Annotated in this window: 53 protein-coding genes and 2 pseudogenes (1 of these 55 only partly in view); 30 read left to right on the forward strand and 25 right to left on the reverse strand. The window is 57.8% G+C overall.

Going from position 1 to position 57507, the window contains the following annotated elements:
• The 3 genes from AWB74_RS30950 to AWB74_RS30960 all read left to right on the forward strand — a co-directional run.
• Window positions 1-104 (forward strand): hypothetical protein (locus tag AWB74_RS30950; protein ID WP_143749339.1); only part of this gene is annotated, 104 nt, incomplete at its 5' end.
• Window positions 105-154: 50 nt separating this feature from the next.
• The gene (locus tag AWB74_RS30955; RefSeq protein ID WP_061150441.1) at window positions 155-1534 is read left to right on the forward strand and encodes an undecaprenyl-phosphate glucose phosphotransferase; all 1380 of its coding nucleotides are present in this window, start codon (window positions 155-157) and stop codon (window positions 1532-1534) included.
• A gap of 987 nt (window positions 1535-2521) precedes the next feature.
• Window positions 2522-2809, forward strand: a complete 288-nt coding sequence (locus AWB74_RS30960; protein WP_143749340.1) for a hypothetical protein — start codon at window positions 2522-2524, stop codon at window positions 2807-2809.
• Between the two features lie 200 nt (window positions 2810-3009).
• Here AWB74_RS30960 and AWB74_RS45835 read toward each other — a convergent pair whose 3' ends face one another.
• The 4 genes from AWB74_RS45835 to AWB74_RS30975 all read right to left on the reverse strand — a co-directional run bounded on the left by AWB74_RS45835 (window position 3010) and on the right by AWB74_RS30975 (window position 7625).
• A complete protein-coding gene (locus tag AWB74_RS45835; protein ID WP_143749341.1) occupies window positions 3010-3207 on the reverse strand; it encodes a hypothetical protein in 198 nt (65 codons plus the stop codon).
• Window positions 3208-3290: 83 nt separating this feature from the next.
• The gene (locus tag AWB74_RS30965; protein WP_061150443.1) at window positions 3291-4487 is read right to left on the reverse strand and encodes a glycosyltransferase family protein; all 1197 of its coding nucleotides are present in this window, start codon (window positions 4485-4487) and stop codon (window positions 3291-3293) included.
• Between the two features lie 89 nt (window positions 4488-4576).
• A complete protein-coding gene (locus tag AWB74_RS30970) occupies window positions 4577-5365 on the reverse strand; it encodes an FkbM family methyltransferase (protein ID WP_087039307.1) in 789 nt (262 codons plus the stop codon).
• A gap of 451 nt (window positions 5366-5816) precedes the next feature.
• Entirely contained in the window at window positions 5817-7625 is a 1809-nt protein-coding gene (locus AWB74_RS30975) for a CpsD/CapB family tyrosine-protein kinase (RefSeq protein ID WP_087039308.1), read from the reverse strand.
• A 504-nt stretch (window positions 7626-8129) separates the two neighbouring features.
• Here AWB74_RS30975 and AWB74_RS30985 point away from each other — a divergent pair.
• Complete coding sequence (locus tag AWB74_RS30985; RefSeq protein ID WP_061150445.1) at window positions 8130-9521, forward strand: glycoside hydrolase family protein; 1392 nt, start codon at window positions 8130-8132, stop codon at window positions 9519-9521.
• Between the two features lie 74 nt (window positions 9522-9595).
• Here the strand turns inward: AWB74_RS30985 and AWB74_RS30990 are convergent, their stop codons facing one another.
• The 4 genes from AWB74_RS30990 to AWB74_RS48260 all read right to left on the reverse strand — a co-directional run bounded on the left by AWB74_RS30990 (window position 9596) and on the right by AWB74_RS48260 (window position 17145).
• Window positions 9596-11260, reverse strand: coding sequence for a glycoside hydrolase 5 family protein (locus tag AWB74_RS30990; protein WP_061150446.1), 1665 nt, complete (start codon window positions 11258-11260; stop codon window positions 9596-9598).
• Between the two features lie 106 nt (window positions 11261-11366).
• Window positions 11367-13676 carry a polysaccharide biosynthesis tyrosine autokinase gene (locus AWB74_RS30995; protein ID WP_061150447.1) on the reverse strand — a complete coding sequence of 770 codons (2310 nt, stop codon included), beginning with the start codon at window positions 13674-13676 and terminating at the stop codon, window positions 11367-11369.
• An 887-nt stretch (window positions 13677-14563) separates the two neighbouring features.
• Window positions 14564-15820, reverse strand: coding sequence for a hypothetical protein (locus AWB74_RS31000; RefSeq protein WP_061150448.1), 1257 nt, complete (start codon window positions 15818-15820; stop codon window positions 14564-14566).
• 1196 nt (window positions 15821-17016) lie between these two features.
• Window positions 17017-17145 (reverse strand): hypothetical protein, encoded by a 129-nt coding sequence (locus tag AWB74_RS48260; RefSeq protein WP_268811216.1) that lies wholly within the window; start codon window positions 17143-17145, stop codon window positions 17017-17019.
• 762 nt (window positions 17146-17907) lie between these two features.
• On the opposite strand from AWB74_RS48260, the gene AWB74_RS31005 reads away from it, so the two are divergent.
• Window positions 17908-18696, forward strand: a complete 789-nt coding sequence (locus tag AWB74_RS31005; RefSeq protein WP_235024744.1) for an ATP-grasp fold amidoligase family protein — start codon at window positions 17908-17910, stop codon at window positions 18694-18696.
• Window positions 18697-19006: 310 nt separating this feature from the next.
• Window positions 19007-19216: a ProQ/FINO family protein gene (locus AWB74_RS48690; RefSeq protein WP_087039309.1), complete on the forward strand. Its 210-nt coding sequence runs from the start codon at window positions 19007-19009 to the stop codon at window positions 19214-19216.
• A gap of 118 nt (window positions 19217-19334) precedes the next feature.
• On the opposite strand, the gene AWB74_RS31015 is transcribed toward AWB74_RS48690, so the two are convergent.
• A complete protein-coding gene (locus tag AWB74_RS31015; RefSeq protein ID WP_143749342.1) occupies window positions 19335-19622 on the reverse strand; it encodes a hypothetical protein in 288 nt (95 codons plus the stop codon).
• A gap of 664 nt (window positions 19623-20286) precedes the next feature.
• Between AWB74_RS31015 and AWB74_RS31025 the strand changes: the two genes are divergently transcribed.
• The gene (locus AWB74_RS31025; RefSeq protein ID WP_143749343.1) at window positions 20287-20847 is read left to right on the forward strand and encodes a hypothetical protein; all 561 of its coding nucleotides are present in this window, start codon (window positions 20287-20289) and stop codon (window positions 20845-20847) included.
• Between the two features lie 288 nt (window positions 20848-21135).
• Here the strand turns inward: AWB74_RS31025 and AWB74_RS31030 are convergent, their stop codons facing one another.
• The 5 genes from AWB74_RS31030 to AWB74_RS31050 form a co-directional block, all read right to left on the reverse strand.
• The gene (locus AWB74_RS31030) at window positions 21136-21393 is read right to left on the reverse strand and encodes a hypothetical protein (protein WP_061150454.1); all 258 of its coding nucleotides are present in this window, start codon (window positions 21391-21393) and stop codon (window positions 21136-21138) included.
• 338 nt (window positions 21394-21731) lie between these two features.
• Window positions 21732-22028 (reverse strand): DUF7673 family protein, encoded by a 297-nt coding sequence (locus tag AWB74_RS31035; RefSeq protein WP_061150455.1) that lies wholly within the window; start codon window positions 22026-22028, stop codon window positions 21732-21734.
• A 72-nt stretch (window positions 22029-22100) separates the two neighbouring features.
• Complete coding sequence (locus AWB74_RS31040) at window positions 22101-22424, reverse strand: killer protein (RefSeq protein WP_143749344.1); 324 nt, start codon at window positions 22422-22424, stop codon at window positions 22101-22103.
• A 1-nt stretch (window position 22425) separates the two neighbouring features.
• Complete coding sequence (locus AWB74_RS31045; RefSeq protein WP_143749345.1) at window positions 22426-22827, reverse strand: hypothetical protein; 402 nt, start codon at window positions 22825-22827, stop codon at window positions 22426-22428.
• Window positions 22828-22841: 14 nt separating this feature from the next.
• Entirely contained in the window at window positions 22842-23120 is a 279-nt protein-coding gene (locus AWB74_RS31050) for an H-NS histone family protein (RefSeq protein WP_268811217.1), read from the reverse strand.
• A 2-nt stretch (window positions 23121-23122) separates the two neighbouring features.
• Here AWB74_RS31050 and AWB74_RS31055 point away from each other — a divergent pair, with 2 nt between their 5' ends.
• The 13 genes from AWB74_RS31055 (at window position 23123) to virB11 (ending at window position 33651) form a co-directional block, all read left to right on the forward strand.
• The gene (locus tag AWB74_RS31055) at window positions 23123-23866 is read left to right on the forward strand and encodes a lytic transglycosylase domain-containing protein (protein WP_160110331.1); all 744 of its coding nucleotides are present in this window, start codon (window positions 23123-23125) and stop codon (window positions 23864-23866) included.
• A gap of 3 nt (window positions 23867-23869) precedes the next feature.
• Entirely contained in the window at window positions 23870-24157 is a 288-nt protein-coding gene (gene korA, locus AWB74_RS31060) for a KorA family transcriptional regulator (protein WP_061150460.1), read from the forward strand.
• Complete coding sequence (locus AWB74_RS31065) at window positions 24157-24492, forward strand: TrbC/VirB2 family protein (RefSeq protein WP_160110332.1); 336 nt, start codon at window positions 24157-24159, stop codon at window positions 24490-24492. The genes korA and AWB74_RS31065 overlap by 1 nt, the downstream gene beginning before the upstream one ends.
• Before the next feature lie 75 nt (window positions 24493-24567).
• Entirely contained in the window at window positions 24568-24879 is a 312-nt protein-coding gene (locus tag AWB74_RS31070) for a VirB3 family type IV secretion system protein (RefSeq protein ID WP_061150462.1), read from the forward strand.
• Window positions 24831-27497: a VirB4 family type IV secretion/conjugal transfer ATPase gene (locus AWB74_RS31075; RefSeq protein ID WP_235024745.1), complete on the forward strand. Its 2667-nt coding sequence runs from the start codon at window positions 24831-24833 to the stop codon at window positions 27495-27497. Before AWB74_RS31070 ends, AWB74_RS31075 begins: the two co-directional genes overlap by 49 nt.
• A 14-nt stretch (window positions 27498-27511) precedes the next feature.
• The gene (locus tag AWB74_RS31080) at window positions 27512-28225 is read left to right on the forward strand and encodes a type IV secretion system protein (protein WP_061150464.1); all 714 of its coding nucleotides are present in this window, start codon (window positions 27512-27514) and stop codon (window positions 28223-28225) included.
• A 24-nt stretch (window positions 28226-28249) separates the two neighbouring features.
• Window positions 28250-28468, forward strand: a complete 219-nt coding sequence (locus AWB74_RS31085) for an EexN family lipoprotein (RefSeq protein ID WP_061150465.1) — start codon at window positions 28250-28252, stop codon at window positions 28466-28468.
• 11 nt (window positions 28469-28479) lie between these two features.
• The gene (locus tag AWB74_RS31090; RefSeq protein WP_061150466.1) at window positions 28480-29520 is read left to right on the forward strand and encodes a type IV secretion system protein; all 1041 of its coding nucleotides are present in this window, start codon (window positions 28480-28482) and stop codon (window positions 29518-29520) included.
• An 86-nt stretch (window positions 29521-29606) separates the two neighbouring features.
• Window positions 29607-29804, forward strand: coding sequence for a hypothetical protein (locus AWB74_RS31095; RefSeq protein ID WP_061150467.1), 198 nt, complete (start codon window positions 29607-29609; stop codon window positions 29802-29804).
• A 59-nt stretch (window positions 29805-29863) separates the two neighbouring features.
• Window positions 29864-30547, forward strand: a complete 684-nt coding sequence (locus AWB74_RS31100) for a virB8 family protein (RefSeq protein ID WP_200822059.1) — start codon at window positions 29864-29866, stop codon at window positions 30545-30547.
• 2 nt (window positions 30548-30549) lie between these two features.
• The gene (locus AWB74_RS31105) at window positions 30550-31461 is read left to right on the forward strand and encodes a TrbG/VirB9 family P-type conjugative transfer protein (RefSeq protein ID WP_061150469.1); all 912 of its coding nucleotides are present in this window, start codon (window positions 30550-30552) and stop codon (window positions 31459-31461) included.
• A complete protein-coding gene (virB10, locus tag AWB74_RS31110) occupies window positions 31458-32645 on the forward strand; it encodes a type IV secretion system protein VirB10 (protein WP_061150470.1) in 1188 nt (395 codons plus the stop codon). The genes AWB74_RS31105 and virB10 overlap by 4 nt, the downstream gene beginning before the upstream one ends.
• A gap of 37 nt (window positions 32646-32682) precedes the next feature.
• A complete protein-coding gene (gene virB11, locus AWB74_RS31115; protein WP_235024752.1) occupies window positions 32683-33651 on the forward strand; it encodes a P-type DNA transfer ATPase VirB11 in 969 nt (322 codons plus the stop codon).
• A 182-nt stretch (window positions 33652-33833) separates the two neighbouring features.
• Here the strand turns inward: virB11 and AWB74_RS31120 are convergent, their stop codons facing one another.
• From AWB74_RS31120 to AWB74_RS31135, 3 genes are all read right to left on the reverse strand, one after another.
• Entirely contained in the window at window positions 33834-34073 is a 240-nt protein-coding gene (locus tag AWB74_RS31120; RefSeq protein ID WP_061150472.1) for a hypothetical protein, read from the reverse strand.
• A gap of 128 nt (window positions 34074-34201) precedes the next feature.
• On the reverse strand, window positions 34202-35050 hold the full coding sequence (locus AWB74_RS31125; RefSeq protein ID WP_235024746.1) for an MFS transporter: 849 nt from the start codon (window positions 35048-35050) through the stop codon (window positions 34202-34204).
• Window positions 35051-36023: 973 nt separating this feature from the next.
• The gene (locus AWB74_RS31135; protein WP_327362704.1) at window positions 36024-36428 is read right to left on the reverse strand and encodes a hypothetical protein; all 405 of its coding nucleotides are present in this window, start codon (window positions 36426-36428) and stop codon (window positions 36024-36026) included.
• Window positions 36429-36686: 258 nt separating this feature from the next.
• Here AWB74_RS31135 and AWB74_RS45845 point away from each other — a divergent pair, with 258 nt between their 5' ends.
• The 3 genes and pseudogenes from AWB74_RS45845 (at window position 36687) to AWB74_RS31150 (ending at window position 39265) form a co-directional block, all read left to right on the forward strand.
• Entirely contained in the window at window positions 36687-36956 is a 270-nt protein-coding gene (locus AWB74_RS45845) for a hypothetical protein (protein ID WP_143749350.1), read from the forward strand.
• Between the two features lie 480 nt (window positions 36957-37436).
• Window positions 37437-37741: pseudogene (locus AWB74_RS31140) on the forward strand (flagellar biosynthetic protein FliR); the annotation flags it as partial.
• Between the two features lie 156 nt (window positions 37742-37897).
• Window positions 37898-39265 carry a hypothetical protein gene (locus AWB74_RS31150; protein WP_143749351.1) on the forward strand — a complete coding sequence of 456 codons (1368 nt, stop codon included), beginning with the start codon at window positions 37898-37900 and terminating at the stop codon, window positions 39263-39265.
• A gap of 185 nt (window positions 39266-39450) precedes the next feature.
• Here the strand turns inward: AWB74_RS31150 and AWB74_RS31160 are convergent.
• Window positions 39451-40086, reverse strand: a pseudogene (locus tag AWB74_RS31160) (sialidase family protein); the annotation flags it as partial.
• Between the two features lie 440 nt (window positions 40087-40526).
• Here AWB74_RS31160 and AWB74_RS31165 point away from each other — a divergent pair.
• Together AWB74_RS31165 and AWB74_RS31170 are read left to right on the forward strand one after the other, a co-directional pair.
• Window positions 40527-40997: a TadE family protein gene (locus AWB74_RS31165; protein WP_061150507.1), complete on the forward strand. Its 471-nt coding sequence runs from the start codon at window positions 40527-40529 to the stop codon at window positions 40995-40997.
• 123 nt (window positions 40998-41120) lie between these two features.
• Complete coding sequence (locus AWB74_RS31170; RefSeq protein ID WP_061150478.1) at window positions 41121-42098, forward strand: TadG family pilus assembly protein; 978 nt, start codon at window positions 41121-41123, stop codon at window positions 42096-42098.
• A 482-nt stretch (window positions 42099-42580) separates the two neighbouring features.
• On the opposite strand, the gene AWB74_RS31175 is transcribed toward AWB74_RS31170, so the two are convergent.
• The 4 genes from AWB74_RS31175 to AWB74_RS31195 form a co-directional block, all read right to left on the reverse strand.
• On the reverse strand, window positions 42581-42796 hold the full coding sequence (locus tag AWB74_RS31175; protein ID WP_061150479.1) for a hypothetical protein: 216 nt from the start codon (window positions 42794-42796) through the stop codon (window positions 42581-42583).
• 433 nt (window positions 42797-43229) lie between these two features.
• Window positions 43230-46172, reverse strand: a complete 2943-nt coding sequence (mobF, locus tag AWB74_RS31185) for a MobF family relaxase (RefSeq protein WP_061150480.1) — start codon at window positions 46170-46172, stop codon at window positions 43230-43232.
• The gene (locus tag AWB74_RS31190) at window positions 46172-47728 is read right to left on the reverse strand and encodes a type IV secretion system DNA-binding domain-containing protein (protein WP_061150481.1); all 1557 of its coding nucleotides are present in this window, start codon (window positions 47726-47728) and stop codon (window positions 46172-46174) included. Before AWB74_RS31190 ends, mobF begins: the two co-directional genes overlap by 1 nt.
• Entirely contained in the window at window positions 47721-48071 is a 351-nt protein-coding gene (locus tag AWB74_RS31195) for a hypothetical protein (protein ID WP_061150482.1), read from the reverse strand. The genes AWB74_RS31190 and AWB74_RS31195 overlap by 8 nt, the downstream gene beginning before the upstream one ends.
• 430 nt (window positions 48072-48501) lie before the next feature.
• On the opposite strand from AWB74_RS31195, the gene AWB74_RS31200 reads away from it, so the two are divergent.
• From AWB74_RS31200 to stbC, 3 genes are read left to right on the forward strand one after another with little or no spacing between them, the layout of a single operon-like run.
• A complete protein-coding gene (locus AWB74_RS31200; protein WP_061150483.1) occupies window positions 48502-48951 on the forward strand; it encodes a hypothetical protein in 450 nt (149 codons plus the stop codon).
• Window positions 48952-48958: 7 nt separating this feature from the next.
• Window positions 48959-49663: a StbB family protein gene (stbB, locus tag AWB74_RS31205; RefSeq protein WP_061150484.1), complete on the forward strand. Its 705-nt coding sequence runs from the start codon at window positions 48959-48961 to the stop codon at window positions 49661-49663.
• 1 nt (window position 49664) lies between these two features.
• Entirely contained in the window at window positions 49665-50042 is a 378-nt protein-coding gene (gene stbC, locus AWB74_RS31210) for a plasmid stabilization protein StbC (protein WP_061150485.1), read from the forward strand.
• A 430-nt stretch (window positions 50043-50472) separates the two neighbouring features.
• On the opposite strand, the gene AWB74_RS31215 is transcribed toward stbC, so the two are convergent.
• From AWB74_RS31215 to AWB74_RS31230, 3 genes are all read right to left on the reverse strand, one after another.
• Window positions 50473-50904, reverse strand: coding sequence for a hypothetical protein (locus AWB74_RS31215; protein ID WP_061150486.1), 432 nt, complete (start codon window positions 50902-50904; stop codon window positions 50473-50475).
• Between the two features lie 72 nt (window positions 50905-50976).
• On the reverse strand, window positions 50977-51891 hold the full coding sequence (locus AWB74_RS31220) for an ArdC family protein (protein WP_061150487.1): 915 nt from the start codon (window positions 51889-51891) through the stop codon (window positions 50977-50979).
• 1513 nt (window positions 51892-53404) lie between these two features.
• Entirely contained in the window at window positions 53405-54274 is an 870-nt protein-coding gene (locus AWB74_RS31230) for a replication initiation protein (protein WP_235024748.1), read from the reverse strand.
• A gap of 1242 nt (window positions 54275-55516) precedes the next feature.
• On the opposite strand from AWB74_RS31230, the gene AWB74_RS31235 reads away from it, so the two are divergent.
• The gene (locus AWB74_RS31235; RefSeq protein ID WP_235024749.1) at window positions 55517-56710 is read left to right on the forward strand and encodes a ParA family protein; all 1194 of its coding nucleotides are present in this window, start codon (window positions 55517-55519) and stop codon (window positions 56708-56710) included.
• Window positions 56711-57507, forward strand: partial view of a ParB/RepB/Spo0J family partition protein gene (locus tag AWB74_RS31240; RefSeq protein ID WP_061150490.1) — the 5' portion only. Its footprint extends 247 nt past the window's final position; the window shows 797 of its 1044 coding nt (coding positions 1-797); the start codon lies at window positions 56711-56713; its stop codon lies off the right edge, out of view.

The following is a 57507-nucleotide window of genomic DNA, read 5'->3' on the forward strand; positions in this document are numbered from 1 at the left end:
AGAACCCGGGCAAGGTGCCGCTCGAGATCATCGAAGTGCAGTCCGGCAGCTATCTCGGCGAAGACGACATCGTGCGCCTCGACGATAGCTATGGCCGGCACTGAGTGGCCGTTCGAGGACAATAGTCATCAGCGACTTCACAAGGGGAAAGAAAATGCGAGATTTTCAGGCATTTTTCATGCGCCTGTTTGACGTTGCCATGGTCCTCTGTGGCGCTGCTGTGGCCTCACAGATCAGATTCGCATACGTCGCCGAGCAAAGCTTCTACGTGGCATTCGTGGCGTTTGCCGCTGCATTCTCGCTCGCGCTCTTTCCCAGTTTCGATGTGTACGGGTCCCCGCGAGGCCGCAGCGCCCTGGGCCTTGTAAGAGAAGTGTCGCTTGGATGGCTGATCGTGCAAGGTTGTGCACTTGCGCTCATGTTCTCGCTACACCGCCTCGACGCTGTGTCGCGCCTCTGGTTTGCATACTGGACTGCGATATCCGGCGGTCTGATGATTGTCGGGCGTCTGATTATCCACGCGATTATCGCGAATATGCACAATGCCGGAATGAGTCTGAATCACGTGGCGATCGTTGGATGCGGCGCACATTGCGATTCGATCGTAGAGAAGATCGATCGTGCAAGATATTCGGGCTTCCGCGCGACTGTCGCGTTCAACGCAACGCCCGCTTCTGGGCACATCAATGCCAGGATACCGGTATTCGAAGAACATGAAGCGTTTGTCGATTACGTGCGCAGCCACGACGTCCATGAAGTGTGGCTTGCGCTGCCGCTTTCACAAGAGCATACGATCCTGCGCTTTGTCAATGCGTTCCGTGATGACCTTGTCAACTTGCGCTTCATTCCTGACGTGCGCAGTCTCGCCCTGTTCGAAAGTGGTGTGAGCCGCTTGCTCGATGTAGCGGCTATCGACCTCCTCGCGTCGCCTCTTTCCCGGGACGCCCGCTTGAAAAAAGAAATCTTCGATCGGGGTTTTGCATTAGCCGCACTTATAGTTCTTGCCCCGCTTTTGATCGGTATCGCGATCGCGGTGAAACTTAGTTCACCTGGCCCGGTTCTATTCAAGCAGCGTCGCAAAGGCGCGGACGGACGCATCTTCACGATCTACAAGTTCCGCTCCATGCGCCTGCATGCGCAAGACGCGGGAATCCTTCGTCAGGCTACGCGCAACGATCCGCGTGTAACCGGCGTCGGCGCATTCCTTCGGCGCAGCAGTCTTGACGAGTTGCCGCAGTTTTTCAACGTCTTGTGCGGCGACATGTCGATAGTGGGGCCGCGTCCGCATGCATTAGAACACGACGATTTATACCAGAAGGTGGTGCCTGGATACATTCATCGTTACAGGATCAAGCCCGGCATCACCGGCTGGGCTCAGGTGAATGGCTTTCGCGGAGAAACAGACCGGATCGAAAAGATGGAGAAACGCGTCGCATGTGACCTTTATTACTTGTTAAACTGGTCTTTCGGATTAGACATGCGGATTATCGTTACAACAGTTTTTAAGGGACTACGAGGTACCAACGCTTATTAATTAGCATGAGTGGGAAGCATCGTTTTTCACGACGCGGGGGTCACAGAGGACGCCGCTCAAGCAAGGCCCTGGAGTCTTCACATTCGATGAGTGGAGTGAGTGCAGCTTCGCTCTGGTCCGAGGCGATAAGGCATTTTGCATCCGCGAGTGGATCCCCGCATGACGGGGACGCTTCATGAAGCTAATGATCCGTTCGAATGACGTCTATAGCAATCGGATGTCACTCCGGCGCGTCGGCTGTAAAGCTTAGTTGAATCATGAGCTTTGGCGTTGAAGGCTACAATTAGTTAAAACATGGGGCACAACGCCTTGTCGCGACCGGCTTTAATGATCTTCCGGGTCGACCCACAAGAAGGAGGCGACAGACTCGACTGTGCTAAATTGTTTCGCTCAATGTCGCAAGGGATAGGCTGTGAATTGGATGACACGCTTGTTAAAGACTGCGCGACGGAGACGAAGGCGCTCAAGCCATTGAGCGAAGAAGCTGTTCACGGCGCGCAAGAGACGGCGGCAATGACCGCGCTGATGCGAGCTATGGAGTCGACCGTGCATCAGCGGCATTCCGATGGGCTGGCTGGCGATTCCAAGGCCTGTCGGCGACTCAAACATCGAGAATCTGACTACTCCCCACCACCGCAAGACGTCGTGAGCATGGAACGTCGCGATCGGGAAGTCGCCCAGCGAACGCGGGCATCGTGCTGGTACCCGCGGAGCCGACTATATTGACGGGTAAGTCATCGCTCGAAGCGGCGTCCCGCGTGGCCAGCCCGATCGGAATGTCGATCCCGCCGAATCTCTTTTTTCTTAGTCTACCGAGTGGATTCGGGCTTTCGAAGCAATCGCTTGCTGCACCGCTCCCGATCGCTTAGGATCTAGAAAAGACAAATTTGTGGGCGTGATAGGGGCTCGTGCACCCGTTAAGTCCAGTCGATGATCCTCTTTCTTTTGCATTCCGCCAACAATGTCACGTCGATATCCGGAGCCGTCATGTATCAAAGTGAGGAGTACGATGGGTGGAACATTCAAATTACCACGGTTAACCAGGGCGGAATTATCACGGCGATCGCAATAATCAACCGAGAAAACCTCGAGTTCCGGTTCGAAAACTTCGCTGATGCAGACACAGAACGCGCCTCGGCCGCGCGCGCAGGCGTCTGGTTGCGCGGTTGGTTAGACCTGAATCAATTAACTGGCGTGACGGCGGTAGGAGCCTCATCCCGTATTGATCAACAACCAGCGAAAAATCAGCGCCGTTTAATAGACGAACGTTATTAGCTAACTTCTAACGAAAAGGCGACCTAAGCCGTACTTTAGTAGGGACGTCGGAATCAATCCTTCGAACTGTGGCGCGACTCTGGAAACTTTACACAGCGACAGCACAGATTACAGAGTGGCAGCGTCCTTACCGTCTTGCAGGTCAGACAGCAACGCGCTACGACGCCACGTGCGCTTTGACGATTGCTGTCATTGACCAGTCAATGCTGACCTTCACTGCGCGGACGCATCCCTTCGCCACGACTACTTGGTGGATTTCGCAGAGGAAGCGCGGCATGGAAAATCAAGAGTAAGGTTCGTAAGTCCTTAAGTGGGACGGCGAGTGTTTGCACTCCCAAACGCTCGGCCTGTTCGACGAGATTCCGCACCTCTTCGATTGACTCTTCGTTCGATTTCATTTCATCGCTTCCGTGTGAGTGCTACTTTGGCTCTTAAGTGCAGCTCAGATACGACGTTATACTAAATAGCTGAGATCGACTACCTAAAGCACCGGGCGATTCAACGCGCAATTTTGGCCAGTTTTTGTGGCAGCATCAGGCGCTGCACCTAGAGGGTTGGCCTGCCGCCGCGTATCTAGTTCAGCAAGATCTTTCAGCGCCGCATCCCAACTGAAGCGGGCCGCATCCCTGAGTGCTGAGGCATGCAGCGCTTCCCATGCTCGAACGGAGCTGGCACATCGAACTTGATCAAGGAAATTGTCGGTGGTGTAGTATATTGAACTATCATCGAGCGCCGTGTCTTTTCGCCATGCAGGAGTTAGCACGGGTACGCCATAAGAGATGTATTCCAGGTGTTTAGACGAGAAACTATGTCGACGCAACTCATCGTTGCTGATGGTGACCAAGCCAAACTGATAATCCGCAATGACATCGGTCGACGGCGCATAGCCCTTATAGTTGATCTTCAAATCGGCTGGTGGCTCTGGTCCGCCATAGACGTCCAGCGAGGGACACAGTTTGCACAACTGCGCCAGCAATTCGAGGTTGACCCAATAACCGCCTAGATAACCGAGGAAGATAATCTTTGGCTGCTCATTGTAGCGCGCGATTCTCGTCTTACGATGTGTGCCGTATGTAATTGGTAAGAAATTGTCGCCACAATATTTTTTTTCGCGAACGAAATCAGCGTACGTATGCCAATGAAACGACAGGTGGTCGGCCGCGGCGTAAGCGGCCACTTCTACACTTTTCAGTCTCTCGTAGCCGGAAATGTTCAATTCTTTACCGTAAAAGAGTTCTTCGGCAAACGGCGACGGTAGGTCCAGAATCTGCACAGTGGCTATTCGATCTCCAAGTGTCACTGCCTCGTCGGGATTGCTTTCGCAAATCAGCAGGTCGAATTTGTCATGCTCGGCTAATACCTTCTGCAAAACGCGCCCCCTGATTAAAGTCATCCGCCACAGGAGTCCGGACTTAGCCACTCGGTCTATCGGGCTGCCAAGCCGCTTAGCGAGAGCAAGGATCGCCTCGTAAAAATACAGTTCGAGTTTGAGAGGCTGCATGGCCGGCAGGCGCCGGCGAAAGCCCGTTTTCGCCATGCGCGATATTTTTCCCGATTCGAATATAAGCACGGAGGAGTAACCGTGTCGCTTGAGGAATGATTCGATCTCCTTAGGTTTTATCCCGTTAGCAAAAGCGTCTTGCAAACAGATAATGACTGCCCGCTTGGATCCGCTCATAAGTGCCTCTTTCCGGCGAAGGTTGCAAGGGGCGTGGATGCGCTCAGCGTGGGATGGTTACCAAGAGCGGCCACGCCAGAAGCGGATCCTCAAACTTTATACGGTGCTTCTTGGACCACAAGGTCGGAGCGAATCATCACGCAATCCGTTTCCAGAAGACGGGGGAAATGCCCTGCATTGTTTGGCACGAACGCACTCAAAACAAAGCCACATCGCTCGTATTCGGTGAGCGCATCACGAAAGTCAACCGAGGCAGTATATAGCTTTGCGATTGACAACTCGCTCTGTAATCCCACAAACGAGCGAATCACATCGTGCGAAGCCTTGACGATATTCACATCAAAGCCCTGAGTATCCATTTTTAGAAAGGGTCTCGAGAATCCATATTCGTCGCGCAGCTTCTTCAGCATGGTCCCCAGAAGTTCTGTCCGGACCGTGACCGTTTCCGCAATTGAGTTCATTTCTTTAAACAATGAAACTTCGTCGTGCCTAGGAACACTTAGTGAACTGAACTCACTTTGCTGCATTACGTTGAATTGCGCTTCCCCGTCAGCGTCCGCTATCGCGACCTCAATTACCTTCCATTTATCGTCTCCCGCGGATCGCTCGCGAGCGACTCGCGCGTCATGAGGGCTTGGCTCGAAGGAGAATATTAAACCCTTGTACCCGGCTCTCTTTCGCAACATTTGCGCGTATTGGCCTTGGTTCGCGCCGATGTCAAACACGCAATCTACGTCTAGATAGGAGAACAGGCGGGTTAGATGAGCATGTTCCCAGGTTTGGTAGAGCTTCCTTCTGTCCAGAATCGAAAAATTCTTGACAAACGAGATGATTCGGGTGGGATCAGAAAAGGCTCGTTGGATTGAATGTGCTTGCATGTAAACGATACCTCCTGTGAAGGACCATCGCCGTCCCACGCCGTAGCATAGGCGGGAAGCTTGCGTAGGTATAGGGACTTTTCGTGTTTGATACGTATGCGGAAATGCGGCAGAGAAGATTTCGTCTGCGTAGCTTTCGATATTCGAATAGGGAGAGAAGGATTTTTGTTTTTGGACCCGACGTTAGGCGCAAAGAGTGAAGTCTACGGTCCCGCCACCAGCCTTGCACATCACTGCGATATTCAATGCCCGTAGGCAGAGCCCAGCCGTAGGAGACATTCTCGGCCAGGACGCAGCAAGACCCGCGCATCGACCGTGTTGCACAAGGTCCTAACGCTGAACATGATCCCGATGCTTAGTGGCGAATTCGCTTGGCTCATCATATGTATGTGATCCTACTGCGCAAATCGAATGCAAGCGCAGAATTGTTTGTTTGACACTGTGATCACCCTCAAAAAGGCATGGAAGCGCGCCTTCGCCGCGCGGCAACTCTGCCGACGTAGGTGCGCGTCGGTTCCTCACTGGGACCCGGCATAGCGTTGAGAATGACGCCGATGGTATTCGCCCCAATCCGATCCAGCTGCTTCACCGTCTCGTCGAGCTCGCGCTCGACGCGCGGGCCGGAATCTGCAACCAACACTGTCGAGCCTGCAAGCGGCGCAGCCAAGCAGGCGTCATTGGCCAAGAGCATCGCAGGCGTGTCGATGATGATGAGGTCGTAGCGGGGTGCCAGTTGTCGCAGCAATTGCGCCAGACGTCCATTGGCGAGCAATTGCACAGGATCGGTAAGCAAGTCGCCTGCCGGGATGACGTCGAGGCCGCCGGACGTACCGACCGAGCGGATCACGCGGTCGACGTCGACTTGGCCGTCGAGTACTTGCGCGAGTCCTGTCCTTCCCGAGAGCCCGAACAGAAAGCCGATTCGGCCGCGGCGCAAATCGCCATCCATGAGGAGCACGCGTTTGCCGGCCGCGGTATTGATGCCCGCCAGATTGACGGCCACAAACGTTTTGCCTGAGCGCGGCGCAGGGCCCGTCACGACAAGCACCTTGCGTTTCCATGGCGCAGAGGCGAATCTGATCGTTTTTTTTCGCCTGAAGTCGGAGCGTCCGAGAGGCGACAGTACAAAGCGCTCCTGCATGAACCATGTGCGTTTTGCACGAAAGGCTGCAAACCTGGGCCAATACAAAATCAAGTATGCGATGCACACGAACGATGACACGGTGGTAAGGCTGACCGTCGACGTGAGCAGAAGCAGCAACAGCATGACGAAGCCGTCGCTCGCGGTGAATGCGACGACTCCAAACAAAAGCAGCGCGCTGAACAACCCCATCTCTGCGACGTTTGCAGGAAGGCCGGCGAATGGAACGCCCGAGGAGAGCTCATACTCGATCAGACGGAAGGACGGCATATACATGTAATGCGAGCGCACATACTCAGCGGTCACGCCTCCCAATAGATCCTCCAGTTTTTCTTGAAGCATAAAGGGATATCCACCGAGCCGGTGCGAAAACGTCGTTGACCCAAAGAACGTGTGACTTTCGAGATAGAGGCCGGTCAAGCCGACCACGCCGATGAACACGGTGAGGACCAAAAGCGGATGGATGAGGCGTAGCTTTTGACGGAAGGGAAAAAGCGCCAGGAAGATAAAGATAAACAGCGACGACTTTGAGAAACAGATGAAAAGCCCGACGCAATACATCGCGACAATCCTCTTGTTGACCTTCTCGGTCAGTAGGTGAGCAATCAGCGAGGAGACGAGCAACGAGGAGAAGAAGCCGGCTTCCCGGGAGAATCCAGAAGCCCGCGCAAAGTAGAAGATCTCGTAAAAGTTCGAGTACGTCGCCGTTGCATATTGTCCCCATATTGTTCGCGCCAAAAGGGTCGGGCCAAGCTGCGCTGCGAGCCCCTTGTCGACGTAATAAAGTCCGAATTGCACGATTGCGAACGCGACATTGATTGCCATCCAGTGATGCAGATAGCAAATGTGACGTCCCATCGTATACATCAGGTAACCAATACAGATGGCAATGGATACGACCCGAACCGCGACGCTTGGTGATCCCAGAAGACTGACGGCCACGGCGACGAGCAGCGGACCGCTCCAACTGCGCGCCGTTGAGGTCAAGAATCGAAGGAAGGAAGGGTCTAAAAAGGGGACGAAGAGATAAAAATAGATCGTAAAGCCGTTGACTCGCGGATTGAAAATCACGCAAGTGAAGAACATGTAGAAGAGTATCGAAACGATTCTTGAGTACATGAGTTCCTCGTATCGGCCATTGTCTGTCCGACCCCGTCGTGGCGCCGCAGCTAAATTCAAATCATCGTATGAATCAAAACCTGTACACAAGCGACAGTGGCTTTAATGTCTGATAAGTCCTACGAAGCGACATGTAGGACAGCGCGTCCGACATCAAAATCGTCGATGTAGAAGCACCGTTGCCCGGCTTGAACTGCCGATCAAATTCGTTCCCTCCTTTGGACCCGCCGCGGTGCGTCTGCATTCGTTGCGTCACGATGTAGTCCATCTCTTTGCAGGTACATAGCGTGCCGACTTGCAAATTTCCAACGATCACACTTCCTGATACCCGTATAAGCGAACGTCTGTTCCTCTGCTGCAATCATCTGAAGTAATTTTCTCTCCTTACGATATGAATAAAGCGCGTGTTTCCTTTTTTCCTTATCGGTTACATTCAGAAACGTTTGTGGGCTATTTCGGACCATATACTGCGGCTCCTTTTAGCGAAACACGAACCTTTTCGACGTGTCCTTCAAATCCTTCCCCCAACAGCAGGAGCAGGTATCGCCTGCCATTAATGACTCCGTACCACCGATATCGCGTAGAAACTTCCTGTCTCTCCTGATGGCAAGCGCCGGCAGCGTCGCTCTGTCGGCGTGCGGTGGTGGTGGTGGCAATGGTTCTGCTACGGACGACATCGCAAACACCGAAAAGGGCGTGGCCAAGGCCGCCTCGGCAAGCGGAACGGCCATTCCCCCAGCAACATCGATCACCGACTCCTCGGGCAACGTCTGGACGCTCGTCAACGGTCGCGTGACTCGCAACGGGACCGGCCTGATGACAGGCTCCCCAGTCGCTTTGGTCCTCATTGTTTACTACAACGGCACGATCTACGCGCAGAGTTCGGCGGGTATCTGGTACAGAAACGGCAGCCCTTGGACGAACCTCGGCACCGCCGATCCGCGTGGCACAGCCTCGGCGCCCAACACCTCGCTTTTTTACGGCATGAACGGCCACATGGCGTGGGACAGCGGCATTTACAACACCATGTCGGCCGCCGCGCAGCTTGCGATCCTCAGGGATTTGGGCGTCACGAACTACCGCGCCGACGTGGCTTCTGTCGGGATGGCGAAGATTCTCGCAAATGCTCTGACGGGCCCGTTCAAAAACAGCGGCGTTTCCATTCTGCCGGTGCTCAATCCGGCGTCGATCGGCTGGAATTGTTCGATGAGCGAGTCGGCGGCGTATACGCTTGGCTATAACCTCGCGACCACCGTTACGACGCCTCTCAAAGGTCTGGTGAAATACATCGAATGCGGCAACGAGCTCGAAGTGCCCGTGCGGACCAGTGGCGATGGGCACAGCACTAACAACTACGATTCCGCATCGTGGCTTCCATTCCGTGGCGTGATCCGGGGCATGATCGACGGTGTCCGCGCCATCGACCCGACGATCAAAGTCGGCGTGAACGTCGGCTATCCGCTCGCTTTCCGTGCGCTGCAGATGCTGTGGAACGGTATCACCCCAAATGGCACGGTCAACGGTGTGAGCGGCGCGGCAACAGTTCGCTGGGACATCACCTGCTACCACTGGTATGAAAGCTCGGGCGATGCGCTTTGCGGTTGGATCAATAACCAGTGCTTCGATGTTCTCCAGGCGCTGAAGGATTCGTTCGGCGTGCCCATCTGGCTGACCGAGTGGGGCTGGCACGGCCCGACCGATACGCCGGATCAGCAAGCTGCGTATGTCACCAAGGCCTTGACGGAATATAAGTCGGTCAAGGACAAATACAACCTCCAGTCCGTGATGATGTATGCGTTGATCGACGACTCCTTCGGGCTGTTGAAGAACGACGGCGTCACGAAGTCGCCGGCCTACGCCGCCTTCAAGAACTTCGTCAAGGCAAATCCGGCGTAAGCGCAAGTCGGAACGAAGCGCTCCGGCTTGCGGTATGCCGGAGCGTTTTTTCATGGCTTTGCGTCCATATCGCCTCATCGGTTTGCCGGGACGAGATACTTCGGCAGCGCGCCAAGTTTCCACTCGAAGCCTTCCTTTACTTCGAGAGTCGAAGTCGAACCCTGCCAGTCAATCTGCGTGTATCTTCCCGGCGGAATCGGCGCTGGTGTGAGGACGGGATCGGCATCGGCATCGCTCTTCCAGCCCGCGATCACGCCATCGTCGCCACCGTATTGATAGATCTTGGTCGTATCGTCATCGACGAACGAGCGATTCCACTTGCGCGCGCCGATGGTACGGAACAACGTAGCGGCGGCGACGTACGCAGGTTTCGGCGACAAATCGAGCCGTAGGAGGCCGAAGTTGGCTTCCTTGTCGTTCGGGTTCACTCCGTCATCGACGAAGTCGTACCAAATCACCGTTTCCACCGCGTTGAAGCGCCGCGAGAGCAGGAAAGTGCGCGCCGCCGCGGCCGCTTGCTTGCGCTCCGACAAGCCCGCATTCGCGGGACTCGACGGCCATCCGATCTCCGTGACGTACAGCTTGAGCGGTCCCGCGCCTGGTCTCGGATGAGACCGGGTCATGCCCTGCAGATGTGGCCATACGGTCGATACGTTCACTCGGGGCAGCGGCGAGCCCTTCGCAACGTATCCGCGATCGGGATCATGCGGCGACATATACGGATGAATGCTGAAGCCGTCCTGGTACTCCAGTGCACCTGCCTTCACAATCTGCACGATGCAATCGCCGCCTGGGCCGCCGCCGGCCCCGCCTCCTCCGCACGACAGGACGCTCGCGTCGGGGCTTTGTTTCTTAATCGCGCCGTACACCTGCTTGAGCAGCGCAATATACTTGTCATAGCCGATGCTCGCAAACGCCGGCTCGTTCCATATCTCCCACGTCTTCGCGTAATCACGATAGAAGCTGACGACTTTCTCGGCGTAGCGGACGAAGAGGTCGCGTTCCTGCTGTGTTTGGGGGAAGCCTTGCGGTCCCTTGAAGAGCCCCGGATAAGCGCGCCCGTTGCCGAAGTCGAGCTCGATCAGCGGCTTCAGGTTCATCCGCGCCGCCACCCGCACATATCCGCCATAGTCGTTGTCGTTGCGCGGAAACTGAAATTGGCCTGGCGTTTTCTCGATTTCGCTCCAGTACACCTCGTCGCGAATCCACGCGAAGCCTGCACGCTTGACCAGCGATAGCACGGTTGCGGGTACGCCTTTTCTATGAGCGAAGTGAGTCTGCACGCCGGCGTCGCTGAAGCCGCCGCTGCCGACGGCGAGGGCGGCGAGGCTCACCTTGAGCGAATCTCTTTCGGCGCCATCCGTCGACACGATTTTCGTGTCGAGCACATAGAGACCGGCGCCGGGCAGGGAGACATCGACCGATATCGATTCGCCGCTGCCCCTTGCGATGGAGACGCGATATTTGCGGAGCGGCGACTGCGATACTTCGGCGTTATCGTCGTAGCGATAGAGCGCCGCGACGACTTCGTCGCCGTCAGACATGATTGCGGGCGCGATCTTGAATCCGATGCGTCTGCTTCCCGCATCATCGCTGATGAGTGCTCCCGGTGCGGTCATCAACTGCAGGGCGAAGGCCGGGTGAGGGGCGGCCGCCAGTGTGATCTGGCCGGCCAGCATCATCGTGAGGCGTGCTATCAGATTTACGCGCTGCGTACGGAGCGGAAAGCTGCGCTTCATACAAACTCGGACATTCGAATTCCTGTTGGCGTTGGTTTCCACGGTACAAGTCCACGTGCCGTGGTTCATGCGGCGGTCCACGGCGCTCTTGACGGGACTGACGCGCTTATTCCTCTTCGGTGTCGGAATTTGACATGTACGCGCTCGCGTACGCGTATGTGCGTCTTTCGCTGCGGCGTTTCGGAACCGCATTAAAGATCACACCCGCGATGCGCGCGCCTGTGAGGTCAAGCCGCTTGATCGCTTCCTCCAACTCCTCTTCACTTTGTGCGCTGGGGCGCACCACGATCACCGATGCGCCGGCGTTGGCGGCGATGAGGTTGGCATCGCTGACCGCAAGCACCGCCGGTGTATCGATGATGACGAGATCATACTGTTGGCGTAGGTAGTCGAGGATCAGCGGGAGGCGCGGTGTCGACAGCATCTTCGACGGGTTCGCCGGGAAGTGGCCCGACGTCAGCAGCGACAGACCCGGCACGTCGATCTGACGGACAGCATGATCGACGTGCACCTTGCTCGCGAGGACTTCCGAAAAGCCGTTGCCCCCGTTCTGTCCGAAGATCGAAGCCATGCGCCCGCGTCTCATGTCACCGTCGATCAGAAGCACACTCTTGCCGGATTGTGCATGCAGCACGGCTAGGTTTGACGCGACGAACGTTTTCCCCGTGCCCGGCGTAGCCCCCACGACTGCAAGCACGTTGTTCGGCGCTGGCGCGATGTCAAGCATGAGCGACGCATGCACCGCGCGCAACGCTTCCACAGCCATGTCGTGATTGCCGAGGCTCGAGAGCGGGTGGCTTCCGTCTGCGCGAGGCACGACTTCGAGATCGTCACTCAGCACGCCAGACGGTCGATCGTTGGTCAAGAATGGCAGTCGATGTATGCCAGGCAGGATCGATGGCCTCGATGTGCGATCGAGACGCGCCTGCATCGCGCTGAAACTGACCGCACCGAACACGGGCAAGCTCAAACGGCGCTCGACCGAGTGCGGCGTCTTCACGCTGCGCGAGAGCTGGTCACGGAAGAATACGAATAGGATGCCCAAGATCAAGCCGCCGGCGGCGCCGCCGGCGATGATGAGGATTCGCTTGGGCTTCGACGGGTCGGTCGGATAGATAGCCGAATCGATAAGATGCACGTTGCCGATTGTGCCCGCGCGCGTGACGGCAAGCTCGCTCGCCTTTTCACGCATAGCCACATAAATGTCTTCGGCGACCTTCGCGTCACGCGTGAGGTCCATCAGCTTGCGCTCGGAAACCGGGAGTCGCCCGAAGCGCTGGTCGAACGTCCGCTTTTGCGCGTTAAGGGTCGAGAGTTGTTCGTCGATGGTGCGCACCTCGCGCGTGCCCGGTGCGAACCGGCTCGCCACTTGAGTCCGTTGCATAGTGAGGGTGGCAATCTGCCGTTCGATGTCGATACTGCCCTGAAGATATGACGACGCTTCGGTGCCTGGTTGCATCGAACTTGCAGACGTGCGGTAGTTGCTCAGTTCACTTTCAGCGCGCTGCAATTCGCGCTCGAGGCGCGGAAGTTCGCCGATAATGAAGTTTCGAGTGACGCTTGCTTCTTCGCGATGCTGGTCGACGTGCGCCGCAATATACATCTTAGCAATGGCATTCGTAACTTCCTGCGCGAGTTTGGGATCGTCGTTCTCATAGATGATTTGCACGACACCGGAGTCCTTCATCGACTCCATGACCTTTAGGCTCTTTAGAAAACGCAAGACCGCCTGATACTCGCTGTAACGGATCACCTTGAATTCAGTACCAGGCCGCGCAACGAGCTTGTCGACAAAAATCGAGGTGCCGTCCGCGCTAATCAGTTGGCCGACGGCGCCATGGAGAATAGGGTTGCCATCGGGATCACTGAGCTCGTAAGCGCCTTCTGGTAGAACGCGCAAAATAAGCGTCTTGTTTTCCAGGCGCGGCGGCACCGATAGGGTCTTGATGTCCGTATCCTCACCGCCCCATGCAAACGATTTGAGGCCTAGAACGGGAGCCATTGGCTGCTCTGGGGTGGCGAACAGTTCCCAGATACGTCCGAACAGGGGCACCTGACGGGGCGTAACAGCTATATCCTGATGATATTCCTTGATGACCGGCAAGAGCACTGCGCGGCTCTGAATGATCTGTATCTCCGCATCGGTCGGCAGTGTGGTCGGAACCATCTGCTGCTGTGCCTGTGCGTTCACGCCGAAAGCGTTGGGATTCGGATAGTCGACCTTGATTAGCGCGTCCGACGAGTACACCGGCGTGGCGACAAACGCATAAAGCGTCGCGGCACCGGTCACCAGCACCATGATCGCAATCACGACCCACACGTTATCGACAATCAACTTCCAGAAATCACTGGCAGAAAACGGGTCGTCTCGGGTGCGCGCGGGTACTGGATCGATCCCAAGAACTGGTGTGTTCATCAGAGGTTTTCCTCATGGATTCGAATGCCGAACAACGACACTGCGGTCTAGGTACAAGTCGAACGAACGCTTCCTCGGAAGCATGGTCGCCGCCAACAACGGGCACATTGGTACTGCGAACGACCGTTAGCATCGGAAAATAAAAATCGGGTTCGCAATGGCTCACCCTCAAGCTCGATGCACTTGCTGTACGTGCGGCAACCCACATTTCTTAAAAAGGGACCCACCGGCGGACCAAATTGACAGCAGGTTTCGTCATCTTCGACTTATATTCAATCTTCAGACGTGAATGTGCTAATTCACACTAAAGTCAATCCTGCGCTGTGTAAAAGGAAAGCTGCGGAACGAGGGAACGCTACGGTATCGCTCGGTCCATATGGTGGGCGCTTCGATTGATCGCTTAAACGCCACTCACCTATGTCCACGTGGTCTCCTGATGTACCTGCAAGAAACGAAATCGTTGACAGGGACAACAGTCGTTCCCAGGAACGACCTATCGCAGCCGGCACGGATGTGATGCGTCCGCAGGCATGTGAGTAGGATAAGGGGATAAGAAAGTTTTTTGGAAACCAAAATCATGCAAGATCTATTTAGAGCGTACGTTTCGCTTCCAATGCCACTGCCAACGGCTTCTGACGCATGAGAAGCGAACGCGGCTCTGCGTCAATTGCCTGACGAATAACGGATCAAGCCTGTATGGCGAAGTTGAAGTCACCGTCAGTTGGAAGAATTCATGTGGTCTGGGTTTCTCCTGTTAGTTCAGACGGACGAAAAAATTTGATCGAAAAATAGTGACCCCTCACAAACGCGACTGGCCTTGGCGAACGGCGCGACGACGACCGGGCAGTGTCAACATGGGCGTGTTGCTGCTGCCTCGCTCTTCTCGGTCAAATTAGGGGCGTAGAAGGCATGGGTTTGAAAGCCGACGCAATGGCGGCAATGGCATTAACGACGCTGCCGCCTGAGCTTCGCTCGCATCTGCGAGTCGCTTGCTGGTCGTGGGGGACATAGGGTTTCCAGCCATAGAAACTCATGAATGGGCCCGCGCCGGCGTTCGCACGACTATAATTCCGGGCCTTCTCTGTCAGCGCCGCGAGTACCTTTTGGTCGACTCGATTTGCGCGTCGCCGCAAGACATCGAGCGCGACATTCGCGGCGGTCAACGACTGCGCCAGGACGGGCAGTCCGCGTCCGATCCCGACGTCCAGCAAGCGAATCACCCGGGAAACGTCGCTTGCGTCTTCGGCGATTGCACGGGTGGCGAGCAATATAGCGGCGTCGGATGAGACGCGCGCCATCTGGAGGAGACTTCCCGCGTCCGCAAGCGTGAATCGATCAAGCGCGTGGAGCCTTATCGCGGCATGGCCGAGCGCACATCCGCTCAGCGGATCATCGCCTACGCGTTCCCAGTCAAAACCGTCGCCGAGCTCCTTTGCGACGCCCGCGGCGTGCACCGATTGATTCATCGAGAGGAGAGAGAGCAAAGTGTTACGCGGGCCCGTTGGCAAGCGGGATACGACCACATTCAACGGATCGCCATCGGCGCGGTCCGCGGCATTGGCGGTGAGAAGCACCTTGACGCGACCTTCTGGAAGTGAAACAAAGCGAGACGGAAGGTCCGGCCCTCCGATCTGCAAGACAGATGGCTCATGCGTCGTTAATTCGAACTGCTTCGCATAGTCATTCGATTTTTCCTGGTCGACCGTGAGATTCACCGGACGCCACGCGCTCAGCCTGCGCGCCCAAAGTCTTCCCCACACGTGGGACGCCGAAGTCTCACTGAAAGAAATACGCGCGTGCTGCGCCAGATCCACGTCAGCCGCGGCCCATGTGAGCCAGTCGGGGATATCGTCAGGACATAGGTCGATCGTATGTTCGGTGAATCGTCCGATCAAGGGCAGGCGGCGGCTAATACGCGCGCCATGCCGTGTGGTGAGTTCGACGAACACGCATGACACACCGGCGCCAGTTGATGCACCGGTCGAGTGCGCTTCGTCCGGAAGTAGAACGGTTCTCAGCCGCTTCGTCGAGAGCATGTCCCGATCGAGGACTGATCCCAATTCGTTCTTTATCTCGGCGGGCAATGCAAAATCCCCTTCATCATCGTTCAGTCTTGCGAGACCAAGAATGAGGACCCGGCTCATACAATGGCCTCCAAACGTTGTAAAATAGAACAGGGCCTCGGCCAAAATGCCGTTCTTCGCAGAGGATGGCCTGTTCTTGGACGTACTAAATTATTCGCTGTACTACCATATCTATTCGGCTCGTCCCGCGCAAGCAGGAACGCGAAAGCGCGTGGAGCACATCTGCCACATACGTCGGGGGTTGAGTTGACGCCGCCTCCTCGGGAGCCGACCGGGACGCGTCATCGCCTGCCGCGTGGCTGGGTATCAAATGCCTCTCGCGATAAGCGGCGGCGAACACCGAGGCGGACAAAGTCATTCACGGTTGAGTTCGGGCTAAGACAACGTTGGGCTCTCTTACACGTTCTGCGTTCTACGCTGTCCGTGCATGCCGATCAGGATTGCGATCGTTCTCAGCAACGCATTCGCGGCGCTGCGTACGATATGTGCATTATGGATTTAATTCATGTTGACACGCCGGTATCGGGCAAAGGATATTCTTTAGCGACTAATCAGCCTTCGCGAAAAACGCGACGACTTCCGAGTGCTCAGTTAATTCAGAAGTCCAGCTCACGTTACGCTAGCAGCCCCTGCGGTTGGGCCATATTCTCGGCTATCCGAGGGTATATCGGTGTGTTAAGGTCAGACTCGACCTTCCCGGTCAACATGAAAATTGGTTTCTCCAATAGGGCTCACGTGGCGGTGCATCCGCTGAGCGGGCTACCATCGACTTACTACTGACGCATCGCGTACGGCACTCAATCTTTACTGCAAACATGGACCAGCGAGAAGAGTGGCGGTCGCTTTACTCCGTCGTTTGTCCCCGCTGCGAGAGCCTGTCTCAAGCAGACGACCTCCCGTGTCCCTATTGCGGCGCAGACCGCCATGGGGCTGTGCTGACACGGGCGGATGCGTCTCTCTTGGAAATCGACGAGGCCGTGCGCGCTATGGTGCGAGCGGCGTCGGCCCGCGTCCTCGATGATTCGTCTGACGGATCGAACGGTAGCGGCGCGGCCCCGCAGGAAGTTGGTACAGGGTCGTGGCTTCTCTCGTCGCGGGCGCCGCTGCTTGAACGGAACACGTTACTTGCAGTGATGGCCGTCGGCCTCTGCGGCATACTTGGATCGTATGGATGGGTGCGCAATGCTTTAAATGACGGCGTTGGTGGATCGAAAACGGAGGCGGTGAGTGCAGTAGGCAACGTCCGCGAGCCTGCCTCACCGGTCGCCCAGTTGGGAAGCGCAAAGACAACCGGTATCGTGGACAATAAAGAAAGCATCCCGCTCGCCCAAGATCATTTTCTCGCCATGGTGCGTCCAATGAATCGCGCCGCCTTCATGCTGCATGGGGTGTCGCCTTTGCCGCCGTGCATCGTGACAGCCCTACCGGCATCGGTGTTCGAAGCGCGGTGGTGCGACGCGACCGCCTTGACGCGAAGTGGGGTGGAAGCGCGCGGTGTGAATGCCTGGGCTGGAACAATTGTCCTTCGAACAGCTGAGAAAACGCTCCGGGACACCACCAGGGCAAGCCGTCCGCCGGAATCAAGCCGTACGACGAGCACACGCCACCGTACGTCGTATGCCGATCCGCGCGTTGATAACCGGGCTGCTCATGCGAAGTCCGCGCAGCAACCAGCCCGCCATGTTGCGGGGACGACGAAGACACACGCCGAAATGCGTATGCCACAGCATGCGGCGCCTCTCCGAAAGAAAACTGAGGTCTCTCACGTTGAACGCCCCAACGGCGTCCCGCTACTGGTCGAGCCAGCGACGACGTCATCCGGAAACCGGAGATCGAGCGCCACGCCCGATCGATTCGATGGCCCCTTGCAGGCAGGGAATCGCGGCCCCACTGTACGGCCGTCGCCAATCAATACGGGACGGGGTGACGCACACTGAGGTCAAGATAGCAGCCGCGTTCAGTCGAATATCGACAAAGTGACACGATCTCGCAAGAACGCAATTATTGTGATAGCACCATTCTTCGATGCACGTAAGGGGATCCGGATGTTATTAGCAAAGAAGTTTTTCGACAGCACGAAAGCGTACTTGCCAGATCCGGTATTCCTGAGTATCACGCATCGTCGGAGGGTTGGACGATTCCCCGATATGCGGAATCCCAAAACTTTCAATGAGAAGATCCTCCAGCGGTGCCTGTACCCCGACCCTCGCTTTGCGGATCTCACTGACAAGTTGAAAGTCCGTGAGTACGTGGCGAGAAAAATCGGTCCGGTACATCTCATCCCTTTGATAGCGAATCCGGAGGCTTTCACGGAAGAAGTTTTCGAGCACCTTCCGTCCGCATTCGTGATGAAGTCCAATCACGGCAGCGGCTTTGTGAAGATTGTTGAGGACAAGAGCCGCGTGTCGTTCGAAGAACTCTCCGCTTTGTCGAAGCAGTGGCTATCAACGAACTTCTATAATGTGGCTCGCGAACGTCATTACCGCATGATTGAGCCGCGCGTCTTCTTCGAGAAGCTTCTGCTTGCCGAAGGCGGGAAGGTCCCGGCTGACCTGAAAGTCCATGTGTTCAACCGACCATCGGGCGAGCAAACTATCTTCATCGCGGTCATCTCGGACCGATTTGGCGATAATCCGCGTGGCGACACATACGACGCTAGTTGGAATGTGCAGGATATTTGGATCGGTCACTATCGACGTAGCGAAAAGCCCGCGCCACCTCCGGAGAAACTGGACCGCGTGATCTCGATAGCAAGCATCCTTGCATGTGAATTCGAATATGTGCGAGTCGATGTTTACGAACTGAACGGTACAATCTACTTTGGTGAATTAACGTTTACGCCGGGCGCAGGCGTTTTTCCGATGCGGCCGGACGAGGTTGACTATGAGTGGGGCCGGCTGATTCAGCCGAATGTGCTGCATCATGCAAACAGATAGCGCCCGCAGAATGCGAGACGCGGCAATGACCAACGGCCGCGACGGCGCGCACATGGCTATATGCGATAGCCTCGGCAATCTTCCGAGCGGATGAGTAACAATCGTGCCGACGTGACTGGCATGCATTCGTGCCGAGTTTCAATGACGCTCAGCGATCAGGGTGAGGCAATTTGCGCGACTCCATGTGGCCGGGTCATTCGATGCGAGTCGTTCCCGCTCCGCCATGCTCCATAGTGAACTGGTCATCGATTCAAAGGATCAAGCCCGACGAATGAGGCAGGCGATATAAAGGCTTGACGCTCGTAATGGCGTGAAGCTCTGGTGTCGCGGCCAACGCTATTGGACCGGTCTCATCGAAGGCGATGTGCGCGTGGATCTTGTCGGCGCAATCACTGGCGTTGTCACCGCTGTCGAGGCACAGTATGGCAAAAATCAGGAGGAGACTCGGCACGGGAGCAGATTGCTGCGCATCGTAATGATCGACCGCGTTGACCGGCAAAACACTTCAACTGCAGGGTAAATTGGACATAATGAACATTAACGCATTTTAGTTAGTTATTCGAAATATCTACAAACCGCAATATTAGCTGTTGAGCATGGGTCGGCTTAGGGGCATTCTTTGTCGGCGAAAGCGAGCGTTATTGCATGCGTGCCGCACTGGGGAGCGGCGACCGTCGTCCGCTCAGCGTGAACCGATCCAAGCGCTCGCTCGCCTCCATGTGTACGTAGCTGGGGGCACCATCAAACTGGCGGTCGGCTTGTCGCAGGATCGCCTCGAACAGCGGCGCGTCGTCCCGCTCAAATCGCCAAACGCTCTCCCGCTCGGTTCTTTCTAAACAGCGTTCAAGTGCGGCTTCGGCGTGCACATACACCGTGAGATCGGTGTCGCCGTACCCCGCGTCCTGGACGTAGAACGTCAGGTACACGAGCCGCACCATCTCATTTACCAGATAAGCGCTACCGGCTGTTTTTTTTGCAGGCCGCCCAGGTCATATGACGAGCCAAGGAGGCCTCGCGTCTCGCGCTCTCGGGCAGCGGCAGGAGCATCCCTTTGCTGAGGGAACCGTGGAATTTTCGAACGGACGAGCGGACGGATTTTCGATTCGCGTGGCGTTTGGACATCTGGTTGAAACGATCAGAGGGCGGGACGACCACGAGAGCAGTGTAGCAGAGCGCTATATCTATACCGTCTGAGTTCCACCGCAGCAAGGACTTCCGTTCGTATATGAAACCCGTACTTGATTGTGGGGGCCGAAAAGCTGTCTTCGGTAAGAAATGGCTGCGGCTTAACGTGTCCCTAGACCTCCTCCTAACTTTGGCGTAACGCAGGCGTAATGACGAGCGAACGGCTGATAACGTACTGCCATTCGCCTGCTCCCAAGAAATCAGTGCATCCGCAGGCTCATGACTAAGGGAGCCAAAACGGCTTGCAATTCCTTTTGACTAACATATCCTTTCTGTAACGTCCGGCGCAACATTGTCAGGTATCTGCGGGTGCATACGGGCGTTGCTTGCGGTCCTCGTCTCGGTCGATGCGTTTCCTAACGTAAGCACATGTTTATACGCCTGAATGGGCAGAGGGAGAATACCATGCCTTATACGAAATTAGGTGTCCTGTCTATCTTGGTGGCAGCTTCAATGGCGACCGCCATTCCCGCTTATGCGTCAGGCGAATGTTCGGCATCGTCCCTCAAAGGAGCCTACTCGTTCAGTGCCCGTGGTGAGTTGCTTGGTATTCTGGACACAACTAAGTCTCCGCCAGTATTGGATCCGCTCACCAAACCAATCGTCATTGACGGAGTGGCCCTCCAGACCTTCGACGGAGCAGGGAGCTTTACGCGAACTGATTTTCTCAATACCAATGGCACGCCTCGGGCCGGACAGACTGCATTTAATCCGAACCAGCATGGCACATACACCGTGAACCCCGACTGCACGGGGACCATGCATATCGTCTATGACAGCGGCGCGGTACTGGACCTTCAGATGGTGCTTGCGGACAACGCGGAAACAATTAAAGCGATAGTCAGTGTCGAGACAGTGCCGTCGTTTCCCTCCACGCCGAACGCGACCTGCGGGACTGGCTGTGCCATCGGGGTCCAAGTCAGTCTCGACGGACAGAAGACCCGCGATCGCGATCACCGCCATTGATCAAGATCGATCTTGAGCGCAACTCGTGCGGAGAAAGGCTTTGACGGCGAGTAAATCGAACCTAATGGGCGAGCCGTCGGACGCGAAATCCGATGAAAGGAAAGGTGCCTAATGGACGTCACGGGAGCTTCCGTTACGTTGCAAAGTCGGCAGCGGGGGTCTGATCAGGCAGAGGGCGCCACAGCGACGAGCGCAGGCGGAATCGGTACTGCGGTTTGAGCGCCGCGGTTCTGCGCCCTTCCATCCTCACCCATCCCGTCGACCCGGCTAGTCAGGCTGATGCTTCGGCTAGCCGGGCGCCTCAGAAATCTCTCTCATCAGGGCGCCGAGTCGCGTTTTCAATTCGGCTTTCGTGAAGTCGTCGACATTGCTTGCCTCGATCTCTGCCTCCAACACAGGCAGCTGATGCCGTAACTCGGATCGCATGTCCTTTCGATCCTCGTCGGCGCAATCCTTCCAGTACCCCTCTACAAGGTCGACTTCATGTCGCCATTTGACTCGTTGCTTTCGCAGTCGAGCGTTCCGTTCGGTCAGCTTGTTTCCCATGGTTGGAGCCTTACACCCTTAACAAACGCGCGAGGTTCTGCAGGCTGAGGAAGGACGCGACGTCCAGATCGTCAGTTAAAGGCGTTGGTGCGCCGCTGTGACGGAGCGGAACCCTTGCTGGGGCATCCGAGGCAGCACTGGCCTCAATCAACGATATGGAGACGATTGCCAATTCTCATTCTCAGAATGACCTCCGCACGACGGTGTCGGCGGAAAGCCTTGCAGCAAGCAGAACCGCGGCAGGACGCACTGCTTAGCGGCGACGCGAAAAATCGGTCATCGGCAACTTCGCACGCCAATTCATACGGGCGGGTCAGCATACTGATGCCGCCGTTGCCTCATTGTGTCATCAGCCCGGGGCGCCAATCGCGCACAATGGATTCGAACTGCGGCCCATAGCCGAGGTTGTCCGGGTAGCCGCCTGCTCGTACAGCCAGAGCAAAAACTATAACGACATCGGCTGCAATGTTTGCATCGAGTCCCCAAGTGGCGGCTATGTCGAACCCGCCGCATTCTTCAGCGTTCCACCATGCGAGTAGAAAATCCGCCACACGTCGGCTTTGACCGGTGTCACCTCGCGCATGTATGAGCAACCGATCGAGCGCTGCTTTTTCCTCGTCCGTCATTTCGAACATATCTGTACCTTTGCATCGTCTACGGGCTGAACAACCGGCAACACCTATCTATTCTGTCGCGCCGATAGACAATCATAGGGTGGCATTCCCAAACTTGGAAATGACGGAATCAACTCCGGACGCATCGGCACCAGCACCCGGACAGGAATTCAGATAATCCTTGCGCGCATTGGGTGTCGCGATGAGGTCCATGTGGCCATTATGCATTTTGATGATCGATAGGAAGTCGCTAACGCTCTGTGAACAGCCGTCCTGAGCGCTTCCGTTACCCGCGATGCCTCCTTGAACCTTGCCCACCATGCAAATTAGAGACTGGCACGGATCTTTGGCGAAAGCAGAAGAACATACCGAAAAAGCTGCGAATATCGTAATAATTGCAGACTTATAACGCGTCATCTCAGCCTCTTAGCGGATTTTGTTTCTTTTGAATGGTAAGACATTTTATAAAACTGACGTAAAATCCGAGCGTCAGCAGCAGTACGATGATTGCGCCGCATGCAATGATGCAGAAATGCAAGTCACGCCAGTGGTTCATCCCTTCCATCACCACAATGAGAAGAAGTCCGATGATGCCGAGCTTGAAAACGAATCTCGCGGGCCGCGCGAGCAGAAGCAACAGGGACAGCAGGAAGTCCAGCGAGCCAACCCATAACGCGCGCAGCAAGACCAGCGCGACCTTCTTCACTGCGCGTACAACGCGTCGACAGACGGGCACTCGCTGCCGCGCGCCCGCATCCTGAGTCGCCGACGGCGAAGCTCGAAATTCTCGCTTCCGTCCAGCTGAAAGTGGGATGCCCATGCTCAACCTCCTCGTCAGATTTCGAAGTCCGAGAGCTGCGCGCCTTGTTCGAGATAGGCCCTTAACCAGTCGGGCCGCTTGCCGCGACCACTCCATGTGTTGAACGGATTGGCCGGATCACGATAGCGAGGCTCGCCTTTCGGGGCCTTTTGCGCCTGCGTGACGAACTGGATTGAGTTCAGTGTCCGCCCTGCTCTTTCGGGTTCCTTGGTTTTTTTCACGCCCCGCGTTGACACCGCACGTTTTTTGTCTATCATAGGATTGATGATTGAAAATGCAATTTCAAGAGTCAATTATGTTGAGCAGACTCCTCAGTTTGATCCTCGTTGCCGCGTCGTTGGCGAGTGCGCCGCCGATCGCGGCGGCGGCGATGCCGGCCGAGATCGCGGCGCTTGCGCGCACCTGCTATCCCGACGTAAATCCGGTGACCATGGGCTCTATCGTGTCTCACGAATCCACCAACCGGCAATTCGCGATCAACGTCAATGGCAATTATCGCTTGCCCCGGCAGCCTGCTGATGCAGAGGAAGCTGCCGCGACGATTGACTGGCTTCAGGCGCAGGGCATGAATTTCGATGTGGGTTTGGGCCAGGTGAATTCAGCCAACTTTGCAGCGCTCGGTTTGACTGGCCGACAGCTGCTTGACGCATGCACGAATCTTCGGGCAGCGGCAGCCGTCCTCACGGGCTGCTACGCCCGAGCGGTCAAGCATCACGGTGAAGGGCAGAAAGCCCTGTTGCACGCACTTTCCTGCTACAACACGGGTTCGCAAACGCGCGGATTCTCCAACGGCTACGTCAAGGCCGTTGTCGCGCAGGCGCGAGTTCTACAAATCCCCGCCCTGTCGAGTGACGCGAGCGCGGTGAGTGGAGCGCACCCCGTGTCTGCCGCCGCGATCCGAAGCGACCCTGGCGACAAAACAGGCGGCACGCGGCTGATCCAAGCCGCGGCCGTAAAGCCTCACCGGGACGACGAAAGTCAAGGCGCGTTCGCTCACGACGACCCCGGCGCATTCGGCTCGGAGAAGCCGGAGCCATGACGAATGCAGATTTATTTGATTCCTCAGCGGCAGCTGGAGGACGAAGCTAAGCGCGGTCGCCTGCAGGCCGTTTCCATTCAACGCGTCGCTATCAAGCAGTGGTTTCCACTCTTTGAGATCGGCGATGACAAAGCAAACGTTGTCGTCTGTTCAGTGCGCGTGCAAGCAAAAGAGGAAGTGCGCTATTGGGCTGACTTGAGGTTGTTGGTTGAGTGGCTTCGTGAGAGATGCGGAGTCGAAAGCTGTTCATTGCTGCTGTCCGATTGGAACCCCAAACCCGGAGAACCTTGATGAACGTCGTAGCTATTCGGAAAAATGCCCGCCCAGTCGCAACTTCCTTTGCGACCGTCAATCGAGCCCTGTTGATGGCATGGGCTCCCTTCCTTACCTTCGTCGCCTCATCGACCGCAACGGCGGCTGGCACGGATACCGGCGCGTCGGCCCTGTCGTCCCTGCAGGCCTGGATGATGGAGTGGATCCCCATCGGCGCCGCTCTTCTCATCATCGCCTGCGCCCTCGGCTGGATTGCGCACCTGGTTCGCGCTGATTTCGCGGTCCGTTGCGTCGTGGGTCTCATCGTCGTCGGCTCCGCCTCATACCTCGTCGGCCTGTTCGGCATCGCCTAACCAGTACCGGTAATAAGGCCGATGCAGGGTAAGACTCCAGGCCAATTCTCGGCCGGTTCTCGAGAGGTGCGACCGATGAAAGCAGGCGAATTTCCGTTGTTCAAAGGCGCGACGCGCTTGCCGACCTATGCAGGCATCCCGCGTACGCCGTTCCTGCTCATCTTCATGGTGTGTGGGGCGATGTTCATGCTGATTCACTTCTTGACGTTCCTGCTGTTCGCTTTTCTGTGGTTCGTCTGCTTCTGCATCACAAAGCACGACGATCGCATGTTCCGGATCATCGGCCTCGCCTTCAGCACGAAGGTAGCGAATCTCATTGACTCGCCATTCACCAAACGATGGGGTGGCTCGAGCCATTCCACAGTGGACTACAAGGTGAAGAAATAATGGCTGTCTCCGTTCGCCGAGCGAAGGCCGACAATGGCTATCGAAAGGAGCCAACGGCGGTGAAGTTCGTGCCGTACTCCTACCACGTCACCGACCAAATCGTTAGCACCGTAGCGAATGAATATCTGATGACGTTCCGAGTCCGAGGCCGATCGCACGAATGCGCCTCGGACTGGGAGCACATCAACTGGCGCCGGGACCTGAACCAGCTCTTCAAGACGGTAGGCAATGAGCACGTCAAGTTTTGGGTGCATCTGCATCATCACCGGACGGACCGCTACCCGGAAAGCGAGTTCGCCGCGACGTTCGCTCGCGAGCTGGACCGCAAGTACCGCAAGCGCTTCGAAGATGTGCCGTTGATGACCAACGACTGGTATCTGACGGTCGTGTACAACCCGGTGGGCGACTTCACGCAGAAATTCCTTGCGCGCTTCGATCGCCCGTCGCGCGATGATCTGCTGGACATTCAGGCCGAAGCCATCGCGAGCCTCGAAGATATCGCCTCGCAGGTGACCGGCTCGATGCGCGCCTACGGCATCGAAACGCTCGGGGTGTACTACCGTGATGCGCGCGGCAACCGGATCACGACAACCGAAGCCGAGCAATCCGACGATGAGCTGGACCCCGACGACGTTCTGGCTGAAGCGGACGGCGGCGCCGCGGACTCTGTCCCCGCGTTGCGCGTCTTGCCGCCGCCATTGACACCTCATCGCCAGTTTGCGTTTTCGAGCACGCTCGAATTTCTCAGCTTCCTGGCCAACGATGAGTGGCAACCCGTGCCGATCACGCGGGACCGGGCGCGCGAAAGCATGTTGTACAACCGTACCGTCAGCTCGCTTTTCGGCGATGTGATGCAAAGTCGCCGCATCGACTCGGACAAGTACATCGCGGGCGTTGAGGTGGTCGACTTTCCAGAGGCGACGGAACCGGGCCAGCTCAACATCTTGATGGAAGCCGAGTTCGAGTTCGTGCTGTCGCAGCAGTATTGCTGCATGTCGAGCCTGGCCGCGAGCGTATTCCTGTCCAATCAGGAAAAGGCGATGCTCGAAACACAGGACAAGAGCCGCTCGCAGATCGCGCAGATGGCTGATGCAGCGGATGACGTGGTTTCCCGGCGCGTGACGATGGGCCTGTACTACGGATGCCTGCACGTCACCGCCGACACGCCGAAGGAAGCGCAGCGTCGCGCGCGAGCGACGCGCGTGCTGTTGAACTCGTGCTCGGTTGTTGCGGGATCCGTTGGCCTCGCCTCGGACGCCGCATGGTGGTCGCGCCTGCCCGGGAACCACGCGCTAGCGCCCCGTCCGGTGCCCATCAACAGCATGAATTACCTTTCGTTCGCGCCGTTCCATAACTTCATGGTGGGCAAACCCGATGGCAACCCGTGGGGGCCAGCCGTTGCGCTGCTCAAGACCGTCACGGGCACACCGTTGTTCTTCAACTGGCATTCCTCGCCGATGCATGACAACTCGCTCGGCAAGCGTCCGCCCGGTCACACGATCTTGCTCGGCAAGACGGGCTCGGGTAAGACGACGTTACTCAACGCGCTGCAGACACTTTCTACCAAGTTCAAACCTCGTCAGTTCATCTATGACGTAGGGCTTGGCATGTATCCGCTCGTCGCCGCCCTCGGTGGCTTATACACGGTTCTGCGCGACGGCGAGCCGACCGGCTGGCAGCCTGCGCAGCTCGCGCCGACGAAGGCGAATATCCGCATGGTGAAGCGCCTGGTGCGGATCTGTGCCGAAACGTCGCTCGAGGGCCCGATTACTCATGATGAAGTCAAGCAGATCAACGATGCCGTTGACGCGGTGATGGGCGACGAATCGCTCTTCAAGCAGAGGGAAATCCGGACGTTTACGGCGATCGTGCAGAACATCCCGCGTCCGTATCAAGTGGGCGCAGGCGAGCGCCCCTCGCTTGCCTCGCTGCTGGAGCCATGGTGCCGTGGTGGCGAGCACGGCTGGTTGTTCGACAACGACTCGGACGAACTGGATCTCAGCCAGCGTGACGTGTTCGGATTTGATCTGACCGACTTCATCGTGGGTCCAGGTCAAAAGGCTCCGATCGCACGCACGCCGCTGCTCATGTATCTGCTCTATCGCGTGCGGTCGTCCATCGACGGCAAACGGCGCGTCATTCAAACGTTTGATGAGTTCGCCCAATACCTTGACGACCCGACCATCACGCTCGAAGTGAAGCGTGGTCTGAAAACCGACCGGAAGAAGGATTGCATCTATGTTTTCGCCACGCAGGAAGCGAACGACGCGCTCGATAGCACGATCGGCAAGACCATCGTGCAGGCGTGCGTGACGAAGGTGATGCTCTATAACCCCGAAGCCACGCACGCCGACTACCTCGACTACCTCAAACTTACGCAGGCCGAGCTGGACGCAATGCTGTCCATTCCAGAGGACAGTCGCCAGTTTTTGGTCAAGCAGGGCAACCAGTCGGCTCTCGCGGTCATGGATCTCACGGGTATGTACGATGAGATTGCGATCCTTTCCGGCACACCCGACAACGCTGAGCGGCTGGACAATGTGATGCGGCGTCTCGGGACCGACGACCCCGATCAATGGATGCCCACGTACTTCGATGCCGTTCGCCGCAAGGCATAGCCAGGAGCCGCACGATGAAGAAGACACGCTTTGCCATTGTTCTCGCGCTCGCTGCAGGCCTGCCGCTCGCGGGTCACGCCCAGGTCGTGGTCACGGACCCGCTTGGGCAGGTTCAGTGGGTCCAGCAGGTCGCGACGCTGAGCCAACAACTCACGGCTCTGAAAAGCCAGCTCCAGACGCAGGAAGCTCAATATCGGTCGCTCACGGGCAGCACGGGCATCGGTGGCTTGCTACCCAGCGACGCGTCGATGCTGCGTACCAATCTGCCCTCGAACTGGTCGCAGGTCTATGGCGACGTCCTCAACAGCGGCAGTTCGGGCTACAACGCGCGCACCACGCAAATCGTCAACGCCATCAAGTCGAAGATCGACGGCATGGGGCGAGGCGACGCGCTCGATTATGCCAACAGTCAAGTCGAGGCCAAGGGCGCGACCGATCGAGCAATGGGCGAACAGGCCTATAACAACGAGATGGCCGAACTGAACAACATTCAGTCGCTGACCAGCCAAATCGACGCGACCAGCACGCCGAAGGAGATCGCGGACCTACAAGCGCGTATTTCGACGGCGCGCGGTGCGATTGAAGCCGAACAGACCAAGCTTAACCTCATGACGTCGCTGCAGCAGTCGCAGGACAAGATTCTGCAACAGCAGCAAATTGAAGCGGCGCGCCGCTACGGCATCGGCACGTCATCGGATGACAACACAGCCCCGAACCTTACGCCGTAACTTCCATCACCGGACTGATCAATCATGAAAAAAGCAGCCTTGATGCTCCTGTCGATCTCGATCCTTTCCGCTTGTGGCAAAGACCCTGATCACCCAGCGCAGACCAAAGATTGGTACGTGCAGCACGACACGGAGCGCCTCGCACGGGTGTCCGAGTGCAATAACGACGCGGCGCAAAAGGTGATGCCCGATTGTCAAAACGCTTTGACTGCCCAAGCGCAAGTTGTTGCATTCGGCAAATAGGAGTAGTCCTCATGGCGACCTACAACGCAACGTCGCAGATCTTCTCGTACATGGATACAGTCGTATCTCAGTTCGTGGCGACCAACCTGTCGAATGTCATCAGCTTCGCCGCGCCGATGGTTGCGCTGGGTCTGACGATGGCGTTGATGATCGAGGGGTTGTTTCTCATGGGCCGGCCCAATGGCGAACCGCTAAGCTCGCTGGTCAACCGGTTCGTGAGATACGCCATCATCATCGGTATAGCAAGTGCGGGCGGGTGGTACCAGACGAAGCTCGCCAACACCGCGATGCGCCTTCCCGACGAGCTCGCTTCGGTGTTTATCATCAATGGCCAGTCGGGCGCGAACGCACAAACGTCAATCGCGAACTCGATCGATCAGGCGATGGATAACGGGCTGAGCGTCGCAAAAAAGGCTTTCGCGAACTCGGGCGTGCTCAGCGGCCCGAACCTCGCAAACCTAGTTCTCGGCGTTACAGTGCTGTTCGTTACAGCGGTCATGTGCGGCATTGGTGCTGGCTTGATTCTGATGTCAAAGGTCATGCTCGGCATAACCATTTGCTTCGGCCCAATTTTCATCTTCTTGTTGCTCTTCGAGAGCACGAAGTCGTTGTTCACCAAGTGGATCGGGTCGGTCATCAACTACGGCCTGGTAACAGCGCTGTTTTCCGCCGTGTTCGGTCTGTTGCTGTACTTCTTCAAAGCCGCAGTCAGCGCCGCGTCGGCAGACAATCCGAGCTCGCCGATCATGGTTGCCATCGTTACCTGCGTATTCGTGCTCGTCCTCACCTGGTTCATGCTCAAGGAGATTCCGCACATGGCTTCATCCTGGGGACAGGGTGTGTCAGCCGATATCTTCCGGCACATGAGGCAAAACCGCGACAGCGGGGGCGGCAACGGTGGCAGCAGAGGCGGAAGCGGCGGCAGCACGAATCAGTCAGGAAGTGCTGGAGGCGGCGCTCCCGCAGGCTCAGCCGCCAACTCCACGGCGGCCGGACCGTCTGGCCAAACTCTGACTAACGGTCTAGCCCGAGGCTCGCGGCGATCCGCATAAGTACAAGCATGCATTTGACTAATCCTTGAATCGGTTTTCAAGGACGTGGGATGGTTTTGCCTCATCGAACATGAGAGGGTCGCGAAATGAAGTTTCCCTGTGCACTGGCGCTGTGTGCGGCGGTTGCGCTCGCGGGATGTGCGAACAGCCGCAAGCCTGCGCCCGAGCCGGACATGAGCCAACTGGTCCCGGTGAACAAGTCCATGCCGAGCGAGGTCGTCGGCAAAGCCGTCCTTCCCGTGAGAGCGCCTGTCCAGCAATCGAAGACCAGGGATGCAAAGTGATGGATAGCAATCAGCCTAATATCGCGCGAGCCGAGCGCAAAGCGATCACGCGAGCCGAAATGGATGCCTACCGAAAAGAGCGCGGCAGCGCCGAAGTCGATTTGCTCGATGAGGTCTTGCTGTCGCGTAAGCGCGCGTGGCAAGTCGCCGGGGGCTTCGCCGCGTTTGCGCTGCTTGCGTGGCTGGTCACGGGCGGCACGATGCTGCGCTACGCGCGACCCTTGCCGCAATACTTGCTCACGCTGGACAAGTCCACGGGCGAGTTGTCGCAGGTGTCGATCGTCACGCAGGACATGGGCATGGATGAAGCGACGGACCAGTACTGGGTGTCTCAATTCGTCATCCACCGCGAAGCCTACGACTTCTATGCCGGACAGACCGATTATGACTTTGTGCGCCTGACGGCATCGGGACAAGTGGCCGACGATTACTTGCAGCAGTATCGCGGCGCGAAGCCGAAAGACAAGGTGCTGGGAGACTCGGAAAGCACGTCGGTCCATATCAACTCGGTCATTGTCGACACCAGGCATCGCGTCGCAACCGTCCGCTATACGACCACGAAACGCTATCGAGACCGCCCCAACGCCGAGCCGCCGCAATATTGGATTGCGACGCTGGCCTTCGATTACGTGCGCCGCCCGATGACCGCGGCCGAGCGATTCATCAACCCTGCTGGCTTCCAAGTCACCAGTTTCAGGCCGAATCCGGAGAGTCCTGCGAACGTGGGCAAGGTGGGAGGCTGACCATGAAGCGCATCGGATCGGTCTTACTCGTCGGCCTCGGCCTGACCGCACTGGCGGCGGCTGTACTGTTCGCCGCTTCGCCGGCAATGGCCGTATCGCCGAAGAAGAATTCCCCCTACGACTATCGCATCAAGTCAGTGGTTTACAACCCGCTCGACACGGTCGAGCTGAATGCCGTGCTCGGCATCCAGATTCATATTACAGTCGGCAAGGATGAAAAGTACGTGACGCACGCCTTCGGTGACACCAAGGCGTGGCAGTTCACGCATAGCGGCAACAACTTCTTCATCCGTCCGACCGCCGATCTGAGCGATACCAACCTGACGATCGTGACGGACAAGCACACCTACAACATCCTGCTTCACTTCATCGGCCACTACACGAAGCAGGGCGCAGACGGTCAGCCCGTTCGGGCTTTCATTAACAACCCCTGGTCGATGAAACAGGCCACGATCGAGCTGAATTACCAGTATCCGAATGAGGACGCGGCCAGGGCCAGGGCCGAAATCGCCAAAGCGAAACTGAAGGGGGCAATGGCTCGGACGGACCCCAATGCGTCGTTCAACATCGACTATCAGATGTCAGCCGATCCGGCGTCGGCAACCATCGCGCCGGTCAACGTGTGGGATGACTTCCGCTTTACCTACTTCAAGTTCGCGGCAAACGCCGAGCTGCCTGAGATTTTCGTGATCAGTTCCGATGGCAAGGAAAGCACGGTCAACACGCACGTCGAAGGCGCCGACCACAACATCATCGTCGCCGAAACGACCGCCCAGGAGTGGCGCGTGCGCTACGGCCAGCAGAAGGTCATCGGCATCGTCAACGGCGAATTCGATCCGTCACGTGGGGCGACACCAAGCGGCACGATCATTCCGGGCTTCAGACGGGTGATGAAAAGCGAGGATGAGCAATGACCCGGCGCGAACAGAACATCGATGAGCTAGTTGACGACAGCCAACCCCTCTCCGGCGGACGCGACGCGTTTCGCAGCGTCGTCGCGTCCCGGAACCGCATTCAGGGCATGCGTGCGTTTGTCGCGCTGATGGTCATTCTTGGGCTCGGCCTCATGGGCTGGATCATGTACCAGAAGCTGCACCCGCGGGCCGGTCCTGAGGTCCAGGCCAAGCAGATTTCGAACATGCTGCCCAAGTATGACTTCTCGACGGATCCCAACGGCGCGGCCTCGCCTCCCCTACCCGCGAGTCCGGCTGCCGCCGCGGCGGCGCCAGCGCAACCGCAACAGCCCGCTCGCGCGCAGGCAGCGGCAAAACGCGAACTGACGCCAGAAGAAAAGGCGTATCAGCGCCGCCTCGGCGCCGACGGCTCGACGGTGCAAGACCCGCCCCAAGGCAGGGTCGACGCGGTTCAACGTGAAACGGCTAGCGGCGGGAAGTCGGGGTTGGAGTCCGGGTCGGGATCAGCACCGGCGAGCGCTGATAGCGTGGCGCTCGCGTCGCGGATGAACGGCGTCGGTATCGGCCGCGTCATGGCGAGCACGTTCAAGCATCCGAGCCTGACGGTTCCCGCTGGCACCATGATCCAGTGTGGCACGGCAACCGAGCTGGATACGACAGTGCCCGGACAGATCAAGTGCCATGTGAGCCAAGACGTGTATTCGTTCGATCACAAGGTTCGGTTGATCGACAAGGGGGCGGCGGTCGTCGGCGAAGCGAGTGGCGGCATCAAGAGCGGGCAGGCCCGAGTTTTCGCGTTGTGGACTCGCCTCGTCAATCCTGACGGCGCGACGATCAACCTTAATAGCCCCGGCACGAATTCGCTGGGTAGCGCCGGTATCCCCGGACAGGTCGACTCCCACTTCTGGGAACGGTTCGGTCCCGCCATCCTGATATCGATCATTTCGGATCTCGGCGATGCGGGCGTCCAGTACGCGGCGAACAAGGCGAGCAACGGCGGAACGAACATCAATTTCGATAACACGTCGCAAACGTCGGATTCGCTCGCACGCGAGGCCCTCGCCGCGACGATCAACATTCCGCCGACGCTCTATGACCAGCAGGGCGATCACGTCGCGATTTTCGTGCGTCAAGACCTTGATTTCAGCAACGTCTACGAGTTGAACAGCGATGCCGCTCCATAAAGTCCAGTCGTTCATTGCGTCGGACCACGCGGTCAGCATGACACTGGCTCCGCTGCTGCGTTATCTCGATAATCCGGATGTATTTGAAGTTCGCGTCAACAAGTTCGGGCAGGTCGTCACCGCCCGAGCCGACGGGCGTGAATTGCACGACGAATCGGCGATCACGCCCGCCTACGTCAATAATCTCACGAACACGCTTCTCTCGTACAACGGCTTGGGACCGTCGCCGATCATGGATGTGAAGCTGCCAAATGGCACGCGCGGTGTGATTGTGCGGCCTCCGGCGGTGCTCGAAGGAACGGTGCTCCTTTGCTTCCGCAAGCACTTGCAGGTCAGCAAGGGGCTGGAACAGTTGCGCGATGAAGGCCGCTTCGATAACGCGAAGCGTCGCACGATTGAGGACATGCTGAAGCTCGACCCGGTCGAAGAAACGTTGCTTCGCCTGCTTGATCGCGGCGATGTGGTCCGGTTCATGCGCGAAGCGGTGCGCAGCAAGAAAAATATCTGTGTCTCCGGCAAAACGGGTTCGGGTAAATCGACGCTCACGCGCACGCTGCTGGCCGAAGTTCCGCCGTCTGAGCGCGTGCTGCTTTTGGAAGACGTGCATGAGGTCCAAGCCGATAACCAGTACGAAGTCGGCTACATGATGTACGGGAAACAGGAGGGCCGCGTGTCCGCGAAAGAATGCCTGACCGCGGCCATGCGGCTGTCGCCCGACCGTATTTTCCTCACTGAGCTGCGCGACGATGCGGCATGGGACTACCTCACGGGCGCGAACACGGGCCATCCTGGCGGCATCTTTTCGACTCACGCGGACAACGCGGCAACGACGTTTGCCCGGATCGCGACGCTCGTCAAAGCCTCGGATGTAGGCCGCACGGTCGACTACGACGTAATTGTAAAAACCGTCATCACGACGGTTGACATCGTTATCTACATGGCCGAGCGCGAAGTAAAGGAGATTTACTATGATCCGGCGTATCGGCGTCGCCAGCTTGTGGGCTAATGCGCTCTGTGGCCGCTGTGCTCCCGTATGCGTGCCGGCTGCGCCTAGCCATGCGGCGACGCTGCAGTTTGATTTTTGGTCGCAAGGCACTGCGCGCTGACTGGTTCTGATATTCGATCCCGCACGCGCAGGCTGCATCGAAGGCGCGTTCTCCAGGTCCTGGACCGTCGACGCCCAGTCCTTCACGAGCGCATGAACGCAGAGGTTTCGCCCGAAGCGTGCAAGAGAGCCAATGCCCCCTGAAGAAGCAGGTTGAGTTGCTTGGCGAGACGCTGAGGTTTGGCAAAGCCCGCCCGCTTGCACAGCTCGAGGAACTTCACTTCACCGCGTGAACTTGCCGCTATGCTGAGTTCGACGATGCCCTTGTGCTTCCCGGCATATTCCTGTGCCGCCTCCATTCCCAGACGGCCGCGCGTGAGCATCCGACCGATAATATTTCGTAGGTCAAAGAACTCGATGGTCTGCGCGCGGGTCGCTGATGTGCGCGACCGGATCGAAGAGTTCGTGCACGACGCCTTGACTTTAGAGCCGCAACATGGCCCCACTCAGATCAACTTGCGAACCCAGCGATCGCAATAGCCAGGAAAAGCACACTCGATCCGGCTATCAACCAGACTAAGGACCGCCCTCGTAGGCGAGCGCCTCCAATGATCGCGCCGGCGACAAAAGATCCCGCAGGCTCCGCCGCCGAAAGCACGCCGATCATCGTGGCCGACAAGTCGAACGTCTCCCTTCGGAGAGGGGTCAGTAGAACGTTATAGCTGTAGCCGCATAAGTTCGTGATTGTCGTCACGATCAAGAGAGCCATGATCGTTTTACTGTTGAGCGCGTATTGCCATGCTTCCTGGAGGTCCTTGCGGATCCGCGTCAGGGAGAGGCGCCCGGACGGCGCCTGCACGGACGAAAGTCGATAGATGCACGCCGCGGCGCAAAGCGACGCCGTTGCGGAGAGGAAATAGGATGTCGAGACGCCGAGTGCTCCGTAGATCAAGCCTCCAAGCAGAGGCCCGAGACATCGCGTCGCGAAGTTGGTCATGCTGTCGATAGCGACCGCGCGGGAGGCCATCGCCGTGCCCGCTGTCTCCGCAATCATGCGCCTACGCGCAGGCATCTCAGTGGCATAGACAACACCGCTCACGAGCGCGGCGGCGCAAGGTGCCATGTCGATAGAACCCCGAGGAAAGACAAGACTCCAACTGTCGCCGACGAAGCGCTCGCCAGCAACAATCCGAGCAGCACTATTTTCTTGCGATCCATTGCATCCGCGATGACGCCCATAACCGCGCCGCTTAACAAGGAGCGGGAGACTCCGGCACGCGGAGACCACCGTCACTGCTACTGTCGAATTCGTAGCCTTGAAGGTGAACAACGCGGCTGCGAGCATTTCCAGCCACATCATCGAGGTTGAGACCGCGCCGCCCCCCCAGAGCAGTAAGAAACCTCTGGTGCGTACCACGCTTTTCGGGTGCATCGATTGCGTTACAGCGTGTTTCTTCGCCGATGGAGGGTGCTCATTTCAAGCGTTTAATTGGAAGCAGTCAGGCAGCGGGAGCGCGTGTCGCTTTGGCCGTAGGGGTCCTCTTACGGGTTGTCGTGATCGCCGAACGGCGAGCGCGGCAGCGTTACCCATCAGTGCGCCGGACGATGATGCCGCCGGCAGAATCGAAATAGACGATGCCGAGCGCTGGCTTCGTCATGTCGATGTGTCGCTCCTAAGGAAACGGCCGATCGCGAGCCTTTTCGATGCCAACATGGAAACAAGCGATCGTTCACTCACTCTCTTCTGATCGCGTCGTCTTTTCCGGGTGACTCGGGACGGTTGCCCGACTCAGGTGGGACTTCCTGCTTCGACCGATGTTGTGCAGGAGACGGTTCGACCTCGCCGGGAGATCTTTGACGCACTCCCTGCGCGGGATCGCCGCCTGTGGCGGCGCCCGGTCCTGGCTGGTTACCCAGCGAGCCACCACCGCTTGCTCCGCTGCCCGCATCGCCGAGCGGCTTATCGGTGCTGCCCGGTCCTTCCGAACGATCGCTGCTCATGACCAGTCTCCTTCCTTTTGAACTTGGTGATGAGCAACGCGCATGCCGAGGGCGGCGGTTGACTTGCCATGTCGACTGTGTCGCGATATCTGGCCTTCGACGCAACAGAATCCGTAAGACGGAGGCGCGAAAACCAGCATGCAGTAAGATTTTGGTGAAAGGTCAATGCACAAGCCGCGAATCGTTTTATCGGTATCGGTCGCTTTGCAGGTCGATCCCAACAACCGCCGGGCCGATTCAACGTACGTGGCCGAGGGAGGGTGCCTCACGCGCGCGACGCGGCGGCGAAGTAGCTTATGATGGCGGTCGGCATTCGCCCGCAGTTTCTGTGATCACCCCTCGTCTTCCAGCAGCACGGCAATGGTTCCACGCTCGCTCTGGCAGCCCGCCTCGTAGTCAACGTCGTGCGGCGCGAGATGCTGGATTGATCGCAGCAATCGCGGCGCGAAGCTTGAGCCAAAGCGCGCCACCAGCGCGTCGCGCGCAGTTTGGTCCGCGTTCGCGAGCGCGCGCAACTCCGCGAGTGGCAGGCCGACGAATAAGTCCAGCGGGAAAGGCGGTGAGTCTCGGTCGTCGTACGGACTTTCTGGTGAACGAATCCGCAAGCCGGGCTGCAGGTGCGTTTGCAGTTCCATCGTGAACGTGTAGCGCGCATTGCTAGCAAGCGCGGTCTTTGCCTCGCTCAGCAGGAACGGCGCAATGGACTCGACGGCAGCGAGTTCTTCATCGTTGAGCATGATCGATCTCGTCGGGCGCCTTTGCCTTCGGCGCGGGCTTCAGACAGCGGGAGCGTTGCCATGAGCAGCGAATGGACTCGCACAGGCCGGGTCGTCCCTTCACCAAATTTAATACAAACTGGTGAATCCTCGCAAAAAATGTGATGTCGGCACAGTTCCGCGCCAGAGGACCTTCTCTTTCACACACTTTCACACTCGTCAGCTGATGCTTCCTTGCCGCTTCTTATTGGCCCGTGCCCCCAGACCTGCAGCTCTGAATTGGCTGGATCGGCAAGCCGCAAAGTTGAGCGCGAGGCGCGGCACCGGTTCGACGTGGCGTTGAACAGTGCCGGCGTGCCGTTCTTCATCGTCACGCCAGTCGTGCGCGAGGGCCGCATTGCAGAACTTCGATGGGAGTACCCAAACGAGGCGGCCGCTAGTCAACAAGCCGCCGCAGTCGTGATCGGCAGTTCGACTTCGTATGTACGTCCGCCTGGCTGGGATGCAAATATTCTGCTTGAGCGACTCGTGTCACTCCTGCGCCAATAATTTTGTCAACTCGCCGTGGGAACCCATGCCCGCTCCCGCTCAGCCTTGCCAGACAAGAGTTCCCCGGAGCGAAGTAATTGCGTCATCAGCGAAGGCTAAGTTCGGCAGGGTTGGGCGGCAGGCAGGACAGCAAGGTCTCAGTCAGGCCAAATTCGGCCATTGGCATATGGATTATAGGGACGCCGTGCGGCTCCTCCGCCCCTGACACCGGTCATTGGAGTTATGAACGCGTTAATGAGTTATTGACCGCTGACGACTTTCGTCCGTCGATGCCAGCACACGGTTAATTGACCTTACAGTCCGTTCATACTGAGATCACGTTCAACCGCGGCACCTTCCGCGATTGAAGGATAAATCGACCCGTCGCAGATGGCTGCGCGGTGAGAACTTCAAGCAAAAGTATCCGAGACGGGGCGGCGTAGCTTCGCTGCTATCGAACAACAACCTCCTGCGTGTCTCCAACCGGTCTGAAGTGTCTAGGCGCACCAACTTGGCGCGCTGGGCCGGCGCACGCTCGCCGGCTGGGGCGGGATGATAGTTTCGGCGGGTCACTGCTGGAACTTCCGGTGGTAGCCGCGATGCTTATTGCCAACCTCGCGCTCGGCATTCTCAACTGCGCCGCGCCGCAGATCGGGATTTTCCCGATCGGGTTTCCCGTCACGATGCTTGTCGGCATGTTGCTCCTGCAACTGATGCTGCCGAACATCATCCCGTTCTTCTCGCACTTGTTCGATTTCGGGATCGACGAGTTTGGCCGACTTGCGGCCAGGCTCAACGCGAGCTGATTGAAGGTCTCGCATCGGGAAAATCTTGCCGGCCTGGCGTCAGGCAACTGTATGCCTTCGTTAGGCAGCGCACTATTACCAAGTCTTTCGCTACCTATGATCCTCGGGCGCATCGCGCATTCATCAAAAACTTATAAATTTCTCCGGGGATTGGGAATGAAGACCTATCTTGCCTTGCTGACTGCGGTCGCACTGGCCGCGTGCGGCGGTGGTGGCTCCAACGACGGCGGCGCCAAGACCACTGCGCAATCGTCACCTGCTTCGGAAGCGCCGTCTGCCTCAACACCGGCCGCGACCACACCTGCCGCTGATAGTCCTGCAGCTTCGACGCCAGCTACGACTTCCCCCTCGATAACGCCGACGAATACGCCGAACACGCCTGCGTCGACGCCGGATACGCCCGCATCGAGCACACCGGTCACCGCCGATCCTGGCACACCCGCAAGCAATCCGTCCGGTGCGAGCGCGCCAGGCGGGGCAAGCAGGCCTGCTGCGTCCGCTTGCACATCAGGCTTCACGACGGACGTCACCGCTGCCTGCTGGAACGGTAACAACCACAACATCTACGTCTACGAGATCCCGAAAACGGTGATCGCCGCCAACACGATCATCCGTGAGAACACGACGTGGACCGCCGAAAACTCGCCGTACTACGTGCCGAGCGGTATCCAGATCGCAGCGAATGCCACGCTGACTATCGAGGCGGGCGCAGTCGTCGAGGGCGACCGGATTACGGGTTGCGCGACGTGCACGGGCGAAGGAGGTCAGCAGATCGGTGCAACTCCAATTACGAACGCCGGTGTCGTCAAGGTTCAAGGTTCGTCCGCCGCGCACGCAAAGCTTTACGGTTTTGGCGTGAGCAATACGCAGAGCGGCAGCGTCTCGATCCAGTATGCCGACCTGTATGAAACACCTCTGCCGACGGGAAGCACCAACAAGCTCGTATTGCTCGACTCACGGGTTGAGCGTGCAAGCGTCACCGAAGACATGACGAACGGAGTTCGCTCTCTCAGGTCATACGGGGTCAACCTCGGTCAAAACTCCGACGTCGAGCGCAACACGTTCATCAATTCGGCAGGCCTGCTCTTCGACACTACGTCGACCATCAAGAACAATTTGTTCGTCGACATGGTGAGCCCGCTGACGATCACCTCCGCTGCGATGGTCTGGACACCGGACACCACGGGCGGATCGGGGACCACCAGCTATGCGCCCACTGCCGTCACGCTGAATTCTTTCCTGTTCAAGACGGGCAGCACTAACGCCAACAGGATCGCCGTGACGATGTACTCCGGAGTGGGTTGCTCAGTCGCCGCCTCGACCGCGGCTGGAAGCACGTGCACGCCGTTTGTATTGGACGTCTCGAACAGCTACTGGGGAACGACGAACAACACGATCATCGCGTCGCGCGTCGTCGACAAGAACAGCAACGTCAATCTTAACGGCGAGATCAAATATACGCCCGCCCTGGAGAAACCTGACGCGGCCACGCCAGTCGATAACACGGGCCTAACGAACGACTAATAGTCTCGTCATGCCGGCGGTCGTCGTTGCTGGCAACTTGAAGCCCCGGCTCCTCGCGAGTCGGGGCTTCGATCTTTTGAGCGGCCTTTGCCTGACGACGCGCTTCAGTGCGAGACGCGTCTCCTCAAAGTCGGACCGCGCGAACCTCATTGCGCAGCTGTCCGATGCTCCACCCAACCTCGACTTCAAGGGCTAGGCGGAGGCGCAAAGAAAACGTCGGTGCGATTACTTAGGCCCGGGCCCGGATTCGTTTGTACAAAGAACGGTAGAAACGTCGTTCCCCTAACGTCAAGACCCTGATAGTCGCCCACGAAGAGGCCTTCCGCGTTCGGGTCCGTTTTCATATCAAACGGACCGGCAACACGCTGCTTATCACCTCCAAAGCTCTGCCCGCCATTGCTCGATTTGGTGATCCAGATGCCAGTCAGCAAACTCGAATTGCCAGTCTGGAGGTCGCGGAAATCATAATAGGTGACGCCCACGGTGCCAACAGAGTTGACGCGAATCGACGGATTGAACGCTGCTCGCCCTTTCGGCGTGTTTACGCGAATCGGCGCACTCCATGTGTTACCGCCGTCGGTGGAGGTCGACATTACAATCTCGTCGAAATGGCCGCCACTGAAGCGCGAGTCCTGCCAAACAACGTAAAGATGGCCTGTTGCCGGGTCGATCGCCGGCTCGGGAATGATGTCGCCGGTACGCAACAACACATTCGGATCTCTGGGATCAGTCACGCCGACGGTCCGCAGGTCGGCGATGATCTGAGGCTTCGTCCAGGTGGCACCATCGTCTGTTGACTTGACGAATGCAACCTTGTTGGCCGTGATGTCACTTTCGGTCATTCAGGACGCGGGCCAATTGGAAGGTCGAAAGCTTGTGCGCGACCGCTTACCAAATAGCAAAAGCGATCGTTCGCATGCTTCCGAATTCCGAGGGCGTCTCGCGGGAGATGCGACGTGTGGAGGCACGCACGATTCAAACCTCTTCATACGCAGAGGTCCAGAACGCTTGTCGCACAGGGTTGAGCTCTGTTACAGGCACTGTGCGGTCGCCTATCCTAAAGTTTTATCTGGGCCGGCCGTTATTAAGGTCAGTGTCGAAAGCGATTGACTCACAGCTCCTCGCAACGTCACGGAACTGATTTGCTCTCAGGGGCGGCTTAGTTAGCCGCCAAATCGAGGCTTTACGACCGAAAGCAATGTAATACACTCGAATGCAAAAGCAAAGCTTTGCTGACGCTGTTAATACATACGGCACTAGAATGGGAAAGCACGGCGACACGAAATACGTCGGCGGCGTCCGGGGGCGTCGTACTCTCAGGCTGCTCCGCTCCGATTCGGGTAGTGTGGCGCTGGAATTCGTTATTCTGCTGCCATTTTTGATCATGGTCCTGGTCGGGATCATCGACGGCAGTTTGATCCTCTACGACAAGGCCGCAATTACGAACGCGGCTCGGGCAGGCGCCCGAGCCGGGACCGTACTGAAAGTGCCGCCACTTAGCACGTCTCAGATCATTGCCATCACAACCGCCAGTGCGCAGGGCAGCCTCGTCACAGGCGGCAATGCGACTTCGCCGACTGTCACCGTGACTCAGCCGAACGGAACGATCTCGGGAAGCCCGCTCCAAGTCGCGGTTTCATACACTTATCAGGGCCTGTTGCTCGGCTCGGCATTTAGTGCGCTGACCGACCCGATAGTGTTGAAAGCAACTGCGGTCATGAATTACGAATAACCTATGGCTGCGCACATGGGATGCCGCGATTATGCCGGCCCTACTCATCACCGCTGGGTCAAAGGTATAGGCCCTCGTCGGTCCCGGAGCGCCATTGCGCACCATCGACGCCAGCGTGGTGCGATGAGCGTAGCGATGCTTTTCAGCATACTCGCGGCGCTCGCGGTCGCAGCGGTTTCGATCGACATCGGACGTGTATTTGTAGCCCGTTACGAATTGCAGAACGCAGCTGATGCCGCCGCTCTCGCGGGCGCCGGCTCGTTGCTTCCCGGCAATCCGAATCCGAAGTGGAGTGTTGCACAAGCCAATGCTGCAAGCGCGGTCAGCTTGAATAGCTCGGACGGTGTCAAGTTGACGACTGCGTCGGTGCAAAGCGGGTTCTGGAACTTGACGGGTTCCCCGGCGGGCATGCAAGCATCGACAATATCGCCCGGGACCTATGACAATCCGGCGGTGCAAGTCACCGTTTCGCGCGCGGCAGGACTTAATGGTGGTCCTGTTAGTTTCTTCTTCGCGCCGCTTTTCGGCGTGGTCAGTGGTCCCGTCGCGGCGACTGCTGTCGCCGTGGTTTCGGCGCCGGGCTATGTTGCCCCGGGTGGACTATTCCCTGTGGCGATCGGCAAGTGTATTTACGACCAGTACTGGGACGCTCAAACCGGCGCCCCGAAGGTGGATCCGTCGACTGGGCAGGTTTACACATTCCAATTCGGCAACGGCCAGACCTACGGTGGCGGCTGCGCTGCCGGGCAATGGACCTCATTTCAAACCGACAACAACGATGTCCCTACCGTACGTGGACTCATCAGCAGCGGAAACCCGGTAGGACTGGGTATTGGCGATTCGATCTGGATCGAGAGTGGAGTCAAGGCAACAATTTACGATTCGGTCCCTACCAACACCAACGTGCTGATTCCTGTTGTGCAGCAGGTGTCGTCGTCGAACGCCGCAATTGTCGGTTTCGCTGCTTTCCGAATCGACTCTGTGAACAAAAGCGGCAAGTACATCCAGGGCCATCTCATAACGGGATACAAAATTACTGCAGGCACCGGGCAGAGCGGTCCGTACTACGGGGCTTACGTCCCGCCTCGTTTGGCGCAATGAGCCTCACCCGAACTACGTATTCCACGAAGAACCGAGCCCGAATTCCGCCGTTGCACCGAGCACTGATTTCATGGTGTCGATGGCGGTCAGTTTCCGCGCTTTTCGGGCGGCATCGTATATCGGCGTCGCGGCAAGGGGCGAACAATCCAGCTAGCGGAAGCAGTAAATGCGCTATGAGTGATATGACGACGATGCGGGTCGCGGCGTAGAGAGCCCGTAGGGCGACTGGAGACGCGACCCGCATCGCGTCGCGGCAGCGACATGGTAGAAAGGCGTTTGCCAAGGAAGAACAACAGGCGCGACGCCGGCCTCAACTGCCAGGTCCAGTCCGGCACCGCGCCTCCACAGGGTTTCCATGTGGCAGGCCTTCTGGCCGGCCGGAGAGCCGTGTGAGCTGCCAGTATCGCATTGCTCGCGCGGCCCGTCGACTTCACTGGACCCGTCTCTTCGGCGTTCCAGGGGAACCGCCAATGCAGCCGCCTTCAGGTCGCCTGTACCTGTGCGCCCGTTGTCGGGCGCAGGTCTTCGTCTGCCGCCAGTGTGACCGTGGCAATCGATACTGCCGCGACTGCGCCGCCCATGCACGCCGCGACAGCGTGCGCGAAGCCGGGCAACGCTATCAGCGTTCCCGTCGCGGACGCTTTGCACATGCCGCACGCGCCCGGCGCTATCGGGTCCGGCGGCAATTCGTGACGCATCACGGTTCACCTGACTCCCCCGCCGATGGTGTACTGCAACCGGACCGCGCCGACGCCGTTGCACTCGCCAACGCCGCCGTTCGCCCGGCGGCGCCGCCTCAGTTGAACTGTCGTTTCTGCGGCACCTTGCTCTCACCGCTGGTACGAACCGGCTTTGTGCGTCGTCGTGGTCTCCATCATGTTCGCCCCGACGGCGTTGCCTTCGACCGTCGTTCTGATCGCGGAGGCCCCGATGACGATTCCGGTTGAGCCTGAGACGCAGATCCTGCGTCTCTACCACGTCGAGAAGTGGCCCTGCGGCACCATCGCGAAGCAGTTGCACGTGCACCGTGAGACGGTGCTGCGTGTGCTCGCCAGCGCCGGACTACCTCGATACGGCCCGACGCCGAAGCCCTCGATGATTGAGCCGTACCTGCGTTCATCCCCTCATCCTTTATGCACCGATCGAAAAATCAGGCCCGCTTCGCTCAGTGTCTTTAGTTCTCGGACTGGCGTGCTCGGGGCCGTTGTTCGCGTGCGCCTTCTCGGCGTGGCGTTGAAGCTGGCTAATTTCGAGTGCTGCCGTCTTATCGGCTTCGCGCGACACTGCGGCTGGGAGGCGCTTGCCGTCATCGGTGAAAATCTCGGCCTCGTATCGTGCGCGGGACACGGCGACGTAGTACACGTCCTTCGCGGTCGTCAGCGAGCGGGTTTCAAGGTTAATGAGAATTTTGTCGCTGGTCAGTCCCTGGGCGCTGTGGACCGTCGATGCGTACGCTAGAGCGGCATACATCGCTTGCGTGGCATCGAGCTTGATGCGCCGTCCGCCGCCCTCCGCGATGATTTCACGCTCGTGTATTTCCTTCACTGTAAAGCGGTCGCCATTCGCCAGGTCACGGTCCTTGTCATTCCGGGTCATCTTAATTTGGTCGCCCACGGCCAGCTCTGCGCGCTCGGGCTTGTAGACCGAAAGCTGCGTGGTCTGCGCCGGTGAAAACTTGAGTACCGCGCCGTCCGGACCACGCACGGTCAAGCGGTTGCCGGGACCGGTATCGAGCACGGTGTATTGCTCGCCGCGCCGCAAGCCGCTACGGTAATCCCGCTCGGGAATGATGATCGCGTCCTTCTCATAGTATTTGCTGTGCCGCCGCTCAGCCTGCGTCGTATCGAGCCGATCCAACAGTGTGTATTCCAGGCCCGTGCCCTTCAGGCCGAGCGCCGCTTGTATGCCGTCGTTGATTGCCTTCCGACTCTGGTTTGTGCCGGTGATCACGAGCGTTTCAGCACGCTGCGCTGGCGTCAATCCCGCGTAGGCTTGCACGATCGCGCCATATCGTTCGCTCGAATCTTTGACCTCGTGGATATGTGTGACATGCGCGAGCGAATCCGCAGCCTTGCCCACTGCGGCGAGTTCGACCGCCTTCAATAGCTCCGGGTTTTTCTGGCGCTGAATGATGCGAATCTCAGTCGACTGCATACCAGCATCGAGAAGCTGCTCGAAGGGCTTGCCCGCCTCGATGGCCTTGGTCTGCGCGGTATCGCCAAGAAAGACAGCGCGGGCGCCGGTCGCCTCGATGACTTTCATCGTTTCAAGCATCTGACGCGCCGGTATGACACCCGCCTCGTCAATGAACACGACGGTGTGGTCATCCAGCTTCTTATTCTTTGCCTTCAGGAAGGATTGCAATGTGCGCGCCTCGATGCCAACGTCCTCCAGGGCCTTTTTCTGACTGCCGTACGGGGCGAGCGCGGTCACCCGATAGCCGTAGTCCTCGAGCAATTGTCTTGCTGAGTTGACCATGTAACTCTTGCCCACGCCCGCGAAGCCCGGAACGGCCATGAACTGGTTCGTGGTGTCGGCGATTCGCGCGACGGCGCGGGCCTGTTCGACGTTGAGCCCTTCCCGCTCCGCGGTGCGGATTCGCGTTGCCAGATAGGCGTCGATCTGCTGCGCGGTGATGCGTGGTTCAACCTTGCCACGCCGGGAACGCTCGAGCGCAAGAATGTCGCGCTCACGCCGCTGCGCAATGTGCGTCGTATAGCGGGTGCCTGTGGCCTGCAACCGGCCCTTGGCAATGCCGCTGTCCACGATCACCTTAGCCTGCTCACGGGTGCGATCCCCCTTCAGCAGCTCGGCAATCCACTGCTCGCGCGTGAGCGCCGGACTTTCCGGTGCGGTTTTGGCTTTCGCGTCCTTTCCATCTTTCCCGACGTTGCGCGCCGGATTCATGGACCGATACAGGGCGTCCTCTTTGATAAGGTGACCGCCGTCCTTCGCGCGGTCGATCGCGGCGCGAATGTCGGTCGCCGACAAGCGCCCATAGCCGTGCTTCAGGGCGACGGCCAGCAATTCCTCGCCCGTCACGATCGCCTGCCGTTCGGTCAAGCGCTTGATGCCAAAGCGCACGGTCTGATCGGCGTGATACTCAAGCGGCTTCTCGATCTGCGGGACGCGATTGCGTGCCTCGCTGCTGTCATTACCAGGGCCATCGTTGCCGACGCCGGCCCACTCGCGGCTATGGAAATCGATGCCCAACTCCATCGCCCGTGCCTGCCATGCTGTGCGTACGTCGTCACGGTCGATGTCGGTCTTGCGTTCGCGCGTCTGCATGGCGGCGCGATCGCGCTGCTCGGGCGTCGCTGTCTTCCGGTCGAGCCCCCACTCTGCCAGCTTGGCGTCGATCTGGTTCCGCCTTCCGCTGAATTCGTGGATCTGGTGCTCCGTGAAATGCGCGAGATCGAATGTACCCTTCCGGTCATAGCGCAGCGTAAAGCCCTGACGCTCCAGTTCCTTCGCCAGCTCCGCTTTATAGACGTTGCCGAGGTGACTTAGCGAATGGACGATGCCGTCGTTGACGAGTGCGCGCCACTCGCCGTTTTGCCGCTGCGTCATGTTGAGCACGAACGCGTGCGTGTGCAGGTCGGGATCGACTTCGCGCGACGTTTCGTGCCGGAACGTCGCCACAACGAGTTTGTCGGTGCGCTCGATGCTGGTCTTGCCGTTCACCGTGTAGCGCGCTGCCGCGAGCATTTCGGCCTCGCGCACGGCGGCGGCAACGGCCTTGTCATGGGCGGCGATGATTTTCTCGTCGCCGTGGACCAGCGCCTGCAATGACACGCCCTTCGGCGCGGAGAACGTCAGGTCATAGCCCAGGCGCTCTTTGCGGGCCTCTGACGGGGTGGTACGGCGCAGTTGAGTGTGTTCGTCTATCCGGCCGTCCAGAAGTCCGGCGAAGCGCCGCTGCTCGACCGTACCGGACAGGCCCAAGGCGTCGGCGCCCTGGCCGTGCCACTGCATGGCGCTGCCGTCCTTGGCGTAGTAGTCGTCCGCGCTGTCGGTGTAATAGTTCACCACCTTGCCGACGTTCTGGCGCTTGATCGTCGTGATGTTCAGCATCAGGACGCCCCCATGATTTCACCGTCGAGCGAGATCATGCCCGGCACACGATGCTTGCGGGTGTAGATGACGGGCTCCGTTTTGAATTTCGCAATTGGCAGGTCGCCGGGAAAGGCAAGATAGCCTTCAAGGTTCGGCATGCGCATCAGCTCTGACGGGAGCACGACCAGTTCCGGTTTGATTTCCTCGTTCTGGCTGCTGGTGCCCGCCCCTCCAAACGTCTTGCGACTGCGTCCCGAGCGATGTCGCATCACTTCGTGCTGGCCGAGCGCTCGCGCCATCTTCTCCGCCGTCTTTTCGCCCATGCGGCCTATGGGAAGCGCCACCATCGTCCGATGGTTACCGAGCATGGTTTCGGCGAGATTTTCACCATAGACATCGACCAACTGGGTGTATGTCTGATAGCCGGACACGACACGCAGCCCCTTTTTGCGCCCCTTCGTCAGCGCGTCGCCCAAAGTCGGCAAACGCGCGAGCGATTCCAGTTCATCGAGATAGACCCAAAATCGCCGATTCGGATCAGTGCTCATGCCGAGCACGCTGCTGAAAATGGTATCGACGAAACAGGAAATCAGTGGGACTAAAGCGGCGCGCGTATTCTCCGTCCAGGTGATATACAAATTGCCGCCTTTGGGGTCCGCGATCCAATCCCGCAACGAGAAATTGCCTGGCGGCATTTCAAGATGCGGCGGGATTTTGTTACTCAGCACAAAGCGCGCGCTGCCTGACGCTCGACTGTTTCCCGTAAAAAGCGCTTGTGCGTTCGTTCCTTCGACAAATTCTTCGAGTTCTTCCAGACTTTTGCGATTTGTCCATTCGAAAACCTGATCCATCGTCGGATGGCGCTCGGTGGCATAAACCTTCCGCGCCACTTCGGCGAACAGCAGCCGCCCGTAGTCGTTCCACTCTTCCGAATCTGCGCTGCCCGCGCGTTGAATGATGGACGCTGAATAGCGTTTAAAATCATAATCCGCGCGGATTTCGTTGAAAAACGACCATCCTTCCGAGCGCGCGTCATAGGGATTGAGAATTTTATCGCCCTTGCGATAGAAATTCGACAGGAATTCACCATCAGGATCCAGCACCACCATTCGATCACCGCGAGCCAGGCAGCCGACCATCATTTCCTTGAAAACGGTCGATTTCCCGGTACCGGTCGATCCGCCGATCGAGACGTGCGTATTTTCTGCGTCGGTTGGCATGGGGACGCCAGCGATCGTGATTTGTCGTTTCCCTTTCTCGGCGGTCTTCCGGGCCAACTCCGGAGCCGTGACAATCTGCGTACCCCGATAAAACTTTGAAAATGAGGCGCCCTTGAAGGGCTGCTTACTGGCTTTAGCGGCCAAAACGATACCGAGAATCGCAACAACTTCGCCCAACATCAAAGCCGTCCACAGGGGCCACAGATTGGGCGTGTTACGGATCAAAGACGGCATGACATCGCGGACGGTTTGAGGCGTGAATCCATAAACCGTTTTGGCGGTGATGAACCATGCGAAAAGCGGCAAAATTAGCATTGCGGCAAATGCCGTTTGACGCTTCTGAATGTCATCCACGACGGTTCTCCGATGACGGCTCCCAGGATTCGATTTTCAACCGGTCAAGCTCCGCACGCGCCGATCGTAATTTCTCGGGCGATAGCGACATTCGCAGCAGGATCAGGGCTTCGGCAAGCATGGTCGTTGATGGCTCGGACTGCACGAATTTGCCTCCGGTTTGCAATGCGGAGACACTAGCCACCAGCTCACCCAACACATCCAGGCGTGCTAAGACCTCTCGGTTGCGATCCCCGAAAAGGGAGTCTTTGATGTACTCCGATACGTTGCCCTCGAAGCGCACCGAACGCTCTTCGAGCTCGACTTTTTGCGCCTCCGTGACGCGGATGCAGATTGTGGGCATGTGCCAGCCTCATCGTATCACGTCAGTTTTACAGCTTAGTACCGTAGATAAAGCGTTTCAAGGAAGATCGTAAAACGTTGGTTTTACGCCTGCCGCGCGTTAGATCGAAAAACATACATGTTTTCAATCACTTAGACAATGCGAAGCATTGCGTATGGTGTATAGCCTTTAAGGGCGCATTCATACCCGGAAATTTCGCTCGAAGGACGGCCTTCTATCCTCTGTCCACGTTCACAAAGAAACGTTCGACTGATCCCTCGCGCTAATGCGCGAGGGCAGTAAACGCTCAACGGCCAAAGGATCATTTCGGGATCAACTCGGGATCACAAGATGGCGAAAATCGATTTGACTGACGAAAGAGGATCACCTAGAGTACAGAAAAGGATCAGTTGGACATCACCGGTCAATCAAAACGTGGCGCGATTCGCCCATGACGATCTTTGACTTTAAGCCAAGAAGTGATGCGGCTATCGTCCGCAATCTGCTGAGTGAAATCGAGGCCGCTCAGAACTCGGGTGCAAGTCGCCAGGACCTCTGGCGAAATCTACGCGACCATCACCACTTGAAACTGTCGTTCGATGCGTTCTGTGTGGCACTGAAGCGCGCGAGAGCGAAGAACAGGGAAAAGGCGAGTACTGAACATACTGGCCCTCCCCTTGGATTGACTGCAGGAAAAGCGGAGCTACACAACGAGAGCGCGCCAGAAGGCATTGAGGACCCGAAACACCTGCACGCTTCGGGCCCTTTAGAGCATTTTTGTACGCGCGAAACGGAACACACCTCGGAGAGCTCGCCGCGAAAAAATCGCATAAAGACGTCCAGAGATTTCGCTGATGTCCATAAACTGGATTTCAACGAGTTTGACGACAAATTTAAGTGAGGTGCAAATGAAGATTGCCGTCCTGAACTACAGTGGCAGCGTTGGTAAGACGGTCGCGGCTCACCATTTATTAAAGCCGCGCATGCCTGAGGCCGCTTTCTTTTCGGTGGAGACGATCAATCAGTCGGCAAGCGATCTCGGGGCGTCAGAGGTCTCTCAGTTGCAAGGGAAAAAGTTCGGTGAGCTTCTCGAAGCGTTAGTACTCGAGGAAGATGCCATTGTCGATGTGGGTGCATCAAACATTGAGGCGTTTTTTGAATCGATGTCGCGTTTTTCTGACTCGGAACGCGAGTTTGATTTATACGTCATACCGGTCACGCCTGATCAAAAGGCATGGCAAGAAAGTCTGAAAACGGTTGAAGCGCTATTCGCTATCGGTGTGGATGCAGAAAATGTCCGATTGCTACCCAATCGTATTACGACCGATCCGGCGGATGAGATCGCCGCGATATTCAACTATGTCAAAAAAACGGGGAAAGCACGCATCAGCGAAAACGCATATCTTTTCGAAAGCGAGATCTATGGTTATCTTGCCGCCAAACGCATGAGCTTCACGGAGCTGATCGACGATGGCATCGACTATCGTGCGTTGGCCAAGTCGGAGGCCGATGGCGAGAAGGCAAAAGAGTATGCGCGGATGTATCGATGGAAGAAGCTGGCGATTCCTGTCCGCAACAACCTTGACGATGCTTATACGGCGCTGGTGACATGAAATGGAACGCCCGCCTACCAGGGAAGAAGTTCTTTTTGAGTGGTTCCTGGGCGACTCCAAGGAGATTCTCGCCGATCTGAAGTCCGCCATCGCGGACGCGACGAGCGTGCGCGATGGCATCAGCCATGCAAAGGTCGAACTTGATGCGACCGTGCAGGCCGCGACGCGCGAATTGGTGACGGCACATCGGGAGTTGACTCAGGCGATCCGGGATGCCAGAGCGGCGAACGCCGACGCGGCGCAGGTCGTCGCGGCGAGGGGCCAGCGAGCCGCAGCCGCTGGCGTATTACAGGCACTGCCTGCGTTGGGAATCTGGTGCGGCGGTAGCGCCCTGGTGGGCGCTGCGATCGCCGGGTTTATCGTTCATTGGCTTGTCTAAAATGCCCGCGCGGCGTCGTTCCGTTCCTACATGCTGCGGTCGCAGTGGCAGGCCGTCGAAAGCAAGTGGTCGCATGCGTGCTGCGCTCGCGGCGATGAAGATCACCCTCTTGCGCCGTCTGACCAGCCCGATCCCTGTGGTTCTGGGAATGGGCGGCGCCGCACTCTCTTCAGCGGTATCGGCTTTCTAGGGCCGCCAATAAGGCAACCCCGGCGCGATATACAGCTTGCAAAGATCTTCAAACGACAGGCTAAAGCCCGGCGATGTCCCGCGAGCCGACAAATCCGGTCGCCAGAAGCATCCCACCGATTATGAAAAACGTACCCTGTTGACCCCACCCTGTTGACCCGCTTTTTCAGCGGGCCGTTTTCTACCCCCCTCCACGCGGCCGATGCGGCCGCGAACCGATTCGTCGAACGGCTTTCGGGATTCAGTTCTTGCCGTTCGCCGCAGCAATAACAGCTTTCGCGACATATGACGCGGCGCAAAGCCGCTCGACGAGATGTTCGTGTCGTCCGTTCGGGCAGGCGAGCGCGTGGAGCAGATCGTCGGAACGCGCGACCAGTTTCTGCAGACTTTCGAGCATGGCCGGTGAGGCTTCGCAGAGAAGCCAGGCGGGCCGTCCGCCGTAACGCATAAAAGCCCCGTCGAGGGTGACGCCCTCCGCGATGCTCCGGCCGTCGTCGTCAGTGATTGAAACAATGCGCGCGCACGCGGCGCTGCTGCAGTCGCGCTCGGTGCAGATTGCCGCGGGGTCTCGATGCTTGGCCACGGCGATCGCTTCGGCCGCCGTCGGCGCTTCGATCTGGGTCCTGCCGTAGTGCGGGACATTGACGGCATAAACAACGGTGAAGTTGCTCACGAGTCCATCTCCTTATTTCGAAAAGCGATCCTTGGCCTGGAACGGTGCACCCAGGCCTCTCGGCGATCCCCTTCACGCTGCTTGTTGTTCGTCTTCGCCTTGCAGGGAGAAGAGGAACTCGCAGGCTTTTTGCGCTTGGCTCGCGGCCGTGAAAATCGCCTTCTTGTCAGCCTTCAGAACCTTGAGCCAGTGGTCGAGGTACGCGGCGTGGTCTTCACGGACTTCCGGGGTGAGGCCCAACTGCGCACATAGAAAAGCAGCGCCCATCTCGGCGATCAGTTCTTCGGCCGCGTACGCGTCGTCGCCGAAACGCTTACCGAGCTGGCGGTCGAGGCGGGTCTGGTGGCTGGTCCAGTGGGTGATCTCGTGCGCCTTGGTGGCGGCGTAGCTTTGCGCCGTATCGAATGACTCCGGGATGGGTAGCTGCACGATGTCCTGCACGGGCGCGTAGTAAGCCTTGTCGCCGCCGTGACGGATGACAGCGCCGGTCTTGGCAAAGAAGGCTTCTGCATCCTCGATCAGCTCGAGCGGCTCGCTGTTGACGGGTTCCGTGTCGGTGCGGTATTCCGCGGCCAGGTTCTCGATCTGGTCGACGTTGAACACGGTGTAGCCCTTCATAAAAGGGATCTCGCGTTCGATCTCATCGCCTTGGTCGTCGGTGTCGGTCTTGGTGACTTTGTTGGCGTAGACCACGAGGGTTCCATGCTCGCCTTTACGGACGTTTGCACCGAGCGCATGCGCTTGCTTGAACGTCATCCAACGATTGGATTGGAAGCTTTTCTCGATCTGCTCGCCCCAGAGAAGCAGAATGTTGATGCCTTGATACGGGGCGCCGTTGTGACGCACAGGAAGAGAGATCCGGCCATCGGCGTTTCCACCTTTCCACGGCTTTACCCATGGCCTGACGCCCTGCTCCAGGTCGGCAATGATCTTGTCCGTCACTCGGCTGTAGACGTCGGGAAGGGAGGTTTGCGTTTGCGCTTTCATGGTCTTTCCTTTAGGTCTCGGGGTGGATGTGCTGGGTTGCGCACATGCACCCGACGACCGTCGGGCGACGACCGGGGAGGCAAGCTGCAAGGGCTGGACGCGGGGAGGGGGATCACCCGGGATTTTTTCAGCGCTTTATGGAAAAAATTTTGGGGACACCCCGCGGCCAGGGCGCAGCCATTTCCCTTGCAGCGCGCCAGGGGCAGAGCCCATTAGCATGTCCTTCTGACTGTGCTTTTGACTTTTGCGAAAGCGATCGTCACCGGATGGCCGGGACGGGTTTTCGGCCCGGTGAGCGTCAGCGAATAGAGCGCGGTCCGACGTAAGGAGGATTCGCCCGGTTGTAGTTCGACCAGCGACCCGGGCTGTAGGACCTGGAACCGTGCGAATCAAAGCAAAGGATGACGAAATGACTGATGCGGCGATATGAAATGTCCCGAAGTCAGATGCAAGGGACGAGTCCTCACCTTGGTGAAGAAGATAACGGAATGTTCGCCGTCAAGCTCGTTGTTCGGTCACGCGAAGGCGTCCAACGTACGACCCGTGTCCTCGGAGATTTTCCTTGCCCGCTGAAGCGCTGCGCATCGCGCTTCGATATGGATGGCTGAAGTCGATCATCAGCCGTTACCCGCTCCGGATTGGACCGAGCAAGAGTGGCACGACGTCATCTTGCCGCAAACAACCACATGCAGAAACGGTGCTTTACCGCAGAGAGACAGAGCGAGGCATACCGACCACTCCGGCGTAAATATAAGTTCTGCAGAGCTTGTCGATAAGTAAGGGAGGGTGTCGTCAGCAGCGACCCCTCCCCTACCCTGCTTGCCTTCGTGCGTGATGCCGGCTTCGTCTCTGCTCGCTTGCGAGTCAATTCGGGGGTCGTCGTGCGTAACTGCGTATCGGATTTGAAGAAAGGATCGTTAGTTGCGTTGAGCGGCGGTCGAGTCCTTCTTCTCGACATAGCGATGACCCCGACTGCGCTGCCAAGACCACGACGCGCGGTTCGCATGGTGCGCATGCAACTGCTCGCCGGATACGACGAGCAGAACGCGCCGCTGCGCCGTGCTCAGCGAGCGCCGACCGCCGCAGATCGGACATTCAGTGTAAGACGCACCAGAAGCTACGCCTCCCGCCGAGCTCGTTGCGCTGTTCCGCACCAAGGGCGTCGAACAGCGCGGTTACCTGCCGGAAAAGCACCGAGGCCACGCTGCCAACGCCCCTTGCATCCGGTCACTCACACCAGCGCGGAACCACTTGCTCGCAGATAGCGATGCTCCATCAGCAGTGGTCTTGCCTTCAAATGTGACAAATTCCGGCCTAAGGCATGCCAGCGTTGTGAGCGCCAACAGCCCAACTATGGCCTTGTCAGCCCGGTATGCGGATGAACCTGTGTGAGAGATTTCGTGCCATCAGGGCGAAATGTGACGTTTTCCGGCCCACGCAATTCACGCCCCTCGCTGGGCGCGGGATACAAGCTTCGTGGTAAAGGTGACAGATGGCGGCCTGATACGCAGCGTCAAGCATCCACCAATCGCAGACGTCGTTGCGGATTTTCGATAAAGCTGAACTCTAACGAGTACACCGCACGTCCTCGTTTGATGCCTTTCCAATTGATGACCAAATCAGCTTTCTCATTCAACTCGCTGACAGCCATCTCAATCACGCGCCGTTTGATGTCGGCGAACCGGTAAGTCTCCGGTATCTCCAGTACCGCACGAAAATCTTCTACCGTGATGAGCAGCGTTCCTCGATCCTTCTCCCGCATCAAAAGCTCGAGCAGGCGCCATGAGTAGATTGACTGTAACCCCCGTGCAAATTCAAGCTGGTAGCTGACAAATCGGCGCTGCAGAAGAAAGATGTGAGGGGTCAAGTCAGGAGAAAAACAAATTTCCGCCCACCCCTCGCCATCGTGATAGGTGGCCTTCCAGACCCACCGGAGCTGTACCCTTTTTTTGCCGTCGACATACGTCAGCTTTCGCTCGAGCAAGCTCGCACACGCGTCTTTCATGCCCTGATAGGCGGCAGCGGCTTGCTTTTCGCCGCTACGAGGCGCGAGGGCGGCTACTGCAGCAAACTCATCTGCTCTGATTCTGACCGAAACATAACCATCCGCTTTGCCATGCTGATACGGCGACTTACGGCTATCGATGCTGCGCAGCGCGGTCATCATCAGCCGCTTTTCGTTCAGGGACAGCCCATGTTGGGCGTTGACCAACGCCCGACTCATAGCCACCGTACCGCGAAGTCGCCCATCGACTTCGAGAATCTCATCCGGCGCCGCACCGAGCTCAATTGCCATCGACTCAATGACTTCCGCAGCGGTTTGGGATGAAACCAGCGCGGATGCGGTGATCGCCTTTTCGGAAAGTTTCGCGCTGTTTTCCATTGAGGGCCCTTGGTGACTTCGTGATTGTTGGCGAAGCTGTGCGTCACGCATTTTAAAAGGTGACGCGGCTTTTGCAAGTCACCATTGTGGACAACGGTCGGAAAAAGTCACCTGTAGGCCGGGCCATGTCCATTCGAGGTCGGAAAAAGTCCACTTCGGACCGGTTGACGTCACCGCAAGGCCGTTTTCGGTCACCTTTTGGCCCAGCTGACCTCGCGGAACGCCTTGCCTGGTAAGGGATAGCGGGCATGCACTTCGCGTTTACAAAAGGTTTTACAAAGGGGTTTACGAACTGTCTTATGATGTGTTTTACAAATAAGGCGTTAAGAAAAATTGCATCCCAAACTTCTTTTATGCGTCGCGGTGGTGGCGCATAAGGAAGTTGCTCGTGAGAGGACATCAGGTTGGGCCGGAATATGTCACCTTTTATTGGTCGACTGCAAAGAGCGACTGGGACTTACTAGGCCGGAATATGTCACCTTTCATCGGTTGATGACGAGAAGCGAGTGGATTCCGCTTAGAAGGCCGGAATAGGTCACCTTTTATGTCGACTGCAAAGAAGCAAGTGGGACCGCCGCTTACCAGGTCGGAATATGTCACTTTTCATCGGTCGTTTTCACAGAGACGAGTCCGACTTCCGCGTACAAGGCCGGAATACGTCACTTTTCTGTCTTTCGAAACCCGGAACTGTTGTCGCGCAGCAAATCGGAATAAGTCATTGGACAATCTTTCCGTCGAACAGAATTGTTTCCATGACAGGCCGTTTTGCGTCACCTTTTAATCGCTTGTCCATCTCATGAAGGACCAGAAAGCGCACCGGATCGCTCGCAGACTGCTCTCCGTAACTAGTAGCTTCGATTGTTCCGAGCACTGCTGCTTTGCGTGGATCACCGCTCCCGCGGCCACTCGCATTCGCCCACGGTGCGACAGAATTTTAGGCAGGCAGTCTCCAGCCGTCTATGCATCGGCGTGGCCGCGAGAAGTTACGCTCAGGATATTCGTCGCCAAGACTGCGCAATCGCAACACGAAATCGCGACGGTTGACCTCCAGGCCGCATCCCGTCACCTTTACGCTGCTTCGCTTCACCTCCAGCTTCTTCCGGCCATCCGCCCCAGCGTTGCTTCAGCGTCAAATTGTTCAGAGTTCACTTGAAGTTAACCACAGGCGTGGTTATTCTCCCGGTTACCAGTAATTTTCAAGAAAACCGGGATACATCCCGATAACCTGGATGAGGACGAACCGTGAACGCACCCGACCTTTCGCTGATGAGAATGCCGGAGGCCGAGGAGGAGGTCTCCGTCGATGATCTGGTCGAACTCTCGAGCCAAGCTGGCGATGTGCTCGACAAGATCCGCGATGCGATGCTTGAGCCCTATCCCCGCAAGAAAGCGCCCGCCTTCACGAGCGCAACATTGGCCAATCTATGCGGGATCGATAAGCCACGCGTGAAGTATCTCAGCGGCAAGGGCGATCTGCCAGTGGGCACGTCCACGGGTGCCGGCCGCGCCAAGGTCTTCACGTTGGAAGAGGCTATAACCTGGATCAAAGCCACGTCGAAGCGCGCGACTCGCCCCGAAGGTGCACGGGCGCGTGTGATCTCGATCGCCAATTTCAAAGGGGGCGTGACCAAGACAACCACGGCAGTTTCAGTCGCCCAAGGACTAACTCTATTGGGACGCAAGGTTCTGCTGATCGACTGCGATCCTCAAGGCTCCTCTACCCAGTTGTGCGGTTATGCGCCGGAGACAGAAGTCACCGACGAATCGACCCTCCTCCCTCTGTTCTACGGAGAACAGTCCGACGCACGGTACGCGATCCGCGAGACGTATTGGCACAACCTTGACCTCATCCCTGCTCGGATAGCGCTCTCGGACGCTGAATTCGAGGTGCCTGCCAAACTACTGTCAGACCGGAAGTTCGAGTTCTGGGACATTCTCAACAAGGGGCTCAAGCCGGTCCTGCAGGACTACGACGTCGTTATCGTCGACACCCCACCGGCGCTGAGCCAGTTGACGACGAACGCGCTAGTGGCCGCCGATGCGATCCTTCTGCCCTGTCCTCCGGAAGGCATGGACTTCGCCAGTTCCACCCAATTTTGGCGTCTCTTCTCAGAGGTCGCCCGACGACTGCCGAACGTCAAGGACGATAAGCGCTACGACTTCGTCAAAGTCATCATGACGAAGGTGAAGAGCACTGAGCTTTCCCGGGTCGTCCAGGGATGGTTGCACAAGGCATACGGTGCGCGCGTCCTGCCCATCCTTTTGCCGGAATCAGGCATCCAAGTGAGCGCGGCAGCCATGCTCTCGACGATCTATGACGTATCCAAGTCGGAGGTGAACAGCTCATCGTACGCTCGCATACGCCAGCCCTTCGACCAACTGACTGAATACCTTGATAGCCAGCTCGTGAGAGCGTGGACGAAGGAGATGGCTTAAATGAGCATGGCAAAACGCATGGCCGAAAGGACGAGTAACATTCAAGCGGAATCGCCTAAACGGGCAACAGTCGCCGACGTTCCCAGAACGTCGACAGGTCGTCTACTAGATGTCCAGCTACGGGTGAACGAAGCGATCGATCGCGCTGAGAGTGCCGAAGCAAAAGCTGCGAATGCTGAGGCGGCTCGTCACGCAGTGGAACAATCCCTTGCTGACGCACGGAAACAACTGGAAGCGCTTGCAACGTCTTCATCAAGTACGGCGACGGATATCGATATCAACACATTCATCGAAGTGGAGGGACGTCGTCGGACGCTCTCCACCGAAGAGTACACCGAGCTCCGCGCAAACTTGTCGGCGAGCGAGCTAATGCATCCGATCGTCTACCGTCCTTTGGGAGATGGTCAGAACGAACTCATTTCCGGTCACAACCGTGTATCGATCTATCGCGAGCTTGGCCGTGATCGGATCAAGGCCGTACCGTTCACAGGTTCGAAAACCGAAGCCGAAATGGGTGCGGCATTTTCAAATCTCTTAGCGCCCTCGCTCCCTGACTTCGAAAAGTACCGGCAATTTGTTCGGATGCAGGAACTGTCGGGACTATCGCAAACGGACATCATCCGCGTGTCCGGCCTGACGCAAGGACACGTCGCCCGCATTTTCTCGTTCGCAAATCTTCCGACTGAAGCCAAGGAACTCATCGCGAAGAACCCGCACCGTCTAGGCGGCAATGCTGCCCAAAAGCTAGCAATGCTGTCGGAACAGGGACACGTTGCGTTGGTTGTCAATGCGATCAA

Origin of the sequence: Caballeronia arvi, assembly GCF_001544695.2 — a bacterium.
GTDB classification, from domain to species: domain Bacteria; phylum Pseudomonadota; class Gammaproteobacteria; order Burkholderiales; family Burkholderiaceae; genus Caballeronia; species Caballeronia arvi.

Excerpts from the sequence above, each read along its gene's own strand:
- AWB74_RS30955 (WP_061150441.1), top strand. The coding sequence starts at position 155 with ATGCGAGATTTTCAGGCATTTTTCATGCGCCTGTTTGACGTTGCCATG.
- AWB74_RS30960 (WP_143749340.1), top strand. The coding sequence starts at position 2,522 with ATGTATCAAAGTGAGGAGTACGATGGGTGGAACATTCAAATTACCACG.
- AWB74_RS45835 (WP_143749341.1), bottom strand. The coding sequence starts at position 3,207 with ATGAAATCGAACGAAGAGTCAATCGAAGAGGTGCGGAATCTCGTCGAA.
- AWB74_RS30965 (WP_061150443.1), bottom strand. The coding sequence starts at position 4,487 with ATGAGCGGATCCAAGCGGGCAGTCATTATCTGTTTGCAAGACGCTTTT.
- AWB74_RS30970 (WP_087039307.1), bottom strand. The coding sequence starts at position 5,365 with ATGCAAGCACATTCAATCCAACGAGCCTTTTCTGATCCCACCCGAATC.
- AWB74_RS30975 (WP_087039308.1), bottom strand. The coding sequence starts at position 7,625 with ATGTACTCAAGAATCGTTTCGATACTCTTCTACATGTTCTTCACTTGC.
- AWB74_RS30990 (WP_061150446.1), bottom strand. The coding sequence starts at position 11,260 with ATGAAGCGCAGCTTTCCGCTCCGTACGCAGCGCGTAAATCTGATAGCA.
- AWB74_RS30995 (WP_061150447.1), bottom strand. The coding sequence starts at position 13,676 with ATGAACACACCAGTTCTTGGGATCGATCCAGTACCCGCGCGCACCCGA.
- AWB74_RS31000 (WP_061150448.1), bottom strand. The coding sequence starts at position 15,820 with ATGAGCCGGGTCCTCATTCTTGGTCTCGCAAGACTGAACGATGATGAA.
- AWB74_RS48260 (WP_268811216.1), bottom strand. The coding sequence starts at position 17,145 with ATGCAGCATGAAGGCGGCGCGATTCATTGGACGCACCATGGCGAGAAA.
- AWB74_RS31005 (WP_235024744.1), top strand. The coding sequence starts at position 17,908 with ATGCGGAATCCCAAAACTTTCAATGAGAAGATCCTCCAGCGGTGCCTG.
- AWB74_RS31025 (WP_143749343.1), top strand. The coding sequence starts at position 20,287 with ATGCCTTATACGAAATTAGGTGTCCTGTCTATCTTGGTGGCAGCTTCA.
- AWB74_RS31030 (WP_061150454.1), bottom strand. The coding sequence starts at position 21,393 with ATGGGAAACAAGCTGACCGAACGGAACGCTCGACTGCGAAAGCAACGA.
- AWB74_RS31035 (WP_061150455.1), bottom strand. The coding sequence starts at position 22,028 with ATGTTCGAAATGACGGACGAGGAAAAAGCAGCGCTCGATCGGTTGCTC.
- AWB74_RS31040 (WP_143749344.1), bottom strand. The coding sequence starts at position 22,424 with ATGACGCGTTATAAGTCTGCAATTATTACGATATTCGCAGCTTTTTCG.
- AWB74_RS31045 (WP_143749345.1), bottom strand. The coding sequence starts at position 22,827 with ATGGGCATCCCACTTTCAGCTGGACGGAAGCGAGAATTTCGAGCTTCG.
- AWB74_RS31055 (WP_160110331.1), top strand. The coding sequence starts at position 23,123 with ATGTTGAGCAGACTCCTCAGTTTGATCCTCGTTGCCGCGTCGTTGGCG.
- korA (WP_061150460.1), top strand. The coding sequence starts at position 23,870 with ATGCAGATTTATTTGATTCCTCAGCGGCAGCTGGAGGACGAAGCTAAG.
- AWB74_RS31065 (WP_160110332.1), top strand. The coding sequence starts at position 24,157 with ATGAACGTCGTAGCTATTCGGAAAAATGCCCGCCCAGTCGCAACTTCC.
- AWB74_RS31070 (WP_061150462.1), top strand. The coding sequence starts at position 24,568 with ATGAAAGCAGGCGAATTTCCGTTGTTCAAAGGCGCGACGCGCTTGCCG.
- AWB74_RS31075 (WP_235024745.1), top strand. The coding sequence starts at position 24,831 with ATGGGGTGGCTCGAGCCATTCCACAGTGGACTACAAGGTGAAGAAATA.
- AWB74_RS31080 (WP_061150464.1), top strand. The coding sequence starts at position 27,512 with ATGAAGAAGACACGCTTTGCCATTGTTCTCGCGCTCGCTGCAGGCCTG.
- AWB74_RS31085 (WP_061150465.1), top strand. The coding sequence starts at position 28,250 with ATGAAAAAAGCAGCCTTGATGCTCCTGTCGATCTCGATCCTTTCCGCT.
- AWB74_RS31090 (WP_061150466.1), top strand. The coding sequence starts at position 28,480 with ATGGCGACCTACAACGCAACGTCGCAGATCTTCTCGTACATGGATACA.
- AWB74_RS31095 (WP_061150467.1), top strand. The coding sequence starts at position 29,607 with ATGAAGTTTCCCTGTGCACTGGCGCTGTGTGCGGCGGTTGCGCTCGCG.
- AWB74_RS31100 (WP_200822059.1), top strand. The coding sequence starts at position 29,864 with ATGGATGCCTACCGAAAAGAGCGCGGCAGCGCCGAAGTCGATTTGCTC.
- AWB74_RS31105 (WP_061150469.1), top strand. The coding sequence starts at position 30,550 with ATGAAGCGCATCGGATCGGTCTTACTCGTCGGCCTCGGCCTGACCGCA.
- virB10 (WP_061150470.1), top strand. The coding sequence starts at position 31,458 with ATGACCCGGCGCGAACAGAACATCGATGAGCTAGTTGACGACAGCCAA.
- virB11 (WP_235024752.1), top strand. The coding sequence starts at position 32,683 with ATGACACTGGCTCCGCTGCTGCGTTATCTCGATAATCCGGATGTATTT.
- AWB74_RS31120 (WP_061150472.1), bottom strand. The coding sequence starts at position 34,073 with ATGCTCACGCGCGGCCGTCTGGGAATGGAGGCGGCACAGGAATATGCC.
- AWB74_RS31125 (WP_235024746.1), bottom strand. The coding sequence starts at position 35,050 with ATGATGTGGCTGGAAATGCTCGCAGCCGCGTTGTTCACCTTCAAGGCT.
- AWB74_RS31135 (WP_327362704.1), bottom strand. The coding sequence starts at position 36,428 with ATGCTCAACGATGAAGAACTCGCTGCCGTCGAGTCCATTGCGCCGTTC.
- AWB74_RS31150 (WP_143749351.1), top strand. The coding sequence starts at position 37,898 with ATGAAGACCTATCTTGCCTTGCTGACTGCGGTCGCACTGGCCGCGTGC.
- AWB74_RS31165 (WP_061150507.1), top strand. The coding sequence starts at position 40,527 with ATGGGAAAGCACGGCGACACGAAATACGTCGGCGGCGTCCGGGGGCGT.
- AWB74_RS31170 (WP_061150478.1), top strand. The coding sequence starts at position 41,121 with ATGAGCGTAGCGATGCTTTTCAGCATACTCGCGGCGCTCGCGGTCGCA.
- AWB74_RS31175 (WP_061150479.1), bottom strand. The coding sequence starts at position 42,796 with ATGCGTCACGAATTGCCGCCGGACCCGATAGCGCCGGGCGCGTGCGGC.
- mobF (WP_061150480.1), bottom strand. The coding sequence starts at position 46,172 with ATGCTGAACATCACGACGATCAAGCGCCAGAACGTCGGCAAGGTGGTG.
- AWB74_RS31195 (WP_061150482.1), bottom strand. The coding sequence starts at position 48,071 with ATGCCCACAATCTGCATCCGCGTCACGGAGGCGCAAAAAGTCGAGCTC.
- AWB74_RS31200 (WP_061150483.1), top strand. The coding sequence starts at position 48,502 with ATGACGATCTTTGACTTTAAGCCAAGAAGTGATGCGGCTATCGTCCGC.
- stbB (WP_061150484.1), top strand. The coding sequence starts at position 48,959 with ATGAAGATTGCCGTCCTGAACTACAGTGGCAGCGTTGGTAAGACGGTC.
- stbC (WP_061150485.1), top strand. The coding sequence starts at position 49,665 with ATGGAACGCCCGCCTACCAGGGAAGAAGTTCTTTTTGAGTGGTTCCTG.
- AWB74_RS31220 (WP_061150487.1), bottom strand. The coding sequence starts at position 51,891 with ATGAAAGCGCAAACGCAAACCTCCCTTCCCGACGTCTACAGCCGAGTG.
- AWB74_RS31230 (WP_235024748.1), bottom strand. The coding sequence starts at position 54,274 with ATGGAAAACAGCGCGAAACTTTCCGAAAAGGCGATCACCGCATCCGCG.